Here is a 42,696-nt window from a genome sequence, read left to right as displayed (position 1 = left end):
GCCTCAGCGATTTACAGCCGGACCAGGGCATCGCTGACAGCCCTCAGTCATTTAGAAAGCAACTTTATTGCTTCTGCATAAAAAAATTACTGGGGAACCCTCAGCCCATGGGGAGAGGGAGAAGGGCACGTACCGTAGGCCGGGTAAGCGCAGCGTAACCCGGCAGGATTTTAAAAGCGCGTGTCCACGGCTGAAGCCAGCTTCTCCAGCAGCCGTTCGCTGTCTTCCCAGCTCAGGCACGGGTCGGTGATCGACTGGCCGTACACCATTTGCTGTCCGGCGACGATCTTCTGCGTGCCTTCTTTGATAAAGCTCTCCGCCATAATTCCTGCAATGGCGGTCGAGCCGCTGCGGATCTGCTGGCAGACTTCATCGCAGACGTCCAGCTGGCGGCGGTGCTGTTTCTGGCAGTTGCCGTGGCTGAAATCCACCACCAGATGCTCCGGCAGGTCAAATTCCGCCAGCGTTTCGCAGGCGGCGGCAATATCTTCTGCATGGTAATTCGGTTTTTTACCGCCACGCATAATGATATGTCCGAACGGGTTGCCGCTGGTCTGGTAGATGGTCATCTGGCCGTTTTTATCCGGGGAGAGGAACATATGGCTGGCGCGTGACGCGCGGATGGCATCAACGGCGATGCGGGTATTGCCGTCCGTTCCGTTTTTGAAGCCCACCGGGCAAGAGAGCGCCGACGCCATTTCACGGTGGATCTGGCTTTCGGTGGTACGCGCGCCAATCGCGCCCCAGCTAATGAGGTCGGCAATAAACTGTCCGGTCACCATATCCAGAAATTCGGTAGCGGTCGGCACGCCCAGCTCGTTAACCTGTAGCAGCAGCTTACGCGCCAGCGCAATGCCGTGATTCACCCGGTAACTACCGTTCAGATCGGGATCGGATATCAATCCTTTCCAGCCCACGACAGTACGCGGTTTTTCAAAGTAGGTACGCATCACGATCTCCAGGCGATCCTGATACGTGCCGCGCAGCGTCTGAAGGCGTTGTGCATAATCCATCGCCGCGTCCAGGTCGTGGATGGAGCAGGGGCCAATTACTACCAGAAGACGTTTGTCTTCACCATTGAGAATTTTTTCGATGCGGCGACGGGAGGCCGTCACATGGTCCGCCACCTCGGCGGAAACGGGGTGCAGCCGGGCCAGCTCAGCCGGGGTGACCAGGCTATCAATGCGCGCGGTGCGCAGTTCGTCGGTTTTGTTCATGGAATGTCTCAGAAATTTTTTGCTTCATCGGCAGACTACCGGGAAGTGATGGGCATCACCTTAAACCAATCCCTGCTGATTTCAAGTTCGGGGCACGTCGCCCCGAGGATGGCATGATAATAACTGAAACTGGATTAATGTACTAGCATATTAGTACATGCGGCGATTCAGTCCCATGATATCGAGGATCTTGGTGGCAATTTCTTCTACTGAATAGTTGGTACTGTTCAGCCAGGGGATCTGATTTTTCCGGTACAGCGCTTCGACTTCGGAGACTTCCATTCGGCACTGGCGTATTGAGGCGTAGCGGCTGTTCTCGCGACGTTCTTCGCGGATCGCCGCCAGTCGTTCCGGGTTGATGGTCAGCCCAAATAGCTTATGCTGAAGCGGCTTGAGCGCGGCAGGCAGCACCAGGTTGTCCATATCATCGGCAATAAAGGGGTAGTTGGCGGCGCGAATGCCAAACTGCATTGCCAGGTAAAGGCTGGTGGGGGTTTTACCGCAGCGCGACACGCCTAGCAAAATGACCTGCGCCTGGTCCAGATTGCGCAGCGAGATCCCGTCGTCGTGCGCCAGAGTGTAGTCAATGGCGGCAATACGCGCATCGTATTTGGTCAGGTTGCCGGGGTTCAGCCCGTGGGTACGGTGAGCGATCGGCGTCGGGTCGAGCTTCAGCTCGCTTTGCAAGGGTGCAACCAGCGCCTGCACGATATCCTGACAGAAGCCCTCGCTTTGCAGAATGATGTTGCGGATCTCAGGGATCACAATGGAATAGAACACCAGCGGACGAACACCGGTCTGCTGGTAAATGGCGTCGATCTGGTCCTTGACCGCTTTGGCCCGGCTCTCGTTTTCCACGAACGGCAGCGTGATGCTGTTTATCGACACGGGAAACTGCGACATCACCGCGTGTCCCAGCACCTCGGCGGTAATCGCCGTCCCATCAGAAATATAAAAAACGTGGCGATCGACAGCATTATCCATTTTATCCACCCTGAATAGCGTACGTAATTGCCTGAAAGCATAAATTAAAAAAGTTAATTGCACAGCAAAGAACTTATCTGAATTTAAAATGAAATGGTGTTTTTGATTTTCCTGAAAAGTGGATTTCATTTTCTGATTAGCGGCGTTATTTCTATGGTTTTTGCCGGAATCTATAGGAATCATCGGGTTAGCGAGTGCGGGGAAACTGTCCGAAAAGTTGAAAATTTAAATTGCTTACACGATTCACCGTTTTTTTAGCGGAAATAAATATGCCAGTATAAATACGTAGTCAGGTGTTTCTTACTCCGATCAAATATCACAAAAGGATTGTTTCGATGTCCAACAATGGCTCGTCACCGCTGGTGCTTTGGTATAACCAACTCGGCATGAATGATGTAGACAGAGTTGGGGGCAAAAATGCCTCCCTGGGTGAAATGATTACAAATCTGTCCGGTATGGGTGTCTCCGTACCAAACGGGTTTGCCACAACCGCCGATGCGTTTAACCTGTTTTTAGACCAGAGCGGTGTAAACCAGCGCATTTACGACCTGCTGGATAAAACGGATATTGATGATGTCACCGAGCTTGCCAAAGCCGGCGCGCAAATCCGCCAGTGGATCATCGACACACCTTTCCAGCCGGAACTGGAAAAAGCCATCCATGACGCCTACAACCAGCTCTCCGCTGACGACGCGCAGGCCTCCTTTGCCGTGCGCTCTTCCGCTACCGCGGAAGATATGCCGGATGCCTCTTTCGCCGGACAGCAGGAAACCTTCCTCAACGTCCAGGGTTACGAGGCGGTACTGGTGGCGGTGAAGCATGTGTTTGCTTCCCTGTTCAACGACCGCGCCATCTCCTATCGCGTGCATCAGGGCTATGACCACCGCGGCGTCGCGCTCTCCGCAGGCGTACAGCGCATGGTGCGCTCCGACGTGGGCTCTTCCGGCGTGATGTTCTCTATCGACACGGAATCCGGCTTCGACCAGGTGGTGTTTATCACCTCCGCGTGGGGTCTGGGCGAGATGGTGGTGCAGGGGGCGGTGAACCCTGACGAATTCTATGTGCACAAGCCTACGCTGGCGGCTAACCGTCCGGCAGTGGTACGCCGCACCATGGGCTCGAAAAAAATCCGCATGATCTATGCCCCGACGCAAGAGCATGGCAAGCAGGTCACCATTGAAGATGTGCCGCAGGAGCAGCGGGATCGCTTCTCGCTCACCGACGCCGAAGTGGAAGAGCTGGCGAAGCAGGCGGTGCAGATTGAAAAGCACTATGGCCGTCCGATGGACATCGAGTGGGCCAAAGACGGACACACCGGCAAGCTGTTTATCGTGCAGGCGCGTCCGGAAACCGTCCGTTCGCGCGGTCAGGTCATGGAGCGCTACACCCTGCACGCGCAGGGCAAAATTGTCGCGGAAGGTCGTGCGATTGGTCACCGCATCGGTGCCGGTCCAGTGAAAGTGATCCACGACATCAGCGAGATGAATCGCATTCAGCCTGGCGACGTGCTGGTGACCGACATGACCGACCCGGACTGGGAGCCGATCATGAAGAAAGCGGCTGCTATCGTCACCAACCGTGGTGGCCGTACCTGTCACGCGGCTATCATTGCCCGTGAGCTGGGGATCCCGGCGGTAGTCGGCTGTGGTGACGCGACCGAACGCATGAAGGACGACCAGAACGTGACGGTCTCCTGTGCCGAAGGCGATACCGGTTACGTGTATGCCGATATCCTCGACTTCAGCGTGAAGAGCTCCAGCGTGGATACCATGCCGGACCTGCCGCTGAAAATCATGATGAACGTCGGTAACCCGGATCGCGCGTTTGACTTCGCCTGCCTGCCGAACGAAGGCGTGGGCCTGGCGCGTCTGGAATTCATCATCAACCGCATGATAGGCGTTCACCCGCGCGCGCTGCTGGAGTTTGACGACCAGGACGCGAAGCTGCAAAACGAAATCCGCGAGATGATGAAGGGTTACGACTCGCCGAGAGAGTTCTATGTCGGCCGCCTGACGGAAGGCATCGCCACGCTCGGCGCGGCCTTCTACCCGAAACGCGTGATCGTGCGTCTGTCGGACTTTAAGTCCAACGAATATGCCAACCTGGTGGGCGGCGAACGCTACGAGCCGGAAGAAGAGAACCCGATGCTGGGCTTCCGCGGCGCCGGACGCTACGTGTCGGAAAGCTTCCGCGACTGCTTCGCGCTGGAGTGCGAGGCGGTAAAACGCGTGCGCAACGACATGGGGTTGACCAACGTGGAAATCATGATCCCGTTCGTCCGTACCGTGGATCAGGCGAAAGCGGTGGTGGATGAGCTGGCGCGTCAGGGGCTGAAGCGCGGCGAGAACGGGCTGAAGATCATCATGATGTGTGAAATTCCGTCCAACGCCCTGCTGGCCGAGCAGTTCCTGGAGCACTTCGACGGCTTCTCCATTGGTTCGAATGATATGACGCAGCTGGCGCTCGGCCTGGACCGCGACTCCGGCGTCGTCTCTGAGCTGTTTGATGAGCGTAACGAGGCGGTGAAAGCGCTGCTCTCCATGGCCATCCGTGCGGCGAAGAAACAGGGTAAATATGTCGGGATCTGCGGGCAGGGTCCTTCTGACCATGAAGACTTTGCGGCCTGGCTGATGGACGAGGGGATTGATAGCCTCTCCCTGAACCCGGACACCGTGGTGCAAACCTGGCTGAGCCTGGCAGAGCTGAACAAGTAAAACCTGCATAACCTGAAAAAGGCGAGGATATCTGTCCTCGCCTTTTTTATTTTCCTGCGAATATGCTCACCATCACAAATAAATCAAAAAACCAAATATCATAATTTATCTGTTAATTTAGACAATTGTTAGTGGGCAGGGCGTTGCTAATACTTGAGCCTTACCGCGTACATCCGTCGGGATGATGCGCGACTGGTTGAAATACGTTTTAACCTGATAAAAAGGCAAATAACAATGACAATCTCCTCTGTATTACGTACCAAAGATAAAATAGGTTATGGCCTCGGTGATATGGCCAGCGCGCTGGTCTGGCAAACGGCAACGTTATTTCTCGCGTATTTCTATACGGACGTATTCGGTTTGCCGGCGGCCATTATGGGCACCATGTTTTTAGTGGTGCGCGTGATCGATGCGTTTGTCGATCCGTGCATTGGCGCGCTGGTGGACCGCACTCAGACCCGCCACGGTCGTTTTCGTCCCTGGCTGCTCTGGTTTGCCATTCCGTTTGGCGTGAGCTGCCTGATTACCTTCTACGTACCGGATGCCGGGCAGACGGCGAAAATTGTCTATGCCTGCGTAACCTATGCCATCCTGAGCCTGATCTACTCCGCGATTAACGTTCCATACTGCGCCATGCCCGGCGCGCTGACGCTCGACCCGCGCGAGCGCCACTCGCTGCAATCCTGGCGCTTTGGCCTGTCGTTTATCGGCGGGTTGATTGTAACGGTCATCGCGCTGCCGCTGGTCTCATTATTAGGTCAGGGGAATGTGCAAAAAGGTTATTTCTATGCCATGAGCCTGATGGGGCTGCTGGGTATTGTTTTATTCTTCTGCTGCTTCTTTATGACCCGGGAGCGTTACTCGCCGCGCAATGACACCTCCGGCTCGATGCTGACGGATTTAAAACTGCTGGCCGCCAACAGCCAGTGGCGAATTGTTTTTCTGTTTAATATTTTACTGTTAACCGCCGTCGTGACGCGTGGCTCTGCGACCATGTATTACGTTAACTATGTTCTGTTACGTCCTGAACTGGTCTTTGCCTTTATTGTTTCCGGCATGGTGGCATCCTTAAGCGGCGCATTATTATCTGAACGCCTGCTGGGGAAATTTGATCGCGTACGTGCCTATCAGTGGACCATTATTTCTTTCGTTATTTTTGGCGCGTTGATTTTCTTCATTCCTCCTTCGCAGGTGTGGCTGATATTCGGTCTGAATATTGTGTTTAGTTTTATTCAGAACCTGACCACGCCGCTGCAATGGACCATGTTCTCCGATGTGGTGGACTACGAAGAACACCGCAGCGGCCGCCGTCTGGACGGGCTGGTCTTTTCTACCGCCCTGTTTGCCATCAAGTTTGGGTTGGCGCTGGGTGGGGCGGTAGTCGGTTGGGTGCTGGGCATGGTGGATTACGCGCCCGGACAGGCAAACCAGGCGCCTCACGTCCTCGCAACCATCAATGCCCTGTTCACCCTGATCCCCTGCGCGCTGTTCCTCTGCATGGTGGCGCTCCTTGCTATCTACAAACTCAACAGCCGACTGGTGGATTCCATTGCCCGTGAGCTGGCCAGCAAGCGAGACATTCGAAACGATGCGGGGCAGCTCAGCCCGGTAACCCAATCCGCACTACAGGAGTAAACCATGACTGTGATCTACAAGGACGCGGGACGTCCCGTACACGAGCGTGTCGCTGATTTACTGGCGCGTATGACGCCGGAAGGGAAATTTGCCCAGATGCACGCGTACTGGCTGATCCTCGATGAACACGGCAGCCACCGCGAGCGCAGCGATTTGAGCGATGAGTTCGCCGGCGTGAGCGAACAGGCGTCCCTCAGCGAAAGGCTGAAGCTGGGCGTCGGGCAGATCACCCGTCCGCTCGGCACGCACATTGTTGATGCAAAAACCGGCGTGCGTGCCGCTAACCGCCTGCAACGTATGATGATGGAGGAGACCCGGCTCGGCATTCCGGCGCTGTTTCATGAGGAGTGTCTGGTGGGGCTGCTGTGCAAAGATGCAACCCTGTTCCCGTCGTCGCTGAACTACGGTTCCACCTGGGACCCGGCGCTGGTGCAGCGCGCGGCGGAGCAGATTGGCAATGAGGCCCGGTCTGTCGGGTGCCAGCAGGGGCTGGCCCCGGTGCTGGATGTCTCGCGCGATGTGCGCTGGGGACGGACGGAAGAGACCTTTGGGGAAGATCCGTGGCTGGTAGGGGTGATGGCGACGGCGTACGTGAAGGGGTTGCAGGGCGATAAGCGCGATCTGCTGGCGACCCTGAAACATTACGTGGGGCACTCCTTCAGCGAAGGGGCGCGCAATCATGCGCCAGTCCATCTGGGTTTCAGCGAGCTAAACGATACCTTCCTGCTACCGTTTGAGATGGCGGTGAAGCTGGCCAACGCCGGTTCGGTGATGCCAGCCTATCATGACATCGATAATCAGCCAGGGCACAGCGACCATTTCCTGCTCACCACCGTGCTGCGTGAACAGTGGGGCTTCGACGGCATTATTGTCGCGGATTACGGCGGCGTCAGCCTGCTGCACCAGCACCACGGGATTACTCACGATCCAGCAGAATCGGCGGCGCTGGCGTTTAACGCCGGGCTGGACGTGGAATTGCCGAAGGATGACTGCGCGCGTCATCTGGCGGAAGCGGTAGAGCGTGGGCTTATCTCAATGGCGAAAGTGGATGAGATTGTGGCGCGCGTGCTAAGTGAAAAATTCCGTCTCGGGCTGTTTGAAAAACCGTACGCCGACGAAAAAGGTATCGATTTGCAGAATGAGGCGACCCGGCAGGTGGCGCGCGAGGTGGCAACAAAATCGATCACGCTGCTGGAAAATAACGGCATTTTGCCCCTCGGTGGAAAACCCCGTGTAGCGGTAGTGGGGCCGACGGCGGACGATCCGCTGGCGTTGCTGAGCGGCTACAGCTTCCCGGTTCACCTGATCATCAGCGATATGGTTGAAGAGACCTCGCAGGTGACAACCCCGCGCGCGGCGCTGGAACAGTACCTTGGTGCATCACAGGTACGTTACGCCAAAGGGTGCCACATTATCGAAAAACGGATGGCGGGTGCGCCGGTGTTCCCGGGCGACAGCGGCGGTAAACCGATGCAGCAATCGCCGGTTTCACAACGCACGGATTTGATCCCCGAAGCCGTGAGCGCGGCAAAAGAGAGTGACGTGGTGGTGGCCTGCGTGGGCGACCTCGCCGGGCTATTCCAGAGCGGCACCGTGGGGGAAGGATCGGATACCGATTCGCTGAATCTGCCGGGCGTGCAGCAACAACTGCTTGAGGAGCTGGTGGCAACCGGCAAGCCGGTAATTGTCGTCATGACGGGCGGGCGTCCTTATAACCTTCAGGGGCTGGAAGAGAAGGTGGCCGCGCTGATGATGGCCTGGGCGCCGGGGCAGGAAGGGGGCTGGGCGATTGCCGATATCTTAACCGGCCGCGCGGAGCCGCAGGGCAGGCTGGTAGTCAGCGTGCCGAAAAACGCCGGGGCGATGCCGTACTACTATAACCACAAGCTGAAAAGCGGCGGCACGCCGTTTGCGTTCCATTTCGGCGCACTTTACCCGTTCGGTTACGGTCTTGGCTGGACGCAGTTTCGCTGGAGTGCGGCGCGTCTCGCTGAAAGCCACGTCCCGGTCGACGGAGAGGTGGTGTTAAGCGTCGATGTCAGCAACATCGGGGAGCGCAGCGGCAGCGAAGTAATACAGGTGTACGTGCGTGACAAAGTCGCGACGCAGGTTCGTCCGCTTCAGGAGCTGAAAGCGTTTCAACGCGTTACGCTTTCACCGGGAGAAACCGCCACCCTGACCTTTACCTTGCCGGTGGAGATGTTTAATTTCACCCGCCGGGACGGGAAGCGAATTGTCGAGCCAGGTGAATTTGAGCTACAGGTTGGCGCGTCCTCGGCGGATATTCGCGAGGTGGTGAACGTGCAGGTGACCGGGGAGACGCGGGTGCTGGAGGGGGAATGGCAGATGTTGAGTAGGAGTGAAATTTGTAAAAATTAATATTCAGGACTCGCCTGGCCACAAAGGCGAGTCCTCTTTCAAGCAATTAAAAGAAGAAAATGAACTTACAAAGCACTAATAACTTAAAAAAATAGTTCGCATAAGAATAGTCTTAGTCGCCTTGCTCTGAGCCTGGAACTGATATAGCTACTCCTCACCGTCTGCTGGTTGCAGGACTGCGCCAGATAGCCTGATAGGTTTGATGAGCTATAAAAGATGAAATTTAAATGAAGATACGGACTCTGTCTGATTTAAGTTCCCTGTGCAACGGCTACATGACAACGCAATGCAGGGAAAACGAAGACCTACAGTGCATAGCGTCAGAACTCAGGATTCAATAAGTAACTGGAGAGGTTAAGTGGTTGTAGATATTTCGGTGTTATTCATTATTCTTTTAATGATTGTGTGCGCCCTGATTTATCGCCTTTCTGTCATGGAAGATAAGTTGTTAGCAATGGAGTTAAGACACGCTACGGAAGTCAACGCAGCGCGTAGAGAAGGGTATATAAACTGCATGAATCTTCATGCTCAGGTTGAAAAAAGTATAAAAGATAAAGCTAAATGATGGCGTTTTTAGGAACGCCAGTTTGGCTGTTATATCATTTACTGTGCTTGCCTTGATGTTTATCTTTTTTCTTATGGCGGGAAAATAACCCACATAACTATTATTGACAGAAGAAAAAGGTGCAGGCGCTGCTCCTGGAGTGGTCAGCCGCCTTAAACGTGGTGATGCTCATTACAACGTGAACGTGCTCGCGCTGATGAACGGGCAGAGGCTACTAATAATTCAGAGTAAAAGGAACACCTGGCGGTACGAGAAAGATATTCAGTTGATAGTGAAATGGCATATGCTTATGACGAATGGAACTAAACAGTAAAACTCTTTCATCGCTATTCATCAGTCTGTAATGAACGGTTTTTTCGTTTAAAACACGCCTAAATCCTGTGCGCTCAGCATAAGATAAATAAAAAAAAGCCCATCGTGGGAGATGGGCAAAGACTACACACAGCAATTCGTTGTTTCACTCAGGGGATTTCCATGCTTATAAATCAAGGTGTTGATTTATAACCGTGTCTTAATAGTAGGCATGCCAACTTTATGAGTCGATCGGATTCGTCTCAATAGTTAAAGGGAGGTAAAGATTTCTTGAAGAGAATGACGGTTTTAGGCATGAAAAGGCGGGTCTGACCAGTGCGCAGAGAATAAATAGTTTAGCAACGTTTAAGTATTCCTGCGAAGAGTGTAGGCCGGGTAAGCGTTAGCGCCACCCGGCAAAGGTTCTTACTGCGCGTTCTTATCTTCCAGCTCTTCAAGTTCGCTTAAGATGAGGTCCGGATCGGTTCCGGGTGGCGGCACTTCATGCACCCAGGCAGAGAAGAGACGCCAGGTTACCGCAAGCAGCACCGGACCGATAAACAGGCCAATCATGCCGAAGGCAATCAACCCCCCGATCACCCCGGACAGGATCAGAATCAGCGGCAGATCAGCGCCCATGCGGATGAGGAGAGGACGAATCACGTTATCCATGGTGCCCACCACGCAACTCCAGACCAGCAGCACCGTGCCCCAGGTCGTGTCCCCCGTCCAGTAAAGCCAGATAATGCAGGGAACCAGCACCAGCAGCGGACCAAGCTGTGCCAGACAGGTCATCAGCATGACAACGGTGAAAATGGTGGCATAAGGTACGCCGGAAACCGCCAGCCCGATACCGCCAAGCACCGCCTGCACCAGCGCTGTGACCACCACGCCGAGCGCCACCGCGCGAACGGCCTGGGCTGCCAGCAGCACGGCCGCATCGCCGCGTTTACCTGCCAGTCGGGTGGCGAAATGGCGTACCCCCAGCGCAACCTGCTCGCCGCGCCAGTACAGCAGGGCGCTGAAGACCAGCATCAACGTACAGTGCATCATGAAGCGACCAATATGTGCAGCCTGCCCGACAAACCAGGTGGTGGTTGTGCCGATGTACGGGCGCACTTTGGCCATCAGGGCGCTACCGCCCATCTCCAGCAGGCTGTGCCAGCCGCTGTATAGTTTTGCGCCCACAACAGGAATGCTGTTCAGCCACGCGAGATCCGGCAGCGTCATGTCACCGCTGGTGACCGCGCGAATAACCGGGCCGCTGCTGTCAACCAGGCTGTTAACCAGCAGCGCAATGGGAATAATAAACAGCAGGAACAGCAGCAGCGTCATCACCAGCACGGCAAGGCCGCGGCGACCAAACAGCAGTTTCTGCAAACGTAAGAGTAAAGGCCAGGTTGCGACCACGACGGTCGCGGCCCAGGCAAATCCGAGCACGAAAGGACGAACAATCCACAGACACGCAATAATCATAATGGCTAAGAACAGCACCGACAGCAGTATCTGTGCGACATCCCTGGGCTGACGAAGATTGACCATAAACGAAACTTTCCTTAAATGAATACCAGCAAGGCTGATGGGAATATAAACCGCATCTCTCTAATCATTAGTGATTTCAGCGATTTTTGACAGGCGGATTTTGCCCGTAATTCTACGAAGCACATAAGAAAAAAATGTGATAAAACTTTCCAGACACAACGCAAACGATTTCACACTATTCTCATTAGGGTCGACAGCAATGATCCCACAGATTTCTCAGGCACCGGGCGTCGTTCAACTGGTGCTTAATTTTTTGCAGGCACTGGAGCAACAGGGTTTTACAGGTGATACCGCCACCGATTATGCCGACAGGCTGACGATGGCAACCGATAACAGTATTTACCAGCTTCTTCCCGATGCCGTCGTTTTCCCGCGCTCTACCGCCGATGTGGCCCTCATCGCCCGTCTGGCGTCGCAGGAGCGTTTCAGCTCCCTGGTCTTTACCCCGCGCGGCGGCGGGACGGGCACCAATGGGCAGGCGCTGAACCAGGGCATCATCGTTGATATGTCCCGCTATATGAATCGCATCATTGAGATCAACCCGGAAGAGGGGTGGGTGCGTGTGGAAGCGGGGGTAATCAAAGATCAGCTGAATCAGTTTTTAAAACCGTATGGCTATTTTTTTGCGCCCGAGCTTTCCACCAGTAACCGCGCAACCCTTGGCGGGATGATCAACACCGATGCCTCAGGGCAGGGCTCGCTGGTCTACGGCAAAACCTCCGATCACGTCATGGGTGTGCGGGCGGTGCTGCTGGGGGGCGATATTCTCGATACCCAGCCGTTGCCGGTCGAACTGGCTGAAACGCTGGCAAAAGAGAGCACCACCAGCGGACGGATTTATCGCACCGTGCTGGAGCGCTGCCGTGAAAATCGCGAACTGATCCTCGACAAATTCCCGAAGCTCAATCGCTTCCTGACGGGCTACGATCTGCGCCATGTCTATAATGACGATCTGAGCCAGTTCGATCTTACCCGCATACTGACCGGGTCAGAAGGTACGCTGGCCTTTATCACCGAAGCGCGTCTGGATATCACCCCGCTGCCGAAGGTGCGCCGTCTGGTGAACGTCAAATACAACTCCTTTGACTCCGCGCTGCGTAATGCCCCGTTTATGGTGGAGGCGCGGGCGCTGTCGGTGGAAACCGTTGATTCAAAAGTACTGAACCTGGCCCGGGAAGATATTGTCTGGCATTCGGTGAGCGAACTGATTACCGACGTGCCGGATAAAGAGATGCTCGGTCTGAACATCGTCGAGTTCGCCGGGGATGACGCAGAGCTGATTGAGAGCCAGGTGAGCACGCTCTGCCAGCGTCTGGACGAGTTGATTGCACAGGGTGAGGGCGGCGTCATTGGCTGGCAGCTGTGTAACGACCTCTCCGGCATCGAGCGAATCTACGCGATGCGTAAAAAGGCGGTGGGGCTGCTCGGTAACGCGAAAGGGGCGGCGAAGCCGATTCCATTTGCGGAAGATACCTGCGTGCCGCCGGAGCATCTGGCGGATTATATTGTGGAGTTTCGTGCGTTGCTCGACAGCCATGGACTGAGCTATGGCATGTTCGGGCACGTTGACGCGGGTGTGCTACACGTGCGCCCGGCGCTGGACATGTGCGATCCGCAGCAGGAGATCCTGATGAAGGAGATCTCCGACGAGGTCGTGGCCCTTACGGCCAAATATGGCGGTTTGTTATGGGGAGAGCATGGCAAAGGATTCCGCGCCGAGTACAGCCCGGCATTTTTTGGCGAACAACTCTACGCCGAGCTGCGTAAGGTGAAAGCCGCTTTTGATCCTGATAACCGTCTTAACCCGGGTAAAATCTGCCCGCCAGAGGGCGTTGATGCGCCGATGTTGCAGGTAGACGCCGTCAAGCGCGGCACCTATGACCGACAAATTCCGATTGCGGTTCGCGCTTCCTGGCGCGGCGCGATGGAGTGCAACGGCAACGGGCTGTGCTTCAACTTCGATGTGAAAAGCCCGATGTGTCCGTCGATGAAAATCACCAGCAACCGCATCCACTCCCCAAAAGGACGTGCGACGCTGGTGCGCGAATGGCTGCGCCTGCTGGCCGATCGCGGCATTGACCCGCTCAAGCTGGAACAGGAGCTGCCGGAAAAACGCGCCAGCCTGCGCGGGCTCATCGAACGGACCCGCAACAGCTGGCATGCGAATAAAGGCGAATACGATTTCTCGCATGAGGTGAAAGAGGCGATGTCCGGCTGCCTGGCGTGCAAGGCGTGTTCAACCCAGTGCCCGATTAAAATTGACGTGCCGGAATTCCGTTCCCGCTTCCTCCAGCTGTACCACACGCGTTATCTGCGCCCGATGCGCGATCATCTGGTGGCAACGGTGGAGAGTTACGCGCCGCTAATGGCTCGTGCGCCAAAAACCTTTAACTTCTTTATCAATCAGCCGCTGGTGCGCAAACTGTCTGAAAAACATATCGGCATGGTGGATCTGCCGCTGCTGTCGGTGCCATCGCTCCAGCGTCGGCTGGTGGGGCACCGCTCGGCGAACATGACCCTGGAACAACTGGAAGCATTAAGCCCTGAGCAGAAAGCGAAGGTGGTGCTGGTGGTGCAGGATCCGTTTACCAGCTATTACGATGCGCAGGTGGTGGCTGATTTTGTCCGTCTGGCAGAGAAAATTGGCTACCAGCCGGTGGTACTGCCGTTCTCGCCGAACGGCAAGGCGCAGCACATTAAAGGTTTCCTGACCCGCTTCGCGAAAACCGCGCAGAAAACTTCAGATTTCCTGAATCGCGTGGCGCAGCTCGATATGCCAATGGTGGGCGTCGATCCGGCGCTGGTGCTCTGTTACCGGGATGAATATAAGCATACGCTCGGCGATAAGCGCGGTGATTTTCAGGTCTTACTGGTGCATGAGTGGCTGCCTTCGGTGCTGAAGCAAACGGCCCCTCAGGAGGTCAGCGGAGAATCCTGGTACCTGTTTGGGCACTGCACTGAAGTGACCGCGCTGCCGACGGCGCCTGCCCAGTGGGCTTCTATCTTCGCCCGCTATGGCGCGAAGCTGGAAAGCGTCAACGTGGGTTGCTGCGGTATGGCTGGAACCTACGGTCATGAAGTCAAAAACCACGCTAACTCGCTCGGCATTTACGAGCTGTCGTGGCACCAGGCAATGCAGCGCCTGCCGCGTAACCGCTGTCTGGCGACGGGCTACTCCTGCCGCAGCCAGGTGAAACGGGTGGAAGGTAACGGCGTTCGCCATCCCTTGCAGGCTTTACTGGAGATTATCGGATGATCTGGAAACGTGCGGTCACTCTGCAGGCCTTAAATGCCATGGGTGCGGAAAACATGGTCGGTTTGCTGGATATCCAGTTTACGCGCATTGGCGATAATGAACTTGAAGCGACGATGCCAGTAGACAGCCGTACTCATCAACCGTTTGGCCTGCTGCACGGCGGTGCGTCCGTCGTGCTGGCCGAAACGCTGGGGTCGGTCGCGGGTTACCTGTGTACGGAAGGGGAGCAGAAGGTGGTCGGGCTGGAGGTCAATGCCAACCACATCCGCTCCGTTCGCAGCGGGCGCGTGCGCGGTGTTTGCCGCGCACTGCACGCCGGAAGTCGTCATCAGGTGTGGCAGATTGATATTCTGGACGAGCAGGATCGCCTGTGTTGTTCATCCAGACTGACGACGGCCGTTGTGTAAAGTTTCCGAATGTCTTGCTTTTGGTCAAAAATTAGCCGTCTGATTGTGATATACTGGTCACGTTTTGAACATAAGCGAGGACATCATGGATACTGAAATAACCCCAACACAGCTGGCAATTGAATATTTACGTCGCGATAAAAGCAATCTGTCTCCGGCGCAGTACCTGAAAAAGCTGAAACAACTTGAGCTGGAATTTACGGATTTGCTGGCGCTCTCTTCAAACGAGCTGAAAGAAGAGATCTACTTTGCCTGGCGGTTGGGCGTTCACGTCCATTGAGCAGTGAAGAAAAGGCCGCCTGCGCGGCCTTTTTTGTGTCTGAAAATCAGTATTTGGCAGGCAGTTTGTTAATTTTAATGAGCCGGCCTTCTTCCATTTCGATGAACCCGCCCGTTTTCAGGTCAGCCAGGATCCGCATTACGCCGCTGCGGGAAAGCCGGGTTTTATCCCGGATGTACCTTTCCGCCGTCACGCTGCGTCGGTAGTTGTCATCTTCCTGCATCAGCATCATGAGCTGCTGACGAATCATCTCGTAAGCCGTTGGCGCACCTTTCGGCATGACGTTGTGATAAAGGCGGTTATAGACAAACATCAGATGATTAGAAAGCAGCCCCCATAACGCCTTCTCTTTGATAACTTCTGCCACCCGATCGGTAGGTAGCACGCCGATCAGGCATGGCGTCACCGTTTTGAGATAATCGTTAAAATATATGTCCGTCAGGTTAGCGAGACCAAACAGGGCGGGACTGCGCGCGGTGGTAAGCATCATGTCGTCGCTTCTTCTGTAAATCGCGATTGTGCCCTCGAGAATTAAATAACACATACTCTGCCCGTTAACCTGGAGATCAAGTTGCTCACCGGGATCGGTTTTATACGTGGCGCAGTGCGGCTGTAAGTGGGAAATCAGTTCCTGGGCATAGGGAGAGCCGCGATGCGATGGTTTGTCAGAAGACATAGCGTTAACCTGGAAAGAGACTGTACTTTCTATAGTGTCGCTCTTATCTTCCACCTTCTCCAGAGATAAAAACAGCCTCAGTACTTGCGGGGTAAGTGATGGATCTCGATTAGCACGCCGCGCTCCATAGTGATGTATTTCCCCGTCCGCAATTCCGCCAGGATCCGCATAATGCCGCTGCGTGAAAGATAGGTGCGGCTTTTGATATAGGCTGCGGCGGTAATGCTCTGTCTTATGGCTTCCGGCTCCTGCATCAGTTCTACCAGCTGAAAGCGGATAATGTCGTAAGCCGACATCTGCGATATCTGGGCACAATGTTCGTAAACGCGCGATGCGGTATAGATCAGCAGGTTCGAGAAGGACTCCCATAAATTCTGTTGTGCGACTACGTGATTAAAACGCTCCAGCGTAACGCTAGCCACCTCTGAAGTTTCCAGCGCTCTGACGTAGAGGTGCTCAGAAGAAAACTGGCTGCTCACGCCGAGTATAAAAGGTGCGGATTCGGAATTTAAGACGATACCGTCACCTCGGCGATGCAATGCCACGCTGCCATGTAACAGTAAAAAGCATTTGCGGATATCACCGGAATAATAATGGATGACTTCACCTTTAGCCATGATGCATCTTTCCGTATGCGGCAAAACATTATCGATTATTTTTTCAATGTGCTTAAGAGGCTTAGCGCCAAGCACTGTTGTTATTTCATTGCCTGAAACGGGCGCAATACGGGTGTTCATAAGAGGCCTCATACACTGATGCGATCATTTTTTGATCGACATAAAGAATTATCTTAAAAAACAGTTAGTCAGGGAGTATTTTCGTCGAGTCTAATTATAGACTTGCCTATTGGTTAGTGTTAATTAGTTGAATTTGAAACATTTTTGACTTAGGTCTAAAAGTAGACCGGGGACTTTATTGTTAAGATATTTCCAAAGTAATTTGTTTTGTTTTTGTTAAAAGAGAGTCTACAGCTAGACCCTAAAATCGATTGTGCGTAGAAAAAGAGTTGTATAAATTTTGATTCGTCGAAAGGGGTTTTATTTCTGCAACTGAATATCGGTAATAAATAAAGTAATACAGGAAAGAGAATTATGAATAAAAAATTGATGATGGCAATGTTAGCGGCAGGTTCTGTACTCACCATGACCAATGCATTTGCAGCGGCAGGTACCGTTAATTTTAACGGAAATATTCTGGATTCTGCCTGCGACGTAGATGTGGCATCTCAGAACCAGGTGGTGGTATTGGGCGATTATTATAAAACGGAATTCTCGACGGCGGGAGCCAGAACGGCTGCGACGCAGTTTAATATTATTTTGAAAAACTGTCCTGTGACGGTCACTAATGCAAAAGTCCGTTTTGACGGTACGCCGGATTTAACCAACGCCAGCCTGCTGGCGATTGATACGTCCGTGGCGGGGGCGGCCACAGGGGTAGCGATTAACCTGATGACTGCAGATAAAGCCGATCTGCCGCTGTACGGCAGCAACAGCTATACCTACGCGCTCAGCAGTACGGCTGATAATACACTGAACTTCTACGCGCAGTATATCTCCACCGCAGCGTCCGTGACCGCGGGCCCGGCTAACTCGGTCGCGAACTTCTCAGTGGTTTACAACTAAGTCATTGGCAGTAATTAGCAGGGGGCTTCCCGGCCCCTTGTTTTATGAGGTATTGAAATGCGTTTTATAACGACAACTGGCCTGGCGATGGCGCTGTTATCGCTGACGTTAACATCCGCCAGTGCTGGAGTAGTTATTGGCGGCACCCGCATTATTTTCGATGGGGCAAAAAAAGAAGCGTCAATAAGTATCACCAATCCTGATGACGTTCCTTATTTAATCCAGTCGTGGATTGATGTTCAGGATGGGCAATCCGGTAAAGCGCCTTTTATTATTACGCCTCCGCTGTATCGGCTGGATGGCGGGCAAAAAAACCTTGAGCGTATTGTCATGACAGGCTCGCTGCCTCAGGGGCAGGAGAGTTTATTCTGGCTGAACATTAAAGCTATTCCATCAGCTTCAAAGCAGATGAACTCGCTGCAAATTGCCGTCAAAACGCGGATCAAACTTATTTATCGGCCAGAGAGCCTTCGTGCGTCTACCCCTGAGGAACAAACCAACAAATTAACCTGGCATCGTGCGGGAAATGCTCTGCAGGTAAATAACCCTACGCCGTACGTTATCAATTTCAATGAAATAACGGTCGGGGTTAAAAAACTTGACGATGTCACGTACGTAATGCCTTCAGGCTCAGTTCGTTTCCCGTTACCGAATGGGACCAATGGCAATACGCTGACGTTTAAAGTCATTAACGATTATGGCAATCCTGGCGAATTACACCGGGCCAGTTTGTGATCCCTTTGCATTAATCGGGTGCTCGTCATGACAACGGCATTTAATACAGTGCAGCCTGCGCGCCTGGCAATATTCATTGCCCTCGCGCTTGCGGGTTTCTCTCCCACGCTGTATGCCAGTGAGACGTTTAATACGGAACTGGTAGAACTGGATAATCCCGGAATGGGAAAAGCGGATTTATCTGCCTTTGAATCCGGCTCGCAGGCGCCCGGGACGTACCTCGTTGATATTATTCTTGACGATCGGCTGCTGGAAACGCGGGATATTCGTTTCATGGCAGTGAAGGATGCTAACGGCAGTGAAACGTTGCAGCCGTGCCTGAGTATCAGGCAGTTAAAAGCGTGGGGCGTGAAAACGGCGCTTTTCCCGCAGCTCGACGCCGGGCAAGGAGAATGCGCCGATCTCAAGGCGATTCCACAGGCCAGCGCGGATTTCAAGTTTGGCGCCCAGCGTCTGGCAATCAGCATCCCACAGGCGGCCATAGATCTGCCAGCGAGAGGTTACGTTCCGCCGGAGATGTGGGATGAAGGCATTACCGCGGCCATGCTCAACTACAGCCTGAGCGGCGCGAACAGCCGGGCAAGAAGCGGGGCAGGCACCCGCAGCGACAGTCAGTATGCAAACCTGCGACCGGGGATCAACGTCGGTCCCTGGCGGTTACGCAACTACACCACCTGGTCCCGCGATGCGTCCGGCCAGGATAAGTGGGACAATGTCTATACCTTGATGCAGCGCGCGATTATTCCCCTGCAAGCCCAGCTTACGCTCGGAGACAGTTCCGCCCCTGCCGATGTCTTTGACAGCATGCCTTTTCGCGGCGTCCAGCTGGCGTCCGACGACGACATGCTACCGGATTCCCTGAAAGGCTATGCGCCGGTGGTGCGCGGTATTGCGCGAACTAACGCGCAGGTCGTGGTGCGTCAGAATGGCTATCAAATCTACCAAAGCTATGTGGCGCCGGGCGCGTTTGAGATCGCGGATATGTATCCCACCGGCGGCGCGGGCGATCTTGAAGTCACGATCGTCGAAGCCGATGGCAGTGAGCAACATTTCACCCTGCCGTACGCTTCGCTGCCGGTCCTGCAACGGGAGGGGCGCCTGAAATATGCCCTTACCGCCGGGCAGTATCGATCGTATAACCGTAGCGTGGAGAAAACCCCCTTCGGGCAACTGACCGGAATTTACGGCCTCTCTCACGGCCTCACGCTCTATGGCGGCGTCCAGCGGGCAGATAAGTACCAGTCGGCAGCTCTGGGGATGGGCAAGAACATGGGCGATTTCGGGGCGATATCCGCAGACCTCACCCAGGGCTGGTCAACGCCGGAGCATGCCGCGAAAACAAGCGGTCAGTCGTGGCGGGCCCGATACAGCAAGAATTTTATTAATTCCGGGACGAACTTTTCGATTGCCGGGTATCGCTACTCGACCCGCGGCTATTACGGGATGCAGGAGGTCCTCGATTCGTACGGCGACAGCAGCGCGCTTCAGGACAGGCGACGTAACCGTGCCGAGTTGACAATGAGCCAGACGCTGGGGGACAACCTGGGCGCGCTCACCCTCAGTGCGGCGCAGGAAGATTACTGGAATGACGGTAAGTCGATGGCTTCGTGGAGCGTCGGCTATAGCAACTACTGGCACAACATCAGCTATGGCCTGACATGGACCTACAGCAAAAATGTCCGCTCAGCGTCAGAAACCCACGACAACCAAAAAAACGCTGACCACGACCAGCTTCTGGCGTTCAACATCAGCATTCCGCTGGATAAATTTTTGCCGCAGACATGGGCGAACTATGGCATGAACGCCAGCAGGAATAACGGGATGACACACAGCATCGGTCTGAACGGGGTGGCTCTCGAAAACCGAGCCCTGAACTGGAACGTGCAGCAGGGATACGGCACAGAGGGCGTGGGCTATACCGGCAGCGTTAACGCGGACTACAGAGGCACCTATGGCGAAGCCACGGCGGGGTATGGTTATGACAAAAACAGTGAACGCCTGAATTACGGGCTACAAGGCGGCATTCTCGCCCATGCTGATGGCATCACGCTTTCTCAGCCGCTGGGGGAGACCAACGCCTTAATTAAAGCGCCTGGCGCCCACGGCGTGGATATCCGCAATCAGCCCGGTGTACGGACAGATGTTCGCGGTTATACGGTCGTGAGCAACCTTTCGGTCTACCGAAAAAACGATCTCACTCTCGATCCGGAAAATATGCCGGAGGATGTCGAACTGGAGATCAACACCCGCACGGTGACGCCGACGCGGGGAGCGGTGGTGAGAGCCGATTATTTGCCGAAGTCAGGTCGCCGGGTGCTGATGACCTTGACCGACAACGAACGCGCCGTTCCGTTTGGGGCGGTGGTCACCCTTGTCGGTGATGAGAGCAGCAGTTTTATTGTGGGCGATCGCGGCCAGGTTTATTTAACCGGTATGCGCGAGGAGGGGACGTTAGTCGCGACATGGGGGAGTCAGCCCAGCCAGCAATGCCGCGCTGATTTCAGCCTGCCGACACACTCAACATTCGGTGGGATCGCTGACATGCGCGCCTCCTGCCGTCAGGAACGTTAACATGAAATGGCTTATCGTGATTTTGCTTCTCTGTTTGCTCGCGGCGGGAAACCTCGCCCGTGCCGGTACGTGCACCACCATCACGCCGCAGCTGTCAACCCTGTCCGTGGGGACGATTAACGTGCAGCGTGATGCGCCTGTCGGCACGGTGGTCTTTTCCGGCGCGGCGACAGCCACCGGTTCCTATCTTACTGGATGTGCTAATCCGCTGATGCTGGGATTCAGCATGCGCTACAACAGCGCCACGTTGAGCAGCTACGGCAATCATGTTTACAACACTAACGTCAGCGGGATAGGCATACGCTTTTCCTCCAACGCCTATTTTGAAAACCCGAGCAATACGTTCTCGTACAATGCGCAGACCTCCTATGTCGACTGGTATGGCGGGAGGATTGAGCTGGTGGTGACTGGCCCGGTCTCATCGGGGGCGTTAACCCCGGGGGCGATCGGCGTCGTGACGCTTCAGGGGAGCGACGGCATCTATCGTGACGGCCTGACCACGCAGCTCACCGCCGGTACCATTAATGCCATGGCGTGCACGGTGAATACGTCACAGCTGACGTTTCCGATCGGGGATATCCCCGCCTCGGCGTTCGGCACCGTGGTGGGCACCACGCCAGCGGGAGCACAGAACACGCAAAACCTGGGCTTAACCTGCGCCGCCGGAACCAATATTACGGTCTCGCTCAGTGGAATACAGAATCCGGACAGCGCCAATACCAGCGTGATGGCCTTAACCGGGCAGGGGAATGCCGGCACCGCAAAAGGGGTTGGGGTGCAGCTTATCTATAACGGTGCGCCGCTGGTGATGAACAGCCGACTATTCTTGCGGCAGTCTGCCGGCGGGCAAGAGACATTGCCGTTAACGGCCCGATATTACCAGACGTTGAACCGCGTGGAGTCAGGTTCAGCAAATGCCTCCGCCACCCTTAATTTGACCTATCAGTAGCAGGTACGAAGATGAAAATAATATACGGGACACTGCTGTTACTGGCTTTACTCAGCGGGAAGGCTTTCACCGCTGATAGCGTCAACATCGGTGTGACGGGAAATATCGTTGCGTCGCCGTGCATATTTAATGGCGGGAGTAACAGCCTCGATGTCAATCTGGGCAATATTCAGGCAACCAATAAGGCGACGCCGGGCTCAACATCGGATCCGGTGCCATTTAGTCTGCTGTTCACCCAGTGCCCAACGGGAACGCAGAGTGTGACCGTCTCTTTTACCGGCAGCCCCGATCCCGCGGCGGGCGCGGACTATTTTATGAACAGCGGTTCGGCCACGCACGTGGCGATAGCCATGCGCGATGCCCAAACGGGTACGCTTAAAGGAACAGGCTCTGGCATGACTCAAACTATTGGTGCCGACAGAACCGCGACAATGGCTATGCAGGCCTCGGTTAAATCCGTGACGGGTGGCGTCACGCCGGGAAGCATCAGTGCAGTTGTGGTGATGACGATGCAGTACAACTGAGCGCCGGTGATATGCCTTTTTTAAAGACGTTGGTATGAGCTATGTTAAATATTCTGATTCAGGAAACCGATCTATTTTTTCAGGCTGGGCTACATGAATTTTTCGAGGATTTTTTTAAACATAACTTTCATCGTGCCATCACATTTAACCTGGCGCTGACCCATGAAAACGTCAGTCAGGCCGATATTATTGTCCTGTCATTATGCCAGGGTGAAACACTGACCTGTTTTCCCGAGTTACTCGCCCGGCAAAAAGGGATTGTGCTAGGGTTTGTCGACGATGAACTGCGCTTTTCGGCGTTGCCCTCCTGCTTTCAGGACATTATTTTTCTCCCTCGACGTGCATCGCTTGATCGTATCAGTGGCGTACTGTTTATCGCGTGGTTCAGGACGCAATTACCGGGTTATACATGGACTAAACATAACTGCTTCGACTGCCAGCATAAAGGGTTATCCCGGCAACAAATTCGTATTTTGGTCAATTTTTACCGAGGGCTGTCGGTAGTGCAGACCGCTCAGGCGCTGGAGATGAGCCAGAAAACGGTCTTTACCCATAAATATATGCTGATGCAAAAATTTAATCTGCGTAGCGATTACGAGCTGATCGTACTGTTGAGAAGGCTGATGGAGAAAAAGAGCCGTCCGAACCTGCTTCGCGATTACCTTGAAAATAATTATGCAGAACAGATAGCGTAAAACGCCAGCGGATAGCTGGCCGGGCAGTGATAGCCACCACCCGGCAATGCATTTAAACGTTAACCGCAGCGATCAACCGCGTCTTCATGGTCTGGTACGCAGAAGCCGCAAAATCCTCCGCCCAGCGCTGGTCCTCGATCGCCTCCATCTGCACGGCGCAATATTTCGTTTCAGGCGTTCTGGAGATCGGGTCTAGATTATCCTGCGTCAGCTCATTACAGGCGCCAATCCACCACTGGTAGGTCATATAGATTGCTCCCGCATTGATGCGCTCGCTGATGCTGGCGCGCGTGATCACTTTACCCCGGCGTGAACGTACCCAGACCAATTGGCCGTCGGCGATCCCACGCTCATCCGCGTCGGCCGGGTTCATTTGCACCCGGCCCGGCTCGTCGGCCAGGCTTTGCAGCGCCGCGCAGTTCCCGGTCATTGAGCGACAGGAGTAGTGACCGACTTCGCGCACCGTGCAAAGTACCAGCGGGTATTCCGTATCCGGTGTCTCGGCCGGAGCGCGCCAGGGGGCAGCAAACAGCTGGCCTTTGCCAGTGGGGGTGTCGAACTGATTATCCCTGTACAAATAGGGTGTGCCGGGATGATCAAGGGTTGGGCAGGGCCACTGGACATGGCCCATCTCGCCCATTTTTTCGTAGGTCACGCCGTAGAAGAGGGGGCACAGCTCGCGCATTTCGTCCCAGATCTGCTGGTTATTCTCGTAATGCATGGGATAGCCCATCTCCGTGGCCAGCAGGCTGATGATCTCCCAGTCGCGCTTGACGTTGCCGCTGGCCTCAATGGCCTTGCCAAAACGCTGGAAGCCGCGATCGGCACAGGTGAACACGCCAGCATGTTCTCCCCATGACGTGGCAGGGAGCAGTACGTCAGCCACCTCTGCCGTTTTGGTCATAAAGATGTCCTGAACCACCACAAAATCGAGGGACTCAAAGCCGCGGCGGACCAGGCCCAGATCGGCTTCTGTCTGAAGCGGATCTTCCCCCATGATGTAATAGGCTTTGATCTTACCTTCCAGCGCGAGATGCGGCACTTCGGTGATACGCGTCCCGACGCGATCGTCCATCCGGCTGACATTGATTTTCCACGCATCGGCAAATTTCAGTCTGACTGCCGGGTCAGTGACATCCTGGTAGCCGGGGAACATATTGGGCAAAACGCCCATATCGCAGGCACCCTGAACGTTATTTTGCCCGCGAACCGGACCTACGCCGACGGCAGGGCGGCCCAGGTTGCCGGTGAGCAGCGCCAGGCTGGAGAGACCTTTCACCACATCAACCGCCTGACCAAACTGCGTAACGCCCATTCCCCACATTACCGTTGCTGAAGGCGCCGCCGCGAACATGCGCATTGCCTGACGAACATCCCGCGCGGGAATGCCCGTCAGATGTTCAACCTGCTCGGGTGCGTAATCTTTTACCGTCAGTCGGTAAGCCTCAAGCCCTTCTGTGAAGCGGGCAACGTAGTTTTTGTCGTACAGTTCCTCTTCAAGCAGGACATAGCCAAAGGCATTGACCAGCGCCATGTTACTGCCGTTTTTCAATTGAAGATGAAGATCGGCAATGCGTGCCGTTTCAATATGACGCGGATCGCAGACGATGATTTTTGCGCCATTTTCACGTGCTTTAAGCACGCGTCGGGCGACGATGGGGTGAGAGTCGGCGCAGTTATAGCCGAACACCAGCAGGCATTTTGAGTTTTCAATATCGTTAATGGAATTGCTCATGGCACCGTTGCCGAGGGTCTCCTGTAAACCGGCAACGGACGGACCGTGACAGACGCGGGCGCAGCAGTCGACGTTGTTAGTGTTCAGCACCGCACGGGCAAATTTTTGCATCACATAGTTGGTCTCATTGCCCGTTCCCCGCGAGGACCCCGTGGTCATAATGGATCGAGGGCCGTACTGATCTTTGATGCTTTTAAGCCTGTGAGCAGTATAGCGAATGGCCTCTTCCCAGGTAACAGGGGTAAAGGACTCGCCTTTGCTGTAGCGGATCATGGGCTGCGTCAGACGGGGGGTAAGCAGCCGTGTGTCGTTAAGAAAGTCCCAGCCGTAGAATCCTTTCAGGCAAAGCGTGCCCTGATTGGTTACGCCATCAGCGGCTTCGGCACGGATAATCCGGTTATTTTTAACGACGAGGTTTAGTTTGCAGCCTGCACCACAGTAAAGGCAGACGCTGGCGATTTTTTTCATCAATAACAGACCTGTTAAGAAATGAAGCAATGTTTACTGGAAAGCCCAGTCCCTTAGCGGACTAAGCAGGATCCATGCCACATTCAGCGTGCTTGATTAACAGGGCGTCAGGGAAGAGAGGGTGTGTCATCGTCAATCTGCTCGTCAGAATTGACGATGACACGCTATCCGTAGGGATGGGAAGGGAGAGGCGTTAAAGATCGTCCATGGTATAACCGACAACAATTTCCAGCGTCTTGCGGATCACATCCGCCTTAACGACATCGTCGGTAGTTTCCAGCGTCTGGATCAGCCAGAGAATGATCGCTTTGTTGGTCAGATGACCTTCAGAAGCGAGAACACAACGAACCGCAGTCGAAAAAATGGCAGACTCTTCAGCAAAGCGATCGCCTGCGTGACGGAAATACTCCGACAACGCGCTATCTAAAAAGGCGGAGTGGTATTCGGGTTGAAGCTGAATATTTTGTCTCATTTGTTCTCACCGTTGCTGTAAGGTTGTAGTCAATGCATCTTTTTGGGATCGGACGGTTTTCCATTTCCAAATAACGGCACTACATTGTCTCGATTATTTTTGAGAGATCCCTCTCTCTGTATTCGTCCTTGTGCGGTTCTGCGACCTTTAAAAGCGACAGTGCCTGTGCTGATTTCAGCTATCACCCTCGCTAATGTCTCCCGCCGCTGGGGATCCGTCTCACAGGCTTGCATGTTACGCAGACGCTGAACCAATCCCTCGGTCGTCACGGGACCGCGCTCCTTCAAAAGTGAAAGAGCGGCTTCTCCAATAAGCTGGTCGATCAGTCGGTCCGCATCACTGCTGTTCATAACATTAACGTTCGAAGAGCAGACCAAGAAGCAGGTGATAATGATGTTCCTCTTCCGGACCATTGGCCCTTTCAAGGCGACTCAACAGTTTTGTGCAGAGCGATTTGCGATTCAGATTCCGCCCATCGCTAAGGATTTCAACAACAACCTGACCCAGGGTTTCCTGTTGGGTTGGAAGCGCGGCTTTTTCGAAGTACTGCGCAATCGCTGTTGCTGAGTCTGCGACGTATCCGTTCTGCTGCATGTTTCGCTCCTGTAAAATTATGTAATCAGTAACGTTACATTTAAGGTATACATAATTTTCAAATCTGTACATTTAAAATGTACAATTTTTTAAATATTTTATTATATATTTTATAAAGTGTTTATTTATCATTGTGTTATGTGTACACACTTTACTGCGTGATTCACAAAATATATTGTACAATCCAAAGCGGCGTCGCAGAGTTGTACAAGCTTGGGAAAGGCGCAAAGAAGCCGTGTAAATCGTTGAGATGTAAATTATTTGTTGGGAAATTAATGTGCTATAACAGAGTTCTCCCCACGTGTTTTCGTGGTCACCCCCTCAATCTTCAGGATTAGCATGCTCACAACCATCATTTACCGCAGTCATATCTGCGAGGACGTTCCAGTGAAAGCGCTGGAAGACATGGTCGCTGCTGCAAATTGTAGAAATCGCCAGTTCGATGTGACGGGGATTTTGCTGTTTAACGGCACACACTTTTTTCAGTTACTTGAAGGGCCCGCTGATAACGTTAAGGAGATCTATGAGCTCATTTGCCGTGACCCACGGCATCACAACGTGGTCGAATTGTTGAGCGATCACGGGCCTTCAAGACGTTTTGGCAATGTGGGTATGGAGCTCTTCGACCTTCGTCAGTACGACACCAACGAAGTGCTGCAACAGGTTCTTGATAAAGGCACAAGCCGCTATCAGCTAACCTATAACGATCGCGCCCTGCAATTTTTCCGCACCTTCGTTGAGGCCACTGAAAAAGCCAACTACTTTGAGCTGCCTCCGGCTGACGCCTGGGAGTTTGTCATCGAAAACACGCCGTTATCCTCCCAGCCGACGGTAGTGGCAAAGGGAGCGGACTGTAGTTTCGCGTTTCAACCTATCGTCGATCCGTTTATGCAGCAGGTTGTTTCCTGGGAAGCCCTGATCCGCACGCCGTCCGGTGAGTCCCCGGAAAGCTATTTTGCCAACCTGTCGCGTGAGGCGCTGTACGAATCGGATCTGAAGAGTAAACAGGTGGCTTTGTCGATGGCCAGCGCGCTGGGCCTACAGACTCAAACGTTGTCCATTAATCTGCTGCCGATGACGCTGGTCAATGTTCCTGGCGCCGTCGATTTTTTACTGTCGGCAATTGAGGCGAACGGTTTTGTGCCGGAGCAAATTGTGGTCGAGTTCACCGAGAGCGAGGCGATCTCGCGCTTCGAAGAGTTCACCAGCGCGGTCAGACAGCTTAAAAGCGCCGGGATCAGCGTGGCCATCGATCACTTTGGCGCGGGATTCGCCGGTCTGCAACTGCTGGCTCAGTTCCAGCCGGACAGAATCAAGATCAACCGTGATTTGATTGCTAACGTGCACAAGAGCGGCCCGCGTCAGGCAATCATTCAGTCAATCATTAAATGCTGCGCCTCCCTGGAAATTCTGTTCTGTGCGGTAGGCGTAGAGCTGGCTGAAGAGTGGATGTGGCTGGAATCTGCCGGGATTTCTCAGTTCCAGGGTCACCTTTTCGCCAGCCCGCGTCTGGGGGGCATTCCGGCGATTGCCTGGCCCGAGAAAAAGTACGATTTATAAAAAACCTGTACGTAACTGTTAAAAGTGACCTGTACGTACGGCTAAATTTATACAACAATACATTAACGAGTGAGGGGTTCTTTGAGCCATTCACTTGTCTCATAACGAGGAGTTAGTTATACAAATGATTTGTACAATCTGATAAGGTTGGTTTGGTTAGGTATGGAAGTATTGTGCGTGAGGGAGTTAATGGCCTATTACAGTATCGGCGAAGTGGCCGAACGATGCGGTATCAACCCCGTTACGCTGCGTGCCTGGCAGCGCCGTTATGGATTGTTGAAGCCGCAGCGAAGTGAAGGGGGTCATCGTCAGTTTGACGATGAAGATATCCTGCGTATCGAAGAGATCAAACGCCTGATGAAAACGGGTGTTTCGGTCGGTAAAGTAAAAGCGCTTCTTGAAAATACAGAAGTGATGACTCAGGGGAACTGGGCATCGTTTCAGGAAGAGATGTTAACCGTTCTGCGCTATGCCAGCCCGGCAAAACTGCGCGCCAAAATCGGCGAGTTCCGCCGCGACCATGCGATGGATGTTCTGATAGATAACATCATCACCCCTGTGCGTCAGCGAATGAACCAGGACCAGAATACGGTGCGTCACATGGCGAGCCTGCTCGACGGTGTCCTGATTGAGTTTGCCGTTACAAGCCTGGGTGAGTCGCGAAAAAAAGCAGGTAAGGATGCGCTGCTGATTGGGTGGGAGTGCGACGACCGTACGCATTTGTGGCTGGAAGCTGCCCGTCTTGCCTATAAGGGCTGGCATATTGACGTGCTGGCTGAACCGATTGATTCTCCACGTCCGGAACTTTTCCCTGGACAAAAAATTTTCGTCTGGACCGGTAAAGCACCTACGCCTCGTCAACAGGAGCAGCTCGACCACTGGCGTGAACAGGGTTTCGCCGTCTCGTTCCATCACTGATGTTAAGGGGTCCAACGGTAAACCGCCAGCGCGGGATTTTTGCTTTCTGGCGATACGACAGGGGTATCCGCGAAGATGCATAGCATCAGTACCCCTGTTATATCGTCGGTTTATTCCATCATCAGGTTGTCTGAAATATTCATACTGGCCACGGATTCAACTTTCCACACGCCATCTTCCTTGAGCATGCAGTCAATCACGGTGTGATCCCGCTTTTTGCCGAATGAGATATAAACCTGCATACAGGCGGCATCGTAATCCAGCGCCCGGGCACTGACGATGTTCCAGTCATCTTCATATCCCTGAGCCTTGATGAACAAATCGACGTCAGGCACGTCATATTCATCTGGATCCAACTTATCCATGGCTTTGAGTTTGCTGATGGTTTCGCGGGTCACATATGGCCTCAGCGCTTCATAGTTTTTCAGGGGCTCTTTCCCGGTAATAATTTGCGAGATGTACCACTTATTAAACTGAAGGGCAGCGGATACCTCAGGGGGTAACTCCTGTGCAGCGGATGCGAGAGTGGGCAGAAGCAGGATCGCCAGAATTATTTTTTTCATGTCAGTCATGCCTGTAAATTGCATATGCTGGCTTTACTTCCCGGTATTCTTTTCCCGGATACATTGTTCGCTGAACAAAATCAGAGTACCAGACGCCGTTCCCACCATAGATGCAAGCGTGGCCATAGGGGTGGTGCGCTGTGGGCTGGATCACCGCCACATCGCCCTCAACAGGCTCACCGTAAACCTGGTGGAAGCCCGCCAGAATTAAATTGCTTTTCATATCCTTAGCATAATGTGTGTTCTGTAGATTAGCACCGCCGGCGCGAATGGATTTTGAAACAAATTCTGCACATCTTTTCTGGCTATACTGACCTGCATGCTGGCGAGCATGAACTGCGGCTTTATGGGCACTCCACATAATTTAATCCCTTACTGAATAAATGGTTAACAAGGGAAACATTACGCCGAAAAGGGACGAGTTTATGTAATTAATCATGATCGGAATTTAACCACTATCAGACTGATAAATAATGGTTAACTTATCCATCAAACGTCTTTATGCGCGCCCAGGTAAGGCAAAAAAGAATTAAAAAGAACCTGGCTTAAGGGGGAGGCATACGTAAAAAATGTATATGATGCCTGGGCGTACTTTAGCTATCTCAAAAATAGGTATTTTCAATACAATTTTTATTATTGCCCGCCACCTAACCGCCTTTCTTATGAAATGCATTATTTATCAATGCATTGAACAAAACTAACCCACCCATCCGCATCCCGTCACAGGGTCTATGCTTAATGAAAGTAGCCAAAAAGGGCGGTTTAGCCCAAAGCCCCTGCTCGCAGGGGGTTGAAGTGATAATCGTTATCACTAACATGGTGTTATGCCCTGGTGGCTTATCAGATGAGGTGGACCTATGGAACTGCATTCAGAAACCTTCAATCCGGCCGATTTTGCCTGGCGTGGCTTAACGCTGACGCCCGCGGCGGCGGCGCATATTCATGAGCTGGTGGCAAAAAATCCCGACATCCTCGGCGTACGCTTAGGCGTTAAGCAGACGGGCTGCGCAGGATTTGGCTACGTGCTGGATACCGTAACCGAACCCAAAAAGGACGATCTGGTCTTTGAAACCGACGGTGCAAAGTTATACGTCGCGCTACAGGCTATGCCGTTTATTGATGGAACCGAAGTCGACTACGTTCGGGAAGGTTTAAACCAGTTATTCAAATTTCATAACCCGAAAGCCCAGAACGAATGCGGCTGCGGCGAAAGCTTTGGGGTATAGGCGGTACTATGTCTCGTAATACTGAAGCAACGAGTGATGTAAACACCTGGAGCGGCGGACACCTCAACTATAAAGAGGGTTTCTTCACGCAGCTGCAAACCGATGAGCTGGCGAAAGGCATCAACGAAGAGGTCGTGCGCGCCATTTCGGCCAAACGTAACGAGCCGGAGTGGATGCTGGAGTTTCGTCTGAGCGCATTCCGCGCGTGGCTGGAGATGGAAGAACCTCACTGGCTGAAAGCGCATTACGATAAGCTGAACTATCAGGATTACAGCTATTACTCCGCGCCCTCATGCGGCAGCTGCGATGACACCTGTGCCTCGCAGCCCGGCGCGGTACAGCAAACCGGTGCCGAGAACAGCTTCCTGAGTAAAGAGGTGGAAGAGGCCTTCAATCAGCTCGGCGTGCCCGTGCGCGAAGGTAAAGAGGTGGCGGTGGACGCCATTTTTGACTCCGTCTCGGTGGCAACCACCTACCGTGAAAAGCTGGCGGAGCAGGGGATAATTTTCTGCTCCTTTGGGGAAGCCATTCACGATCACCCGGAGCTGGTGAAAAAGTACATTGGCACCGTGGTACCCAGTAACGATAACTTCTTCGCGGCACTGAATGCGGCGGTGGCGTCAGACGGCACCTTTATCTACGTGCCTAAAGGTGTGCGCTGCCCGATGGAGCTCTCGACCTATTTCCGCATCAACGCGGAAAAAACCGGCCAGTTTGAACGCACCATCCTGGTGGCCGATGAAGGCAGCTACGTCAGCTATATCGAAGGCTGTTCGGCGCCGGTGCGCGACAGCTACCAGCTGCACGCGGCGGTGGTAGAGGTGATCATCCATAAAGACGCGGAAGTGAAATACTCTACGGTACAGAACTGGTTCCCGGGCGATGGCAACACCGGTGGTATTCTGAACTTCGTCACCAAGCGTGCGCTGTGCGAAGGTGAAAACAGTAAGATGTCCTGGACGCAGTCAGAAACCGGCTCCGCCATTACCTGGAAATACCCGAGCTGTATTCTGCGCGGCGACAACTCCATCGGTGAGTTTTACTCCGTGGCACTGACCAGCGGTCATCAGCAGGCCGATACCGGCACCAAGATGATCCACATCGGTAAAAACACCAAATCGACCATCATCTCCAAAGGGATCTCTGCCGGTCACAGCCAGAACAGCTATCGCGGGCTGGTGAAAATCATGCCGACAGCCACCAACGCACGTAACTTTACCCAGTGCGACTCCATGCTGATTGGTGCGGACTGCGGGGCGCATACCTTCCCCTATGTCGAATGCCGCAATAACAGCGCCCAGCTCGAGCATGAGGCGACTACGTCACGTATTGGTGAAGATCAGCTGTTCTACTGCCTGCAACGCGGGATCAGTGAAGAAGATGCGATTTCAATGATTGTTAACGGCTTCTGTAAGGACGTGTTCTCTGAACTGCCGCTGGAATTTGCCGTTGAAGCCCAGAAACTCCTCGCCATTAGTCTTGAACACAGCGTCGGTTAAGGAAAGCACATGTTAAGCATTAAAGATTTACAGGTTAGCGTGGAAGAGAAAGAGATCCTTCGTGGGCTCAATTTTGACGTCAAACCGGGTGAAGTTCACGCCATCATGGGGCCAAACGGCTCCGGGAAAAGTACGCTTTCAGCGACGCTGGCAGGACGCGAAGATTATGAGGTCACCAGCGGCTCCGTTGAGTTTAACGGCAAGGATCTGCTGGAGATGTCGCCTGAAGAGCGTGCCGGTGAGGGCATCTTTATGGCCTTCCAGTATCCGGTGGAAATCCCGGGCGTCAGCAACCAGTTCTTCCTGCAAACCGCGCTGAACGCGGTGCGCAAGTATCGCGGACTTGAGGCGCTGGATCGCTTTGACTTCCAGGATCTGATGGAAGAGAAAATCAAGCTGCTGAAAATGCCCGAAGATCTGCTCACCCGCTCGGTGAACGTGGGTTTTTCTGGCGGTGAGAAAAAACGTAACGATATTCTGCAAATGGCGGTTCTTGAGCCGGAGCTGTGCATTCTCGATGAAACCGATTCAGGGCTGGATATTGATGCCCTGAAGATCGTTGCCGACGGCGTAAACTCTCTGCGTGACGGTAACCGCTCATTTATTATCGTGACTCACTACCAGCGTATTCTGGACTACATCAAACCGGACTATGTCCACGTGCTTTATCAGGGGCGCATTGTGAAATCCGGTGACTTTACGCTGGTTAAACAACTGGAGGAGCAGGGTTATGGCTGGCTTACCGAACAGCAGTAATGCACTCCAGCAGTGGCACCGGCTGTTTGAAGCGCAGGGTGGAGCGCGCTCTGAACAGGCTCAGCACCATCTCCAGCAGATGCTGCGTCTCGGTTTACCGACGCGTAAGCATGAGAACTGGAAATATACCCCGCTGGACGGCCTGCTGAACGGCGAGTTTGTCACCCGTCTGGCGCAGGTTAGCCCCGGTCAGCGCGATGTGCTGGCGCTGAGCGTGGATGCCGTGCGTCTGGTGTTTGTAGACGGGCAGTTTCGTGAGGAACTCAGCGACAGCGTACAGGAGAGCGGGTTCGATATTGCGATTAATGATGAGCGTCAGTCGCTGAACGCGCCCGTTCAGCCTGAAGTCTTCCTGCATCTGACAGAGAGCCTGTCTCAGTCTGTCACCCATATTCACGTTAAGCGTAACCAGCGCCCGGCGAAACCGCTGCTGCTGATGCATATCACCCAGGGTGTTGAGGGCGGCGAGATCAACACCGCCCACTATCGCCACCATCTCGAGCTGGCAGAAGGGGCAGAAGCGACGGTAATTGAGCATTACGTTAGTCTGAACGACACCCGCCATTTTACCGGCTCGCGTCTGACGATGAACGTGGCGGCCAACGCCCAGCTGCACCATATCAATCTGGCGTTTGAGAATCCGCTCAGTCACCACTTCGCCCACAACGATATTCTGCTGGGCCAGGATGCCGCGGCGTACAGCCACAGCTTCCTGCTTGGCGGCGCGGTGCTGCGCCACAATACCAGCACCCAGCTGAACGGTGAGAACACTACGCTGCGTATTAACAGCCTGGCGATGCCGGTGAAGTCAGAAGTGTGCGACACGCGCACCTGGCTTGAGCATAACAAAGGCTACTGCAACAGCCGTCAGCTGCACAAAACCATCGTCAGCGACAAAGGACGTGCGGTGTTTAACGGCCTGATCAATGTGGCGCAGCACGCCATCAAAACTGACGGGCAGATGACCAACAACAACCTTTTGCTGGGACGTCTGGCAGAGGTGGACACCAAGCCACAGCTGGAAATCTATGCGGACGACGTGAAATGCAGCCACGGCGCAACGGTCGGGCGTATTGACGATGAGCAGATGTTCTACCTGCGCTCTCGCGGGATAGACCAGCAGGCCGCGCAAAAGATGATTATTTACGCCTTTGCGGCTGAGCTGACGGAAGCGCTGCCCGATGGCGGACTTAAACAGCAGGTGCTGGCCCGTATCGGTCAGCGGCTGCCTGGAGGCGAAGCATGACATTTCCCGTAGAGAAAGTCCGGGCAGATTTTCCGGTACTGACCCGTGAAGTGAACGGTCTGCCGCTGGCCTATCTCGACAGTGCGGCCAGCGCGCAAAAACCGAATCAGGTGGTGGATGCGGAAGCCGAGTTTTACCGCCACGGTTATGCGGCGGTCCATCGCGGGATCCACACCCTGAGCGCCGAGGCGACCCAGCGCATGGAAAACGTGCGCACGCAGGTTGCGGCGTTTCTCAACGCGCGTTCGCCGGAAGAGCTGGTGTTCGTGCGTGGCACCACCGAAGGGATCAACCTGGTGGCTAACAGCTGGGGCAATGCGCAGGTGCACGCGGGGGATAACATCATCATCACCCAGATGGAGCACCACGCTAACATCGTGCCCTGGCAGATGCTCTGTGAGCGTATGGGGGCGCAACTGCGGGTGATCCCGCTAAACGAAGACGGTACGCTTCAGCTTGAACAGCTGGACGCCCTGCTTGACGACAGAACGCGGCTGGTAGCGGTGACCCACGTTTCAAACGTGCTGGGGACGGAAAATCCGGTGGCGCTGATCGTCGACAAAGCCCATCAGGCCGGTGCGAAAGTGTTGATTGATGGTGCCCAGGCGGTGATGCACCATGCGGTTGACGTTCAGGCCCTGGACTGCGATTTCTACGTCTTCTCCGGGCACAAGCTGTATGGTCCGACGGGCATCGGCGTGTTGTATGTGAAGGAGGATATTCTCCAGGCCATGCCGCCGTGGGAAGGGGGCGGGTCAATGATTGCCACCGTCAGCCTGACGGAAGGCACAACCTACGCCCGGGCGCCCTGGCGCTTCGAGGCGGGCACGCCAAACACGGGCGGGATCATCGGGCTGGGCGCGGCCATTAGCTACGTATCTGAAACGGGGCTGGCGGCGATTCAGGAGTACGAACAGCTGCTGATGCAATATGCCTTGCAGGAGCTTGCCAGCGTCCCGGATCTGACCTTATATGGCCCTGCTGACCGTCTGGGTGTGATAGCCTTCAACCTCGGCAAGCATCACGCTTATGATGTGGGCAGTTTCCTGGATAATTACGGCGTCGCCGTACGTACCGGGCATCACTGCGCGATGCCACTGATGGCGTATTATCAGGTACCGGCCATGTGCCGCGCATCGCTGGTGATGTACAACACAACGGAAGAGGTCGACAGACTGGTGGCGGGACTAAAACGTATTCACCAGCTGCTTGGCTAACGGAGAGGCGAGAGATGGCAGATTTGCCGGACAGAGATAAATTGCTGCGTAACTTTGGGCGTTGCGCAAACTGGGAAGAGAAATACCTTTATATTATCGAGCTAGGTCAGCGCCTGCCGCCGCTCAGCGAAGAGGCGCATAACCGGGACAACATCATTCAGGGCTGCCAGAGCCAGGTCTGGATCCAGATGCAGCAGACGGATGATGGCGTAATCGATTTACAGGGTGACAGCGATGCCGCCATTGTGAAGGGGCTTATTGCCGTCGTATTTATTCTTTATCACCAGATGTCGGCGCAGGATATTGTCGCCTTTGACGTTCGCTCGTGGTTTGAAAAAATGGCCTTAACCCAACACCTCACCCCGTCCCGCTCCCAGGGGCTGGAAGCGATGATCCGCGCCATACGCGCCAAAGCCACAATCCTTAGCTAAACTGACAGAACAGCATTCATTCTGTTTCGCGGGGTGGTTTCCACCTCGCTGGTTTTTCAGCTTTCTGACGTTTGGTCAGTGAATAAGGAATCTCAGCATGAAGCGCGCGTCTCTAATAACTCTATTACTCCTTGGTTCGCTCAGTGCTGTTAATTCAGCCAGGGCGGTTGATTATCCTTTACCGCCCGCAGGCAGCCGCCTGATTGGGCAAAATCAGACATACACCATTCAGGAAGGCGACAATAAGCTCCAGGCTATCGCTCGTCGGTTTAATACCGCCGCACAGCTTATCCTTGAAACCAATAATACCATTGCACCGGTAAACCCTGCGCCAGGAACGGTTATTACCATTCCTTCCCAGATGCTGCTCCCGGACACCGAGCGTGAGGGCATTGTGGTGAATCTGGCGGAGCTGCGTCTTTACTTCTATCCGCCTGGCGAAAATATCGTGCAGGTCTATCCGCTGGGTATTGGTCAGCTTGGGCTGGAAACACCGGTCAGCACCACCCGTGTGAGTCAGAAAATCCCTAACCCTACCTGGACCCCCACAGCGGGCATCAGAGCGCGCTCACTGGCGCAGGGCATTAAACTGCCGCCTGTGGTACCCGCAGGGCCAAATAACCCGCTGGGGCGCTTTGCGCTGCGTCTGGGCATCGGGAATGGGGAATATCTTATTCATGGCACCAGCGCGCCGGACAGCGTAGGGCTGCGGGTCAGCTCGGGCTGTATGCGAATGAACGCGCCGGATATCAAAGCGTTGTTTGAACAAGTGCGCGTCGGCACGCGGGTGCAGATTATCAATGAGCCGGTTAAGTTCTCCGTCGAGCCGGACGGCAAACGTTATATCGAGGTGCACAGGCCGCTGGCGCAGGCTGAGGGCGAAAACCCACAGACGGTGCCGTTCACGCACTCGGCGGCGTTTACCGCCTTCGCAGCGGAATCAGGTAGCGATAAAACGCTAATCGACAAAGCTCTGGCGCGCAGAGCCGGGATCCCGGTTGCCGTTTCAGCAGGCAATGGTTCGTCAGCCAGCAATTCTGTCCTGTCGGTTCAGAACAGTCGTGTCTCAGCGGCGGTGACGGAAGGCGAGGGAGAGAAAGCGCTTCAGTAGAGGTTTGACGAAGGCAAAAAAAATGGCGCACAATGTGCGCCATTTTATTAACAGGTACTATTACTTACGGTATTTAGTAGCCTGGTTGTCCAGACGCTGGTTAGCGCGAGCTGCGTCGTCTTTAGCAGCCTGAACGTCGGAACGCATTGCGTTCACGTCGTTGCTCAGCTGGTCAACTTTAGCGTTCAGAGTCTGAACGTCAGAAGACAGCTGATCGATTTTAGCGTTGCTGGAGCAACCTGCCAGCAGAGTAGAACCCAGGATTACCGCGCCCAGTACCAGTTTAGTACGATTCATTATTAATACCCTCTAGATTGAGTTAATCTCCATGTAGCGTTACAAGTATTACACAAAGTTTTTTGGGTTGAGAATATTTTTTTGATGGGATTACGCCTATTTTTGATCGTTCGCTCAAAGAAGCAACGAAATCGGCAATTTTGACGAAAAAGCTATGTTAAAAAAGGCATTTTTCATCGGATTCATCTTAGATAAATCGCGATTAAATAGAAAAACCCGATTTGCTTTTTGAATAGTTCTGGTTAATTGCGGGAATAAAAAAAGCGCCCCGAAGGACGCTTTTTAACAAAACAATAATTTGTTCGTGAAATATTACAGTACGTGGACAGAAGCAGTGTTGGTTGTGCCGCTTGGTACCAGCGCGCCAGAAACCATAACCACCACGTCGCCTTTCTGTGCCAAACCACAATCAACCAGTTCCAGCGCCACTTCTTTACCCAGACGATAGAAATCATCGGTAGATGCAATCTCTTTCACCAGGTGTGGGATCACGCCTTTGCTCAGCACCAGCTGACGCGCGGTGGTTTCGTTCGTGGTCAGCGCCAGGATGGTTGCATCCGGGAAGTATTTACGCACGGCACGCGCAGATTTACCGCCCTGGGTCGCCACGACAATCAGTGGGGCTTCCAGTTTCTCGGCGGTTTCTACCGCACCACGGCACACGGCTTCGGTGATGCGCAGTTTACGGCTGTCGTTATTGTAATCCAGACGGCTTTTCATCACGCGGTCGGTACGCTCACAGATGGTCGCCATGATGCCGACCGCTTCCAGAGGGTATTTCCCTTTTGCAGATTCGCCAGACAGCATAACGGCATCGGTACCGTCGAGGATGGCGTTCGCCACGTCGCCGGCTTCAGCACGGGTAGGGCGTGGGTTTTTGATCATGGAGTCCAGCATCTGCGTTGCGGTGATAACCACTTTACGCGCGCGAACGCATTTCTCGATCATCATCTTCTGCGCGAAGATCACTTCTTCAACCGGGATTTCTACGCCCAGGTCGCCACGCGCTACCATGATACCGTCAGACGCTTCAAGGATTTCGTCGAAGTTGTTCAGGCCTTCCTGGTTTTCGATCTTGGAGATGATCTGAATGTTCTCACCTCCGTGCGCTTTCAGGTGCTCGCGGATCTCAACCACGTCAGAACGTTTACGGATGAAGGACGCCGCAACGAAGTCCACACCTTGTTCGCAGCCGAAGATCAGGTCTTGTTTGTCTTTTTCAGCCAGCGCTGGCAGAGCAATGGACACACCCGGCAGGTTAACGCCTTTGTTTTCGCCCAGATCGCCGTTGTTCAGCACTTTACAGATAACCTTGTTACCTTCAATCGCGGTCACTTCCATGCCGATCAGGCCGTCATCTACCAGCACGGTGTTGCCAACGGACAGATCGCTGGTGAAGCCTTCGTAGGTCACGGCAACGATTTCGTTATTACCTACAACGGATTTGTCGGTGGTGAAGGTGAAGGTCTGGCCCGCTTTCAGGGAAACGTCGTTACCGCCTTCCAGTTTGATGGTGCGGATTTCAGGACCTTTGGTGTCGAGCAGGATTGCCGCTTTTTTCCCGGTCTTGCTCATCACGTTGCGCAAGTTCTGAATACGCTGACCGTGTTCAGCATAGTCGCCGTGGGAGAAGTTCAGACGCATCACGTTCATGCCGGCATCCAGCATTTTGCTCAGCATCTCTTCGGATTCGGTTTTCGGGCCGATAGTACAAACAATTTTCGTCTTTTTCATGACAGTCTTAGTCTTTAAGTTGGGAAGGATATGGAAATCTCGCTCCGGGGGCGCACCGCCGCGGAGTCAAACCTGTGTTGCGAAAGAGTATATGACACGCACTAAGAATAGGTGACATCAAATGAGCGTGCAGAAGAAAGTGTGCCTGAGTGCCAGCCCAACGAATGAGAGGAGAAGTTGTACGTTGTTTTTTGTATTCCAAGCGCTGAAACCATTCACCAGGGATTTGGCGCGCATTATACGCTGATTCACAGTAAAAAGGAAAATGGAAACAGCGTTTCAAAAACATTCTGTGCAGATTCACATAAGTTTGTTATCAAGGCGTTAAGGCCTAATGTCATCTTATGACGGCAGGCGCAACGCCCGCCGTTTTTTGCTCATTTTTCCAGCGCCTGTTGAAGGTCGGCGATCAGATCCTTCGCATCCTCAATCCCCACCGACAGGCGTATCAGCTGCGGCACAATGCCGTTTGCAAGACGCTGCGCCAGTGGAATGGAGGCGTGGGTCATGCTGTAGGGCTGGCTCACCAGACTCTCCACCCCGCCCAGGCTTTCCGCCAGGGTAAAGAGCGTAAGATGACGAATCACCTCTGTCGCGCGTTGCGCATCGCCTTTAATCACAACGGAGATCATGCCGCCCGGCAGCGCCATTTGTCTGCGGGCAAGCGCATACTGGGGGTGTGACTCCAGCCCGGGATAGAGCACGCTCTCTATCTGCGGATGCTGCTCCAGCCATTGCGCAATCGCCAGCGCGTTGGCACTGTGCTTCTCAACGCGCAGGGAGAGGGTGCGAATCCCCCGTAGCGTCAGGAAGCTGCTGAACGGATCCAGAACGCCGCCAACCGCGTTTTGCAGATAGCCCAGACGCTCCGTGAGATCCTTATTTGCCCCGACAACAGCCAGCCCGGCAACCACGTCTGAATGACCGTTGAGATATTTGGTGGCGGAGTGAACCACAATGTCGAACCCCGCCTCCAGCGGCCGGTGAATGACCGGGGAGGCGAAGGTATTATCCGCCACGCTGATCGCATTATGGCGCCGGGCAATGTCTGCTATGGCCTCCAGATCGGCCAGCTTCAGCAGCGGATTTGTCGGCGTCTCCACCCAGATCATGCGGGTGTCCGGGCGAATGGCGGCCTCAAGTCCGGCTACATCGTCCGGCTTAACCCAGCTCACCTGTAGCCCGGTGCTGCGCTTACGCACGTTTTCGATCAGGCGATACGTACCGCCGTACACGTCGTCAATGGCGACGATATGGCTGTCTTTATCCAGCAGTTCGAGCACGGTGGAAATGGCCGCCAGCCCTGAAGCGAAGGCGTACCCGCGCGTGCCGCCCTCCAGCTCGGCTATTGCGGTCTCCAGCGCGTGGCGGGTGGGGTTGCCGCTTCGGGAATATTCATAGCCGGTATGCTCACCCGGAGACGGTTGCGCAAACGTCGAGGTGGCGTAAATCGGCGGCATGACGGCGCCGTGCGGGTCGTTAAACTCTCCGCTGTGAACGCTGAGGGTTGCCAGGTTTTTCATCTTTTGCTCCTTTTATTTCTCCAGGCGGTAAGAACGTCGCTACGGGTGATCAGACCCAGAAAGCGGTCTTCGTCATAAATAATCGCCACCAGGCCACGGTCAAAGATGGCGTACAGGGCGCTCTCCGGGGCCTGCCTGTCCAGGTATTCCACCTGACGCGTCATGGCCGCCGTCACGGGGAGAGAGAAGCGATCGGCTTCCCCCCCGATGTGTCGCAGCAGGTCCCATTCGTCGATGATGCCGACGACCTTATCGTTATCGAGCACCGGCAGCTGGGAGATGTCGTACAGCCGCATGCGGGCCAGCACGGTGGAAAGGGTGTCGTCCGGGGCGGCAGTCACCGTCGCGCCTTCATCGTGGCGCAGGGCAATGTAGTCGGAGAGATCCCCTGCCTGCGGGCGCGCGATCAGCCCCTGCTGGCGCATCCAGTCGTCGTTGAACATCTTCGAGAGGTATTTATTGCCGCTGTCGCAGGCGAAGGTGACCACGCGTTTTGGCGTGGTCTGCGCCTGACAATATTTCAGCGCCGCCGCCAGCAGCGTGCCGCTGGAGGAGCCCGCCAGGATCCCTTCCGTTTTGAGCAGCTCGCGGGCGGTGGTGAAGGCTTCGTGATCGGTAATGCGCCAGGCGCGTTTAACCCCTTCGATGTGCGCCAGCGGAGGAATAAAGTCTTCGCCAATCCCCTCAACCAGCCACGATCCGGCATCGTGATAGCGTCCGGTCTCAACCTGATCTGCCAGCACCGACCCGGCCGGATCGGCAAGCACAAATTCCGTCTGCGGTGAGTGCTCGGCGAACCACGCCTGTAAGCCGCCCAGCGTACCGCCGGAGCCGACGCCGACGACGATGGCATCGATCTGGCCGTCAAGCTGCTCAAACAGTTCCGGCGCGGTGGTCGTGCGGTGCGCCAGCGGGTTGGCCTCATTGTTGAACTGGTCGATGTAAAACGCGCCGGGCAGTTCGTTCGCCAGCCGCCGGGCGTAATCCTGGTAATAGGCAGGATGCCCCTTATTGACATCGGAACGGGTCAGCACCACCTGCGCACCCAGCGCCCGCAGGTGGAAAATCTTTTCGCGGCTCATTTTGTCCGGCACCACCAGGATCAGCGAATATCCCTTTTGCGCGGCGATCAGCGCCAGCCCCAGCCCGGTGTTCCCCGCCGTGGCTTCGATAATGGTCCCGCCGGGCCGCAGTTGCCCCGAGCGTTCGGCTTCGTTAATCATCGACAGCGCGACGCGGTCTTTGATCGAACCGCCTGGATTCTGATTTTCCAGCTTCAGAAACAGCGAGCAGGGGCCGGTATCCAGCTTGTGCAGCTGGATGAGTGGCGTATGGCCAATTAGTTCGGTGACGGAGTGGTAAAGCGTCATGGTCATGTCCTGTGAAGAGGTGATGACCGGATGATAGGACCACTAAATTTTCTTAATAAAGAACGTTTCACTGGGTTTTAGAACAGAAAGGAATAATACTTATGTTTTTGGGTGGAAAGACAGCAAGACGTAAAGTTGTCCGGATGTGAGGATGGCTATATCAGTACATAGTGCTGCAAAATTAACCAATTTCGTCGGATGAATGAGACCTGATATGCAAAGGGCAGATAATTATTGCAGATATTCATCTAAATGCTTTTCACCCGCCAGTTCGCTGCTTATTCCTGAGCATTATAAGAAATTCTTTTTTGGTCATTTAAAAGCTGATAACGGCTGTTTACTATCTTTTGGACATCCATACTGCTAAACCGCTATATGCGTAACGGATAACGAATAAGAATGATCGTACTCAGTAATATTTCGAAGGTTTTTGACAACGGGAAGCTGGCGCTGACAGCCGTTGATAACGTCAACTTGACGGTAGAGCAGGGACAGATTTACGGGATCATTGGTTACAGCGGGGCCGGGAAAAGTACGCTTATCCGTCTGCTGAACGGTCTGGAAAAGCCCAGCGCCGGCAGCGTCACCATTAACGGTCAGGATATCTCCGCCGCGAAGGGAGAAGCGCTGCGTCAGGCACGCCTGAAAATCAGCATGGTGTTCCAGCACTTTAATCTGCTCTGGTCGCGCACGGTGAAGGAAAACATCGCCTTTTCAATGCAAATTGCCGGTGTGCCAAAAGCGCAAATTCAGGCTCGCGTTGCCGAGCTGGTGGAGCTGGTCGGCCTGAAGGGACGCGAGAATGCCTACCCGTCCCAGCTGAGCGGCGGGCAAAAACAGCGTGTGGGCATTGCCCGCGCGCTGGCCAATCATCCGGACGTACTGCTGTGTGACGAAGCCACCTCGGCGCTGGATCCGCAGACCACCGATCAGA

39 protein-coding genes and 1 other RNA gene (1 of these 40 only partly in view) are annotated in these 42,696 nt (G+C 54.2%); 23 read left to right on the top strand and 17 right to left on the bottom strand.

The window, feature by feature from the left end; all coding sequences use genetic code 11:
• Positions 1-170: 170 nt before the first annotated feature.
• Complete coding sequence (gene aroH, locus ACOTZP_RS16340; RefSeq protein WP_023299917.1) at positions 171-1,217, bottom strand: 3-deoxy-7-phosphoheptulonate synthase AroH; 1,047 nt, start codon at positions 1,215-1,217, stop codon at positions 171-173.
• A 150-nt stretch (positions 1,218-1,367) separates the two neighbouring features.
• The gene (ppsR, locus tag ACOTZP_RS16335; RefSeq protein WP_271075325.1) at positions 1,368-2,201 is read right to left on the bottom strand and encodes a posphoenolpyruvate synthetase regulatory kinase/phosphorylase PpsR; all 834 of its coding nucleotides are present in this window, start codon (positions 2,199-2,201) and stop codon (positions 1,368-1,370) included.
• A 335-nt stretch (positions 2,202-2,536) separates the two neighbouring features.
• Here ppsR and ppsA point away from each other — a divergent pair, with 335 nt between their 5' ends.
• The 4 genes from ppsA to ACOTZP_RS16315 all read left to right on the top strand — a co-directional run bounded on the left by ppsA (position 2,537) and on the right by ACOTZP_RS16315 (position 9,494).
• On the top strand, positions 2,537-4,915 hold the full coding sequence (ppsA, locus tag ACOTZP_RS16330; RefSeq protein ID WP_023305974.1) for a phosphoenolpyruvate synthase: 2,379 nt from the start codon (positions 2,537-2,539) through the stop codon (positions 4,913-4,915).
• Between the two features lie 234 nt (positions 4,916-5,149).
• Positions 5,150-6,550, top strand: coding sequence for an MFS transporter (locus tag ACOTZP_RS16325; protein WP_032624388.1), 1,401 nt, complete (start codon positions 5,150-5,152; stop codon positions 6,548-6,550).
• A gap of 3 nt (positions 6,551-6,553) precedes the next feature.
• Positions 6,554-8,929 (top strand): glycoside hydrolase family 3 N-terminal domain-containing protein, encoded by a 2,376-nt coding sequence (locus ACOTZP_RS16320; RefSeq protein WP_271075324.1) that lies wholly within the window; start codon positions 6,554-6,556, stop codon positions 8,927-8,929.
• 358 nt (positions 8,930-9,287) lie between these two features.
• A complete protein-coding gene (locus tag ACOTZP_RS16315; protein ID WP_022647855.1) occupies positions 9,288-9,494 on the top strand; it encodes a hypothetical protein in 207 nt (68 codons plus the stop codon).
• A gap of 400 nt (positions 9,495-9,894) precedes the next feature.
• On the opposite strand, the gene rprA is transcribed toward ACOTZP_RS16315, so the two are convergent.
• Positions 9,895-10,002: antisense sRNA RprA (gene rprA / locus ACOTZP_RS16310), an RNA gene on the bottom strand.
• 209 nt (positions 10,003-10,211) lie between these two features.
• On the bottom strand, positions 10,212-11,327 hold the full coding sequence (gene ydiK / locus ACOTZP_RS16305; protein WP_022647856.1) for an AI-2E family transporter YdiK: 1,116 nt from the start codon (positions 11,325-11,327) through the stop codon (positions 10,212-10,214).
• Between the two features lie 199 nt (positions 11,328-11,526).
• On the opposite strand from ydiK, the gene ydiJ reads away from it, so the two are divergent.
• The 3 genes from ydiJ (at position 11,527) to ACOTZP_RS16290 (ending at position 15,270) form a co-directional block, all read left to right on the top strand.
• Positions 11,527-14,583: a D-2-hydroxyglutarate dehydrogenase YdiJ gene (gene ydiJ, locus ACOTZP_RS16300; protein WP_271075323.1), complete on the top strand. Its 3,057-nt coding sequence runs from the start codon at positions 11,527-11,529 to the stop codon at positions 14,581-14,583.
• Entirely contained in the window at positions 14,580-14,990 is a 411-nt protein-coding gene (gene menI / locus ACOTZP_RS16295) for a 1,4-dihydroxy-2-naphthoyl-CoA hydrolase (protein ID WP_023305978.1), read from the top strand. The genes ydiJ and menI overlap by 4 nt, the downstream gene beginning before the upstream one ends.
• Before the next feature lie 85 nt (positions 14,991-15,075).
• Complete coding sequence (locus tag ACOTZP_RS16290) at positions 15,076-15,270, top strand: YdiH family protein (RefSeq protein ID WP_003857766.1); 195 nt, start codon at positions 15,076-15,078, stop codon at positions 15,268-15,270.
• A 46-nt stretch (positions 15,271-15,316) separates the two neighbouring features.
• Here the strand turns inward: ACOTZP_RS16290 and ACOTZP_RS16285 are convergent, their stop codons facing one another.
• Positions 15,317-15,946, bottom strand: a complete 630-nt coding sequence (locus ACOTZP_RS16285; RefSeq protein WP_063148172.1) for a helix-turn-helix domain-containing protein — start codon at positions 15,944-15,946, stop codon at positions 15,317-15,319.
• Positions 15,947-16,023: 77 nt separating this feature from the next.
• Positions 16,024-16,683, bottom strand: coding sequence for a winged helix-turn-helix transcriptional regulator (locus tag ACOTZP_RS16280; RefSeq protein ID WP_271075322.1), 660 nt, complete (start codon positions 16,681-16,683; stop codon positions 16,024-16,026).
• Positions 16,684-17,037: 354 nt separating this feature from the next.
• Between ACOTZP_RS16280 and ACOTZP_RS16275 the strand changes: the two genes are divergently transcribed.
• From ACOTZP_RS16275 to ACOTZP_RS16250, 6 genes are read left to right on the top strand one after another with little or no spacing between them, the layout of a single operon-like run.
• Entirely contained in the window at positions 17,038-17,568 is a 531-nt protein-coding gene (locus ACOTZP_RS16275) for a fimbrial protein (RefSeq protein ID WP_271075321.1), read from the top strand.
• Positions 17,569-17,625: 57 nt separating this feature from the next.
• Positions 17,626-18,303: a fimbrial biogenesis chaperone gene (locus ACOTZP_RS16270; protein WP_271075320.1), complete on the top strand. Its 678-nt coding sequence runs from the start codon at positions 17,626-17,628 to the stop codon at positions 18,301-18,303.
• 27 nt (positions 18,304-18,330) lie between these two features.
• On the top strand, positions 18,331-20,874 hold the full coding sequence (locus ACOTZP_RS16265) for a fimbria/pilus outer membrane usher protein (protein WP_271086661.1): 2,544 nt from the start codon (positions 18,331-18,333) through the stop codon (positions 20,872-20,874).
• A gap of 1 nt (position 20,875) precedes the next feature.
• Positions 20,876-21,823 (top strand): fimbrial protein, encoded by a 948-nt coding sequence (locus ACOTZP_RS16260; protein WP_058677986.1) that lies wholly within the window; start codon positions 20,876-20,878, stop codon positions 21,821-21,823.
• Between the two features lie 11 nt (positions 21,824-21,834).
• Complete coding sequence (locus ACOTZP_RS16255) at positions 21,835-22,347, top strand: fimbrial protein (RefSeq protein ID WP_271075318.1); 513 nt, start codon at positions 21,835-21,837, stop codon at positions 22,345-22,347.
• A gap of 41 nt (positions 22,348-22,388) precedes the next feature.
• Positions 22,389-23,042, top strand: coding sequence for a helix-turn-helix transcriptional regulator (locus tag ACOTZP_RS16250; protein ID WP_022647866.1), 654 nt, complete (start codon positions 22,389-22,391; stop codon positions 23,040-23,042).
• 52 nt (positions 23,043-23,094) lie between these two features.
• On the opposite strand, the gene fdhF is transcribed toward ACOTZP_RS16250, so the two are convergent.
• The 4 genes from fdhF to ycgZ form a co-directional block, all read right to left on the bottom strand.
• The gene (gene fdhF / locus ACOTZP_RS16245; RefSeq protein WP_271075317.1) at positions 23,095-25,245 is read right to left on the bottom strand and encodes a formate dehydrogenase subunit alpha; all 2,151 of its coding nucleotides are present in this window, start codon (positions 25,243-25,245) and stop codon (positions 23,095-23,097) included.
• A gap of 193 nt (positions 25,246-25,438) precedes the next feature.
• Entirely contained in the window at positions 25,439-25,717 is a 279-nt protein-coding gene (locus ACOTZP_RS16240) for a biofilm/acid-resistance regulator YmgB/AriR (RefSeq protein WP_022647868.1), read from the bottom strand.
• Between the two features lie 29 nt (positions 25,718-25,746).
• Positions 25,747-26,067, bottom strand: coding sequence for a hypothetical protein (locus ACOTZP_RS16235; RefSeq protein ID WP_032622175.1), 321 nt, complete (start codon positions 26,065-26,067; stop codon positions 25,747-25,749).
• A gap of 4 nt (positions 26,068-26,071) precedes the next feature.
• Complete coding sequence (gene ycgZ, locus ACOTZP_RS16230) at positions 26,072-26,311, bottom strand: regulatory protein YcgZ (protein ID WP_022647869.1); 240 nt, start codon at positions 26,309-26,311, stop codon at positions 26,072-26,074.
• Positions 26,312-26,650: 339 nt separating this feature from the next.
• Between ycgZ and ACOTZP_RS16225 the strand changes: the two genes are divergently transcribed.
• Positions 26,651-27,871: a diguanylate phosphodiesterase gene (locus ACOTZP_RS16225; protein WP_271075316.1), complete on the top strand. Its 1,221-nt coding sequence runs from the start codon at positions 26,651-26,653 to the stop codon at positions 27,869-27,871.
• 189 nt (positions 27,872-28,060) lie between these two features.
• Complete coding sequence (locus tag ACOTZP_RS16220) at positions 28,061-28,789, top strand: MerR family transcriptional regulator (protein ID WP_038415914.1); 729 nt, start codon at positions 28,061-28,063, stop codon at positions 28,787-28,789.
• Positions 28,790-28,899: 110 nt separating this feature from the next.
• Here the strand turns inward: ACOTZP_RS16220 and ACOTZP_RS16215 are convergent, their stop codons facing one another.
• Both ACOTZP_RS16215 and ACOTZP_RS16210 read right to left on the bottom strand, forming a co-directional pair.
• Positions 28,900-29,352 (bottom strand): DUF3828 domain-containing protein, encoded by a 453-nt coding sequence (locus ACOTZP_RS16215; RefSeq protein WP_126314804.1) that lies wholly within the window; start codon positions 29,350-29,352, stop codon positions 28,900-28,902.
• Between the two features lies 1 nt (position 29,353).
• Positions 29,354-29,713: a hypothetical protein gene (locus tag ACOTZP_RS16210; RefSeq protein WP_023305987.1), complete on the bottom strand. Its 360-nt coding sequence runs from the start codon at positions 29,711-29,713 to the stop codon at positions 29,354-29,356.
• A 496-nt stretch (positions 29,714-30,209) separates the two neighbouring features.
• On the opposite strand from ACOTZP_RS16210, the gene sufA reads away from it, so the two are divergent.
• The 7 genes from sufA to ldtE all read left to right on the top strand — a co-directional run bounded on the left by sufA (position 30,210) and on the right by ldtE (position 36,838).
• Entirely contained in the window at positions 30,210-30,578 is a 369-nt protein-coding gene (sufA, locus tag ACOTZP_RS16205) for a Fe-S cluster assembly scaffold SufA (RefSeq protein WP_022647873.1), read from the top strand.
• A gap of 8 nt (positions 30,579-30,586) precedes the next feature.
• The gene (sufB, locus tag ACOTZP_RS16200; protein ID WP_003857739.1) at positions 30,587-32,077 is read left to right on the top strand and encodes a Fe-S cluster assembly protein SufB; all 1,491 of its coding nucleotides are present in this window, start codon (positions 30,587-30,589) and stop codon (positions 32,075-32,077) included.
• A gap of 9 nt (positions 32,078-32,086) precedes the next feature.
• The gene (sufC, locus tag ACOTZP_RS16195) at positions 32,087-32,833 is read left to right on the top strand and encodes a Fe-S cluster assembly ATPase SufC (protein WP_022647874.1); all 747 of its coding nucleotides are present in this window, start codon (positions 32,087-32,089) and stop codon (positions 32,831-32,833) included.
• A complete protein-coding gene (gene sufD, locus ACOTZP_RS16190; protein ID WP_155025352.1) occupies positions 32,808-34,079 on the top strand; it encodes a Fe-S cluster assembly protein SufD in 1,272 nt (423 codons plus the stop codon). Before sufC ends, sufD begins: the two co-directional genes overlap by 26 nt.
• Positions 34,076-35,296 carry a cysteine desulfurase SufS gene (gene sufS / locus ACOTZP_RS16185; protein WP_063200889.1) on the top strand — a complete coding sequence of 407 codons (1,221 nt, stop codon included), beginning with the start codon at positions 34,076-34,078 and terminating at the stop codon, positions 35,294-35,296. The genes sufD and sufS overlap by 4 nt, the downstream gene beginning before the upstream one ends.
• A gap of 14 nt (positions 35,297-35,310) precedes the next feature.
• Complete coding sequence (gene sufE, locus ACOTZP_RS16180) at positions 35,311-35,727, top strand: cysteine desulfuration protein SufE (RefSeq protein WP_108367680.1); 417 nt, start codon at positions 35,311-35,313, stop codon at positions 35,725-35,727.
• 97 nt (positions 35,728-35,824) lie between these two features.
• A complete protein-coding gene (gene ldtE / locus ACOTZP_RS16175) occupies positions 35,825-36,838 on the top strand; it encodes a L,D-transpeptidase LdtE (protein WP_038415919.1) in 1,014 nt (337 codons plus the stop codon).
• 60 nt (positions 36,839-36,898) lie between these two features.
• On the opposite strand, the gene lpp is transcribed toward ldtE, so the two are convergent.
• From lpp to ACOTZP_RS16150, 5 genes are all read right to left on the bottom strand, one after another.
• Complete coding sequence (gene lpp / locus ACOTZP_RS16170) at positions 36,899-37,135, bottom strand: murein lipoprotein Lpp (protein WP_001082307.1); 237 nt, start codon at positions 37,133-37,135, stop codon at positions 36,899-36,901.
• Between the two features lie 312 nt (positions 37,136-37,447).
• On the bottom strand, positions 37,448-38,869 hold the full coding sequence (gene pykF, locus ACOTZP_RS16165) for a pyruvate kinase PykF (RefSeq protein WP_015570703.1): 1,422 nt from the start codon (positions 38,867-38,869) through the stop codon (positions 37,448-37,450).
• A gap of 7 nt (positions 38,870-38,876) precedes the next feature.
• A complete protein-coding gene (locus ACOTZP_RS16160) occupies positions 38,877-39,158 on the bottom strand; it encodes a hypothetical protein (RefSeq protein WP_419394464.1) in 282 nt (93 codons plus the stop codon).
• A gap of 88 nt (positions 39,159-39,246) precedes the next feature.
• A complete protein-coding gene (locus ACOTZP_RS16155; protein ID WP_404349605.1) occupies positions 39,247-40,392 on the bottom strand; it encodes a trans-sulfuration enzyme family protein in 1,146 nt (381 codons plus the stop codon).
• Positions 40,389-41,762, bottom strand: a complete 1,374-nt coding sequence (locus ACOTZP_RS16150) for a cystathionine beta-synthase (protein WP_271075314.1) — start codon at positions 41,760-41,762, stop codon at positions 40,389-40,391. Before ACOTZP_RS16150 ends, ACOTZP_RS16155 begins: the two co-directional genes overlap by 4 nt.
• A 399-nt stretch (positions 41,763-42,161) precedes the next feature.
• Here ACOTZP_RS16150 and ACOTZP_RS16145 point away from each other — a divergent pair, with 399 nt between their 5' ends.
• On the top strand, positions 42,162-42,696 hold the 5' portion of the coding sequence (locus ACOTZP_RS16145; protein WP_271075313.1) for a methionine ABC transporter ATP-binding protein. It continues 488 nt past the right edge of the window; the window shows 535 of its 1,023 coding nt (coding positions 1-535); the start codon lies at positions 42,162-42,164; its stop codon lies beyond the right edge, outside the window.

This window comes from Enterobacter cloacae complex sp. SYL001 (genome assembly GCF_049237025.1).
In the GTDB taxonomy this organism is placed as follows: Bacteria; Pseudomonadota; Gammaproteobacteria; order Enterobacterales; family Enterobacteriaceae; genus Enterobacter; species Enterobacter intestinihominis.
This window is presented reverse-complemented; position numbering and strand designations above follow the sequence as displayed.

Bases quoted from the DNA above. Each gene is read 5' to 3' on its own strand.
- aroH (WP_023299917.1), bottom strand. From the start codon at position 1,217: ATGAACAAAACCGACGAACTGCGCACCGCGCGCATTGATAGCCTGGTC.
- ppsR (WP_271075325.1), bottom strand. From the start codon at position 2,201: ATGGATAATGCTGTCGATCGCCACGTTTTTTATATTTCTGATGGGACG.
- ppsA (WP_023305974.1), top strand. From the start codon at position 2,537: ATGTCCAACAATGGCTCGTCACCGCTGGTGCTTTGGTATAACCAACTC.
- ACOTZP_RS16325 (WP_032624388.1), top strand. From the start codon at position 5,150: ATGACAATCTCCTCTGTATTACGTACCAAAGATAAAATAGGTTATGGC.
- ACOTZP_RS16320 (WP_271075324.1), top strand. From the start codon at position 6,554: ATGACTGTGATCTACAAGGACGCGGGACGTCCCGTACACGAGCGTGTC.
- ydiK (WP_022647856.1), bottom strand. From the start codon at position 11,327: ATGGTCAATCTTCGTCAGCCCAGGGATGTCGCACAGATACTGCTGTCG.
- ydiJ (WP_271075323.1), top strand. From the start codon at position 11,527: ATGATCCCACAGATTTCTCAGGCACCGGGCGTCGTTCAACTGGTGCTT.
- menI (WP_023305978.1), top strand. From the start codon at position 14,580: ATGATCTGGAAACGTGCGGTCACTCTGCAGGCCTTAAATGCCATGGGT.
- ACOTZP_RS16290 (WP_003857766.1), top strand. From the start codon at position 15,076: ATGGATACTGAAATAACCCCAACACAGCTGGCAATTGAATATTTACGT.
- ACOTZP_RS16285 (WP_063148172.1), bottom strand. From the start codon at position 15,946: ATGTCTTCTGACAAACCATCGCATCGCGGCTCTCCCTATGCCCAGGAA.
- ACOTZP_RS16280 (WP_271075322.1), bottom strand. From the start codon at position 16,683: ATGAACACCCGTATTGCGCCCGTTTCAGGCAATGAAATAACAACAGTG.
- ACOTZP_RS16275 (WP_271075321.1), top strand. From the start codon at position 17,038: ATGAATAAAAAATTGATGATGGCAATGTTAGCGGCAGGTTCTGTACTC.
- ACOTZP_RS16270 (WP_271075320.1), top strand. From the start codon at position 17,626: ATGCGTTTTATAACGACAACTGGCCTGGCGATGGCGCTGTTATCGCTG.
- ACOTZP_RS16265 (WP_271086661.1), top strand. From the start codon at position 18,331: ATGACAACGGCATTTAATACAGTGCAGCCTGCGCGCCTGGCAATATTC.
- ACOTZP_RS16260 (WP_058677986.1), top strand. From the start codon at position 20,876: ATGAAATGGCTTATCGTGATTTTGCTTCTCTGTTTGCTCGCGGCGGGA.
- ACOTZP_RS16255 (WP_271075318.1), top strand. From the start codon at position 21,835: ATGAAAATAATATACGGGACACTGCTGTTACTGGCTTTACTCAGCGGG.
- ACOTZP_RS16250 (WP_022647866.1), top strand. From the start codon at position 22,389: ATGTTAAATATTCTGATTCAGGAAACCGATCTATTTTTTCAGGCTGGG.
- fdhF (WP_271075317.1), bottom strand. From the start codon at position 25,245: ATGAAAAAAATCGCCAGCGTCTGCCTTTACTGTGGTGCAGGCTGCAAA.
- ACOTZP_RS16240 (WP_022647868.1), bottom strand. From the start codon at position 25,717: ATGAGACAAAATATTCAGCTTCAACCCGAATACCACTCCGCCTTTTTA.
- ACOTZP_RS16235 (WP_032622175.1), bottom strand. From the start codon at position 26,067: ATGAACAGCAGTGATGCGGACCGACTGATCGACCAGCTTATTGGAGAA.
- ycgZ (WP_022647869.1), bottom strand. From the start codon at position 26,311: ATGCAGCAGAACGGATACGTCGCAGACTCAGCAACAGCGATTGCGCAG.
- ACOTZP_RS16225 (WP_271075316.1), top strand. From the start codon at position 26,651: ATGCTCACAACCATCATTTACCGCAGTCATATCTGCGAGGACGTTCCA.
- ACOTZP_RS16220 (WP_038415914.1), top strand. From the start codon at position 28,061: ATGGCCTATTACAGTATCGGCGAAGTGGCCGAACGATGCGGTATCAAC.
- ACOTZP_RS16215 (WP_126314804.1), bottom strand. From the start codon at position 29,352: ATGAAAAAAATAATTCTGGCGATCCTGCTTCTGCCCACTCTCGCATCC.
- ACOTZP_RS16210 (WP_023305987.1), bottom strand. From the start codon at position 29,713: ATGTGGAGTGCCCATAAAGCCGCAGTTCATGCTCGCCAGCATGCAGGT.
- sufA (WP_022647873.1), top strand. From the start codon at position 30,210: ATGGAACTGCATTCAGAAACCTTCAATCCGGCCGATTTTGCCTGGCGT.
- sufB (WP_003857739.1), top strand. From the start codon at position 30,587: ATGTCTCGTAATACTGAAGCAACGAGTGATGTAAACACCTGGAGCGGC.
- sufC (WP_022647874.1), top strand. From the start codon at position 32,087: ATGTTAAGCATTAAAGATTTACAGGTTAGCGTGGAAGAGAAAGAGATC.
- sufD (WP_155025352.1), top strand. From the start codon at position 32,808: ATGGCTGGCTTACCGAACAGCAGTAATGCACTCCAGCAGTGGCACCGG.
- sufS (WP_063200889.1), top strand. From the start codon at position 34,076: ATGACATTTCCCGTAGAGAAAGTCCGGGCAGATTTTCCGGTACTGACC.
- sufE (WP_108367680.1), top strand. From the start codon at position 35,311: ATGGCAGATTTGCCGGACAGAGATAAATTGCTGCGTAACTTTGGGCGT.
- ldtE (WP_038415919.1), top strand. From the start codon at position 35,825: ATGAAGCGCGCGTCTCTAATAACTCTATTACTCCTTGGTTCGCTCAGT.
- lpp (WP_001082307.1), bottom strand. From the start codon at position 37,135: ATGAATCGTACTAAACTGGTACTGGGCGCGGTAATCCTGGGTTCTACT.
- pykF (WP_015570703.1), bottom strand. From the start codon at position 38,869: ATGAAAAAGACGAAAATTGTTTGTACTATCGGCCCGAAAACCGAATCC.
- ACOTZP_RS16160 (WP_419394464.1), bottom strand. From the start codon at position 39,158: ATGTTTTTGAAACGCTGTTTCCATTTTCCTTTTTACTGTGAATCAGCG.
- ACOTZP_RS16155 (WP_404349605.1), bottom strand. From the start codon at position 40,392: ATGAAAAACCTGGCAACCCTCAGCGTTCACAGCGGAGAGTTTAACGAC.
- ACOTZP_RS16150 (WP_271075314.1), bottom strand. From the start codon at position 41,762: ATGACGCTTTACCACTCCGTCACCGAACTAATTGGCCATACGCCACTC.